The sequence below is a fragment of the Mesorhizobium sp. P2_C7 genome, from assembly GCF_056404515.1.
On record NZ_JBFUDW010000008.1, the window covers coordinates 168245 to 225915 of the forward strand.

At 62.9% G+C, this 57671-nt stretch carries 50 protein-coding genes (2 of these 50 running past the window's edge); 18 read left to right on the plus strand and 32 right to left on the minus strand.

The features are described from left to right. Positions 1 to 190, minus strand: partial view of a cell cycle histidine kinase CckA gene (gene cckA / locus AC1D2G_RS18585; RefSeq protein ID WP_477303705.1) — the beginning only. 2384 nt of this gene lie to the left of the window's left edge; the window shows 190 of its 2574 coding nt (coding positions 1–190); it begins with the start codon at positions 188 to 190; its stop codon lies beyond the left edge, outside the window. 222 nt (positions 191 to 412) lie between these two features. Between cckA and AC1D2G_RS18590 the strand changes: the two genes are divergently transcribed. Continuing rightward, positions 413 to 1162 (plus strand): hypothetical protein, encoded by a 750-nt coding sequence (locus AC1D2G_RS18590; protein WP_477415799.1) that lies wholly within the window; start codon positions 413 to 415, stop codon positions 1160 to 1162. A 131-nt stretch (positions 1163 to 1293) separates the two neighbouring features. Here AC1D2G_RS18590 and dksA read toward each other — a convergent pair whose 3' ends face one another. Beyond that, positions 1294 to 1710 carry an RNA polymerase-binding protein DksA gene (gene dksA / locus AC1D2G_RS18595; RefSeq protein WP_095085082.1) on the minus strand — a complete coding sequence of 139 codons (417 nt, stop codon included), beginning with the start codon at positions 1708 to 1710 and terminating at the stop codon, positions 1294 to 1296. Positions 1711 to 2050: 340 nt separating this feature from the next. Here dksA and AC1D2G_RS18600 point away from each other — a divergent pair, with 340 nt between their 5' ends. The 4 genes from AC1D2G_RS18600 to AC1D2G_RS18615 all read left to right on the plus strand — a co-directional run bounded on the left by AC1D2G_RS18600 (position 2051) and on the right by AC1D2G_RS18615 (position 5880). Further along, positions 2051 to 2554 (plus strand): SixA phosphatase family protein, encoded by a 504-nt coding sequence (locus AC1D2G_RS18600; RefSeq protein WP_477415801.1) that lies wholly within the window; start codon positions 2051 to 2053, stop codon positions 2552 to 2554. Between the two features lie 63 nt (positions 2555 to 2617). After that, positions 2618 to 4096: a YcjX family GTP-binding protein gene (locus AC1D2G_RS18605; RefSeq protein ID WP_477415803.1), complete on the plus strand. Its 1479-nt coding sequence runs from the start codon at positions 2618 to 2620 to the stop codon at positions 4094 to 4096. Beyond that, positions 4093 to 5190, plus strand: a complete 1098-nt coding sequence (locus AC1D2G_RS18610) for a YcjF family protein (RefSeq protein ID WP_477415805.1) — start codon at positions 4093 to 4095, stop codon at positions 5188 to 5190. Before AC1D2G_RS18605 ends, AC1D2G_RS18610 begins: the two co-directional genes overlap by 4 nt. Before the next feature lie 135 nt (positions 5191 to 5325). Further along, positions 5326 to 5880 carry a hypothetical protein gene (locus AC1D2G_RS18615; RefSeq protein WP_095085086.1) on the plus strand — a complete coding sequence of 185 codons (555 nt, stop codon included), beginning with the start codon at positions 5326 to 5328 and terminating at the stop codon, positions 5878 to 5880. 77 nt (positions 5881 to 5957) lie between these two features. On the opposite strand, the gene AC1D2G_RS18620 is transcribed toward AC1D2G_RS18615, so the two are convergent. Continuing rightward, on the minus strand, positions 5958 to 6224 hold the full coding sequence (locus AC1D2G_RS18620; RefSeq protein WP_477415807.1) for a hypothetical protein: 267 nt from the start codon (positions 6222 to 6224) through the stop codon (positions 5958 to 5960). A 247-nt stretch (positions 6225 to 6471) separates the two neighbouring features. Here AC1D2G_RS18620 and AC1D2G_RS18625 point away from each other — a divergent pair, with 247 nt between their 5' ends. Next, the gene (locus AC1D2G_RS18625; RefSeq protein ID WP_477415809.1) at positions 6472 to 8307 is read left to right on the plus strand and encodes a monovalent cation:proton antiporter-2 (CPA2) family protein; all 1836 of its coding nucleotides are present in this window, start codon (positions 6472 to 6474) and stop codon (positions 8305 to 8307) included. A gap of 14 nt (positions 8308 to 8321) precedes the next feature. After that, positions 8322 to 8867 carry a DUF924 family protein gene (locus AC1D2G_RS18630; protein WP_095085089.1) on the plus strand — a complete coding sequence of 182 codons (546 nt, stop codon included), beginning with the start codon at positions 8322 to 8324 and terminating at the stop codon, positions 8865 to 8867. A 28-nt stretch (positions 8868 to 8895) separates the two neighbouring features. Here AC1D2G_RS18630 and folK read toward each other — a convergent pair whose 3' ends face one another. From folK to folP, 3 genes are read right to left on the minus strand one after another with little or no spacing between them, the layout of a single operon-like run. After that, positions 8896 to 9408, minus strand: a complete 513-nt coding sequence (gene folK / locus AC1D2G_RS18635; protein WP_477415810.1) for a 2-amino-4-hydroxy-6-hydroxymethyldihydropteridine diphosphokinase — start codon at positions 9406 to 9408, stop codon at positions 8896 to 8898. Next, complete coding sequence (gene folB / locus AC1D2G_RS18640) at positions 9392 to 9751, minus strand: dihydroneopterin aldolase (protein WP_095085091.1); 360 nt, start codon at positions 9749 to 9751, stop codon at positions 9392 to 9394. The genes folK and folB overlap by 17 nt, the downstream gene beginning before the upstream one ends. Before the next feature lie 3 nt (positions 9752 to 9754). After that, positions 9755 to 10606, minus strand: coding sequence for a dihydropteroate synthase (folP, locus tag AC1D2G_RS18645; RefSeq protein ID WP_477415950.1), 852 nt, complete (start codon positions 10604 to 10606; stop codon positions 9755 to 9757). Between the two features lie 119 nt (positions 10607 to 10725). Between folP and AC1D2G_RS18650 the strand changes: the two genes are divergently transcribed. Both AC1D2G_RS18650 and AC1D2G_RS18655 read left to right on the plus strand, forming a co-directional pair. Further along, positions 10726 to 11364: a DUF922 domain-containing Zn-dependent protease gene (locus AC1D2G_RS18650; RefSeq protein ID WP_457150768.1), complete on the plus strand. Its 639-nt coding sequence runs from the start codon at positions 10726 to 10728 to the stop codon at positions 11362 to 11364. A 217-nt stretch (positions 11365 to 11581) separates the two neighbouring features. Continuing rightward, a complete protein-coding gene (locus AC1D2G_RS18655; RefSeq protein ID WP_477415811.1) occupies positions 11582 to 13060 on the plus strand; it encodes an MDR family MFS transporter in 1479 nt (492 codons plus the stop codon). A 33-nt stretch (positions 13061 to 13093) separates the two neighbouring features. On the opposite strand, the gene AC1D2G_RS18660 is transcribed toward AC1D2G_RS18655, so the two are convergent. From AC1D2G_RS18660 to AC1D2G_RS18670, 3 genes are all read right to left on the minus strand, one after another. After that, positions 13094 to 14122 carry an NAD(P)/FAD-dependent oxidoreductase gene (locus tag AC1D2G_RS18660; RefSeq protein ID WP_184873987.1) on the minus strand — a complete coding sequence of 343 codons (1029 nt, stop codon included), beginning with the start codon at positions 14120 to 14122 and terminating at the stop codon, positions 13094 to 13096. Between the two features lie 83 nt (positions 14123 to 14205). Continuing rightward, positions 14206 to 14526 (minus strand): 2Fe-2S iron-sulfur cluster-binding protein, encoded by a 321-nt coding sequence (locus AC1D2G_RS18665; RefSeq protein ID WP_095085095.1) that lies wholly within the window; start codon positions 14524 to 14526, stop codon positions 14206 to 14208. Positions 14527 to 14625: 99 nt separating this feature from the next. After that, complete coding sequence (locus AC1D2G_RS18670; protein WP_457150771.1) at positions 14626 to 14994, minus strand: Hpt domain-containing protein; 369 nt, start codon at positions 14992 to 14994, stop codon at positions 14626 to 14628. A 271-nt stretch (positions 14995 to 15265) separates the two neighbouring features. Here AC1D2G_RS18670 and AC1D2G_RS18675 point away from each other — a divergent pair, with 271 nt between their 5' ends. Next, entirely contained in the window at positions 15266 to 21748 is a 6483-nt protein-coding gene (locus tag AC1D2G_RS18675; RefSeq protein WP_477415813.1) for a kinesin, read from the plus strand. Between the two features lie 157 nt (positions 21749 to 21905). Here AC1D2G_RS18675 and AC1D2G_RS18680 read toward each other — a convergent pair whose 3' ends face one another. The 4 genes from AC1D2G_RS18680 to AC1D2G_RS18695 all read right to left on the minus strand — a co-directional run bounded on the left by AC1D2G_RS18680 (position 21906) and on the right by AC1D2G_RS18695 (position 25992). Continuing rightward, on the minus strand, positions 21906 to 22499 hold the full coding sequence (locus AC1D2G_RS18680; RefSeq protein ID WP_477415952.1) for an ABC-type transport auxiliary lipoprotein family protein: 594 nt from the start codon (positions 22497 to 22499) through the stop codon (positions 21906 to 21908). A gap of 94 nt (positions 22500 to 22593) precedes the next feature. After that, positions 22594 to 23967 (minus strand): MlaD family protein, encoded by a 1374-nt coding sequence (locus AC1D2G_RS18685; RefSeq protein ID WP_477415814.1) that lies wholly within the window; start codon positions 23965 to 23967, stop codon positions 22594 to 22596. A gap of 14 nt (positions 23968 to 23981) precedes the next feature. Further along, entirely contained in the window at positions 23982 to 24803 is an 822-nt protein-coding gene (locus tag AC1D2G_RS18690) for an ABC transporter ATP-binding protein (RefSeq protein WP_477415816.1), read from the minus strand. Between the two features lies 1 nt (position 24804). Continuing rightward, complete coding sequence (locus AC1D2G_RS18695; RefSeq protein ID WP_477303732.1) at positions 24805 to 25992, minus strand: MlaE family ABC transporter permease; 1188 nt, start codon at positions 25990 to 25992, stop codon at positions 24805 to 24807. Positions 25993 to 26070: 78 nt separating this feature from the next. Here AC1D2G_RS18695 and dgcA point away from each other — a divergent pair, with 78 nt between their 5' ends. After that, complete coding sequence (gene dgcA / locus AC1D2G_RS18700; protein ID WP_477415818.1) at positions 26071 to 27054, plus strand: N-acetyl-D-Glu racemase DgcA; 984 nt, start codon at positions 26071 to 26073, stop codon at positions 27052 to 27054. On the opposite strand, the gene AC1D2G_RS18705 is transcribed toward dgcA, so the two are convergent. Both AC1D2G_RS18705 and AC1D2G_RS18710 read right to left on the minus strand, forming a co-directional pair. After that, positions 27025 to 28239 (minus strand): MFS transporter, encoded by a 1215-nt coding sequence (locus AC1D2G_RS18705; RefSeq protein ID WP_477415820.1) that lies wholly within the window; start codon positions 28237 to 28239, stop codon positions 27025 to 27027. The two genes, dgcA and AC1D2G_RS18705, sit on opposite strands and share 30 nt — an antisense overlap. Before the next feature lie 105 nt (positions 28240 to 28344). Next, positions 28345 to 29160 (minus strand): UDP-2,3-diacylglucosamine diphosphatase, encoded by an 816-nt coding sequence (locus AC1D2G_RS18710; RefSeq protein WP_095085153.1) that lies wholly within the window; start codon positions 29158 to 29160, stop codon positions 28345 to 28347. A gap of 120 nt (positions 29161 to 29280) precedes the next feature. Between AC1D2G_RS18710 and AC1D2G_RS18715 the strand changes: the two genes are divergently transcribed. Next, a complete protein-coding gene (locus AC1D2G_RS18715; RefSeq protein WP_477415822.1) occupies positions 29281 to 30060 on the plus strand; it encodes an SDR family oxidoreductase in 780 nt (259 codons plus the stop codon). A 176-nt stretch (positions 30061 to 30236) separates the two neighbouring features. After that, positions 30237 to 32561 carry an NADP-dependent malic enzyme gene (locus tag AC1D2G_RS18720; protein ID WP_095085105.1) on the plus strand — a complete coding sequence of 775 codons (2325 nt, stop codon included), beginning with the start codon at positions 30237 to 30239 and terminating at the stop codon, positions 32559 to 32561. On the opposite strand, the gene AC1D2G_RS18725 is transcribed toward AC1D2G_RS18720, so the two are convergent. Then, positions 32562 to 33182: a DUF1287 domain-containing protein gene (locus tag AC1D2G_RS18725; protein ID WP_477415824.1), complete on the minus strand. Its 621-nt coding sequence runs from the start codon at positions 33180 to 33182 to the stop codon at positions 32562 to 32564. It lies immediately after the preceding gene. Between the two features lie 209 nt (positions 33183 to 33391). On the opposite strand from AC1D2G_RS18725, the gene AC1D2G_RS18730 reads away from it, so the two are divergent. Further along, positions 33392 to 34594 (plus strand): DUF2865 domain-containing protein, encoded by a 1203-nt coding sequence (locus AC1D2G_RS18730; protein ID WP_477415826.1) that lies wholly within the window; start codon positions 33392 to 33394, stop codon positions 34592 to 34594. Here AC1D2G_RS18730 and gltX read toward each other — a convergent pair. From gltX to AC1D2G_RS18760, 6 genes are all read right to left on the minus strand, one after another. Further along, a complete protein-coding gene (gene gltX, locus AC1D2G_RS18735; protein ID WP_477415828.1) occupies positions 34512 to 35885 on the minus strand; it encodes a glutamate--tRNA ligase in 1374 nt (457 codons plus the stop codon). The genes AC1D2G_RS18730 and gltX overlap by 83 nt on opposite strands. A 161-nt stretch (positions 35886 to 36046) precedes the next feature. Beyond that, entirely contained in the window at positions 36047 to 37228 is a 1182-nt protein-coding gene (locus AC1D2G_RS18740) for a hypothetical protein (protein WP_477415830.1), read from the minus strand. Between the two features lie 266 nt (positions 37229 to 37494). Further along, positions 37495 to 39300, minus strand: a complete 1806-nt coding sequence (locus AC1D2G_RS18745) for an ABC transporter ATP-binding protein (RefSeq protein ID WP_477415832.1) — start codon at positions 39298 to 39300, stop codon at positions 37495 to 37497. Positions 39301 to 39691: 391 nt separating this feature from the next. After that, positions 39692 to 40102 (minus strand): GNAT family N-acetyltransferase, encoded by a 411-nt coding sequence (locus AC1D2G_RS18750; RefSeq protein ID WP_477415954.1) that lies wholly within the window; start codon positions 40100 to 40102, stop codon positions 39692 to 39694. A gap of 52 nt (positions 40103 to 40154) precedes the next feature. Continuing rightward, positions 40155 to 41831, minus strand: coding sequence for an NAD+ synthase (locus AC1D2G_RS18755; RefSeq protein WP_477415834.1), 1677 nt, complete (start codon positions 41829 to 41831; stop codon positions 40155 to 40157). Positions 41832 to 41944: 113 nt separating this feature from the next. Next, a complete protein-coding gene (locus tag AC1D2G_RS18760) occupies positions 41945 to 42664 on the minus strand; it encodes a DNA-3-methyladenine glycosylase I (RefSeq protein ID WP_477415836.1) in 720 nt (239 codons plus the stop codon). 192 nt (positions 42665 to 42856) lie between these two features. On the opposite strand from AC1D2G_RS18760, the gene AC1D2G_RS18765 reads away from it, so the two are divergent. Together AC1D2G_RS18765 and AC1D2G_RS18770 are read left to right on the plus strand one after the other, a co-directional pair. Next, on the plus strand, positions 42857 to 43420 hold the full coding sequence (locus AC1D2G_RS18765; protein WP_457154852.1) for a DUF1003 domain-containing protein: 564 nt from the start codon (positions 42857 to 42859) through the stop codon (positions 43418 to 43420). Next, positions 43417 to 44004: a DedA family protein gene (locus tag AC1D2G_RS18770; RefSeq protein WP_477415838.1), complete on the plus strand. Its 588-nt coding sequence runs from the start codon at positions 43417 to 43419 to the stop codon at positions 44002 to 44004. The genes AC1D2G_RS18765 and AC1D2G_RS18770 overlap by 4 nt, the downstream gene beginning before the upstream one ends. A 61-nt stretch (positions 44005 to 44065) precedes the next feature. Here AC1D2G_RS18770 and AC1D2G_RS18775 read toward each other — a convergent pair whose 3' ends face one another. The 3 genes from AC1D2G_RS18775 to AC1D2G_RS18785 form a co-directional block, all read right to left on the minus strand. After that, on the minus strand, positions 44066 to 44653 hold the full coding sequence (locus AC1D2G_RS18775; RefSeq protein WP_477415840.1) for a hemerythrin domain-containing protein: 588 nt from the start codon (positions 44651 to 44653) through the stop codon (positions 44066 to 44068). A gap of 40 nt (positions 44654 to 44693) precedes the next feature. After that, positions 44694 to 45053 (minus strand): diacylglycerol kinase, encoded by a 360-nt coding sequence (locus AC1D2G_RS18780; RefSeq protein ID WP_095085124.1) that lies wholly within the window; start codon positions 45051 to 45053, stop codon positions 44694 to 44696. Positions 45054 to 45134: 81 nt separating this feature from the next. Continuing rightward, positions 45135 to 45551: a GFA family protein gene (locus tag AC1D2G_RS18785; RefSeq protein WP_457154423.1), complete on the minus strand. Its 417-nt coding sequence runs from the start codon at positions 45549 to 45551 to the stop codon at positions 45135 to 45137. Positions 45552 to 45973: 422 nt separating this feature from the next. On the opposite strand from AC1D2G_RS18785, the gene AC1D2G_RS18790 reads away from it, so the two are divergent. Next, positions 45974 to 47044, plus strand: a complete 1071-nt coding sequence (locus tag AC1D2G_RS18790) for a GGDEF domain-containing protein (RefSeq protein WP_477227331.1) — start codon at positions 45974 to 45976, stop codon at positions 47042 to 47044. A gap of 119 nt (positions 47045 to 47163) precedes the next feature. Here the strand turns inward: AC1D2G_RS18790 and AC1D2G_RS18795 are convergent, their stop codons facing one another. The 5 genes from AC1D2G_RS18795 to AC1D2G_RS18815 form a co-directional block, all read right to left on the minus strand. Next, complete coding sequence (locus tag AC1D2G_RS18795; RefSeq protein ID WP_095085126.1) at positions 47164 to 48537, minus strand: class II 3-deoxy-7-phosphoheptulonate synthase; 1374 nt, start codon at positions 48535 to 48537, stop codon at positions 47164 to 47166. 192 nt (positions 48538 to 48729) lie between these two features. Beyond that, positions 48730 to 49164 (minus strand): DUF3995 domain-containing protein, encoded by a 435-nt coding sequence (locus tag AC1D2G_RS18800; protein ID WP_477415842.1) that lies wholly within the window; start codon positions 49162 to 49164, stop codon positions 48730 to 48732. Then, positions 49161 to 49499 (minus strand): Mpo1-like protein, encoded by a 339-nt coding sequence (locus tag AC1D2G_RS18805; protein ID WP_457153370.1) that lies wholly within the window; start codon positions 49497 to 49499, stop codon positions 49161 to 49163. The genes AC1D2G_RS18800 and AC1D2G_RS18805 overlap by 4 nt, the downstream gene beginning before the upstream one ends. Positions 49500 to 49666: 167 nt before the next feature. Continuing rightward, positions 49667 to 53164 carry a transcription-repair coupling factor gene (gene mfd, locus AC1D2G_RS18810; RefSeq protein WP_477415844.1) on the minus strand — a complete coding sequence of 1166 codons (3498 nt, stop codon included), beginning with the start codon at positions 53162 to 53164 and terminating at the stop codon, positions 49667 to 49669. A gap of 71 nt (positions 53165 to 53235) precedes the next feature. Then, entirely contained in the window at positions 53236 to 53523 is a 288-nt protein-coding gene (locus AC1D2G_RS18815) for a succinate dehydrogenase assembly factor 2 (protein ID WP_095085128.1), read from the minus strand. A gap of 92 nt (positions 53524 to 53615) precedes the next feature. On the opposite strand from AC1D2G_RS18815, the gene recG reads away from it, so the two are divergent. Continuing rightward, positions 53616 to 55724 carry an ATP-dependent DNA helicase RecG gene (gene recG / locus AC1D2G_RS18820; protein ID WP_477415846.1) on the plus strand — a complete coding sequence of 703 codons (2109 nt, stop codon included), beginning with the start codon at positions 53616 to 53618 and terminating at the stop codon, positions 55722 to 55724. Here recG and AC1D2G_RS18825 read toward each other — a convergent pair. Further along, positions 55676 to 56428, minus strand: coding sequence for a DUF502 domain-containing protein (locus tag AC1D2G_RS18825; RefSeq protein WP_095085130.1), 753 nt, complete (start codon positions 56426 to 56428; stop codon positions 55676 to 55678). The two genes, recG and AC1D2G_RS18825, sit on opposite strands and share 49 nt — an antisense overlap. Positions 56429 to 56609: 181 nt before the next feature. After that, positions 56610 to 57671, minus strand: partial view of a glutamine--fructose-6-phosphate transaminase (isomerizing) gene (gene glmS / locus AC1D2G_RS18830; RefSeq protein ID WP_477227334.1) — the 3' portion only. The gene runs 762 nt beyond the window's last position; only the last 1062 of its 1824 coding nucleotides appear in the window; its start codon lies beyond the right edge, outside the window; it ends in the stop codon at positions 56610 to 56612.

Here is a 57671-nt window from a genome sequence, read left to right on the forward strand (position 1 = left end):
CGATCATCGCCAGCACACCGAGCATGCCGAGCAGGAAAGGGTCGCCGAGGCGCTCGCGGAAAAGGCCGAAGACAATAGCGGCCCCGGTCAGAACGACGATGAAAATGATGAGCCGGGTAACCGCGCCCGGTCGCGTATTCTGGTCGACGATCGGTACCGGATAGAAATCGCCGCGCGCTTCCTTGGCCATGTGCCCCCTGCTCGTGAATCCGGTGTTCCGACACCCGCCCTTGACCGGTTGAATCATATTCTCCTGGTCCGGAAAAGGCCTGGGCGGCAAATGTCGGATAAAAATGATATCTTCCGGCCTTCGGAGTTTTCAAGCTGTTCATCAAGAGCGGAAACGCATTGCGGTAGCCCGCCGCAACGGTCTAGTGTCGCATCACCTCCTCAGGGCAATCAGGGAAAACCAATGCAATGGCTGGATAGCGTGGCGGGCCCCGGTTATGCCGCAGCACTGTTGTGGACGTTTGCAGCGCTTGTCCTGCTGGTCATCGTTCTCGTTATCATCAAGCTTGTGCGCAACCTGACGTTCGGAACCTTCGTTGCCGGCGGCAGGAACCGCAAGACGCGGCTGGCCGTCATGGACGCCACCGCCGTCGACAGCCATCGCCGGCTGGTGCTGATACGCCGCGATGATATCGAACATCTGCTGCTGATCGGCGGTCCGACCGACGTTGTCGTCGAACGTGACATCCGGCTTTCGGCGCCACGCCGTCCGGCGCTGACCGGAGATGGCGGCTTGCAGCCGGTCCCGGGCGCCGCGGCCCCAGCGGCGAAACCGCGTGCACCTCAACCCGCTCCTCCGCCGCCGGCTAGGCAGGCACCTGCTCCGCAGCCGGTGAACGCGGCGCCGCCCGCACGCCCGCGCCAGGCAGCGCCAACACCACCGGTGCCGGCACCGGCACCGCTACCGAAGCCGCAGCCGACCAATGTCACTCCGCTGCCCGCCTATGGATCCGCGAACGCCAATGCCGTCAGGCAGGCGCCACCGYCGCCAACCCAGGACAGCATCGACGATAAGCTGATGAAGGAACTCGAAGTGTCGCTCGACCAGCCGCGTTCGAGCAGCCCGGTGAGCAAACCGGCGGCGAAGGCACCGCAGTCGCTCGACGACGAAATGACCAAGCTTCTGGGCGAACTCTCCAGCCAGAAGAGATGATCAGAATCTGACCTGCACAGCGGCCGGGGAATTGGGCCGGTCGGGCGCGCCAACAAAAATGGCCGGAAAACCGGCCATTCTTATATCAACATCGCCGCAAACAGTCATGAGCACAGCCCATGGGCTATGCGTCAGTCGTCGCGATAGACCTTTTCGCGGCGCTCATGCCGCTCCTGCGCTTCGATCGACAACGTTGCGATCGGACGCGCATCGAGCCGCTTCAACGCGATCGGCTCGCCGGTCTCCTCGCAATAGCCGTAGGTGCCTTCGTCGATGCGCTGCAGGGCCGAATCGATCTTTGCGATGAGCTTTCGCTGGCGGTCGCGGGCCCTGAGCTCGATTGCGCGGTCGGTTTCCGAAGAGGCGCGGTCGGCGAGATCGGGGTGGTTGGCGTTTTCCTGTTGCAGGATTTCGAGAGTTTCGCGCGCTTCGCGCAATATGTCATTCTTCCAGGTGACGAGCTTTTGGCGGAAGTAGGATTTCTGCCGTTCATTCATGAACGGCTCGTCTTCGGAGGGTATGTAATCGGCGGTAACGATGTCGTTCATTCGACTCACCCAAACTGCCCCAATTTTGGCGCCTATATATTCGCGGTCAGACGCCTGCACAAGCGCAATCGGCCGCTGTCTCACGCAATTGTTAATGTTCGGTGGCGGGCGCCTTTGCAGCAGCGAATGGTCGTTTTGATACCAAACTACGCTTCGACACTTTGGATCCCGTGCGACATGCTTTTCGAAGACCGGCATGATCTTCGCGCCGAAGCACAAGCGCCCTTTGCGGCACCGCACATCGATGATTCGCTGTGTTTGAAGAACACGGGCCATTGTGCGCAGCGGCTTTCTCGTGGCTAATCCAGGAAGTTCGGCATTCGGCGTCAGCGGAGGTTGGGTGGGCACGCTTTATCTGTTGCGACATGCCAAGGCCGGCTGGGCACTGCCCGGCATGCGCGATTTCGACCGCCCGCTCGACGCATCCGGCCGCGCCGATGCCGAAATGATGGGCGCCGCCATGCGGTCCCGCTGCTATGTTCCGGACCTGACCATCTGCTCCAACGCCAAACGCGCCAAGGAGACGCTGGAAGGCCTGGCCGGTCAGACCGACACCGGACGGGTCCTGTTCTTCGACACGCTCTACAGCGAAGACGCCGCCGGTTACCTCCGCCTCATCCGCGACAATGGCGGATCGGGTTCGTTGCTGGTCATCGGCCACAATCCGATGACGGAGGATCTCGCCATGGCGGTTTCGGGCAGTGGCGACGAGACGGCGCGGGCCACGCTCAACCACGGTTTCCCGACCTCGGGCCTGGCGGTCGTCCGCTTCGACGGCGACCTGGCAAAAGCAGCCCAGGGCGCCGGCCATCTCGAAGCGTTCCTGACGCCGGCCGATCTCTGACGCCATTTCAAAGCCGGGTTCCACAGCCTATATCGGGCGGACCGAAGCCCGAGAGATCACATTTTGACATCATCGCTGACCACTTTCACCGACGAGGCGAGGATTGCCCTCGACACTCTGTCGGGCCGCGCCACCGGGCTTTTCTCTCCATCGCTGCGATTGGGTGTCACGGGCCTGTCCCGAGCCGGCAAGACGGTGTTCATATCGGCCTTTGTCCACAATCTGATCCATGGCGGGCGCCTGCCGCTGTTCGAGGCCCAGAAATCCGGGCGCATCGCCCGTGCCTTCCTCGAACAGCAGCCTGACGACGCCGTGCCGCGCTTCCAGTACGAGGATCACATCGCCGCACTGGTCAACGATCGCGCCTGGCCCGATTCGACGCGCGCCATTTCCGAATTGCGGCTGACCATCGAATATGAATCGGCCTCCGGCTGGAGCCGCATGTTTTCCTCCGGCAAGCTGTCGGTCGATATCGTCGACTATCCCGGCGAATGGCTGCTCGACCTGCCGCTGCTTGGCAAATCCTTCGCCGATTTTTCCGGCGAAGCCTTCGAAATGGCCGTTTTGCCGGTGCGCGAGGACCTGTCGCAGGCCTGGCGGGCGCTGTCGGCGGAGATTGACCCGAACGCCGATGCCGACGAGATGACAGCGCGCCGCCTGGCCGAAAGCTTCGCCGCCTATCTGAAGGCCTGCAAGCTCGACGAGCGGGCGCTTTCGACCTTGCCGCCCGGCCGCTTCCTAATGCCTGGCGATCTCGAAGGCTCGCCCGCACTGACCTTCGCGCCCCTGCCTGGGCTGGGCGACAGGCGTCCACGCCTAGGGTCGCTGCACGCCATGATGGACCGGCGTTACGAGGCCTACAAGACGCATGTCGTCAAACCGTTCTTCCGCGAACACATCACGCGCCTCGATCGCCAGATCGTGCTGATCGACGCCATGCAGGCGCTGAACGCCGGCCCCGGCGCCATGGCCGACCTGGAGCGCGCGGTGACCGAGATCCTCAGTTGTTTCCGTCCCGGCCGCGGCAGCTTCCTCACCGACCTGTTTTCACGGCGCATCGACCGCATCCTGGTTGCCGCGACCAAGGCCGACCATCTGCACCACGAAAGCCATGACCGCTTGCAGGCGATCGTGCGGCGGCTTGCCGACCGTGCCGTGGCCCGCGCGAATTTCACCGGCGCCGATGTCGATGTGGTCGCCATGGCGGCGGTGCGCGCGACGCGCGAAGGCACCGTCAAGCAGGGCCGGGAGACACTTCCCGTCATCATCGGCACGCCGATCGCCGGCGAGAAGATCAACGGCGAAACTTTTGACGGCAAAACGGAAACTGCCATATTTCCCGGTGATTTACCGGAGAACATTGATGCGGTGTTCGATGCTTCGGAGCCCGATCACAAGCAGGATACCGGGGATCCGGCAATCCGCTTCGTCCGTTTCCGTCCCCCAAAGCTCGAGCGCACCGCCGAAGGCGTCACGCTGTCGCTGCCGCATATCCGGCTCGACCGTGCCTTGCAGTTCCTGATTGGAGATCATCTGGCATGACCGCGCCCCGCAAGCCGGCCGCATTCCGTATCGAGCCGGAAGCCGAATCGAAACAAGAGGCGCCTGAGGCACGCCGTGCCCAGGTCCAGGTTGACTCCCAGCGGAAGCCCCGTGCGATGAAGACCGATGTCGCGATGGTCATCCCGGCGGAAGTCGATGTCTTCGACGAGCCTGACATCGTTGCCGCCGAACCGCCGCCGGCGATCGCCCCCAGAAAGCGGTCGCTGCTCGGCAGCATCTTCTTCGGCGCCTTTGGTGTGCTGGTTTCGCTGGCTGTCGGCCTGTGGACCGATCAGCTCATACGTGACCTCTTTGCGCGTGCCGAATGGCTGGGCTGGCTGGCCGCCGGCATGGCGGCCATTGCCGTGCTGGCGCTTCTGGTCATCCTGATCCGCGAGTTCCTGGCCATCGCCCGCCTCGCCGAGGTCGAAAAGCTGCAGAAGCGGGCGCTCGATGCGATTGCACGCGACGATCCCAAGGCGGCACGATCGGTGGTCGACGAGCTGTCGGCCTTCGTCGCGGCCAAGCCCGAGACCGCGGCCGGCCGCCGCGCGCTGGCCGAACTGCGCGGCGAAATCATCGATGGCGGCAATCTGGTGCGCCTGGCCGAAGCCGAAATTCTCGGCCCCCTCGATGCCAGGGCCAAGGTCATGATTCTCGAGGCCGCCAAACGCGTCTCGCTGGTGACGGCGGTCAGCCCGCGCGCGCTAGTCGATGTCGCCTATGTCGTGTTCGAGGCCGGACGCCTCATTCGCCGCCTGTCGGAGCTTTATGGTGGGCGGCCGGGAACGCTCGGCTTCTTCCGCCTCGCGCGCAGCGTGCTGGCGCATCTGGCGGTCACCGGTTCGATCGCCGTCGGCGACAGTTTCGTCCAGCAGATCGTCGGCCACGGCCTGGCGGCGCGCCTTTCGGCCAAGCTCGGCGAGGGCGTCGTCAATGGCATGATGACGGCGCGCATCGGCATCGCGGCGATGGAGACTACGCGTCCCCTACCCTTCAGCGCCGCGAAGCGTCCGGGACTGGGCGATTTCCTCTCGGCGCTGACATCGTTTGCAACCAGGAAAGATGCCGAAACAACCCCATCCGGCAAGTGAACCGGGCTGCAGCTTTTGGACCTTCGGAATTGTTACCGGACTGCTTTCCAGTGGTCCCGTAGTGACGAAGCATTAACCAATCTTGTTCATGGTCAGACGGGTTCCAAACAGCCTCTTTGTTGCCGGGTGTCGTCGATGAAAAGTGTAATTCTGTCCAGCGTCTTGCCCCTGGCAACCGCTATAACAGCACTCGTCGGCATTGCCGGGGCGGCTTCCGCCGCGGAGCCGGACAAGCAGTTCTTCCAGTCGGCCGAAGGCAAATGGATCGGACCCGGCGAAATCGTCGCCGGCAAGTACAAAGGCACCAAATTCAACTGCAGCTTCACCGGCTCGACGCCGGACGGCAAGGTCGGCATGACACTCGACGGCGGTTGCCGGGTCGGCATGTTCACCCAGCAAATGTCGGCCACGATCGAGCGCAAGGGCCGCGAGGGCTACAAGGGCAGCTTCATGGGCGGCGCTACCGGTTCCGGCCTCGACATCATCGGCGGCAATGTCGTCGATGCCCGCAAGGTGGTCTTCACCATCAACCGCAACCAGCTGCGCGGCGTGATGCAGGCCCGCATCCCTGACGACAATTCGATGACGGTGACCATTGCGGTGCGTGTCGACGACCAGTTGGTGCCGGTGATCGGCATGAGCCTGAAGCGTGTCGATGCCATCGAAGTCGGCTCCATCGCGCCAAACTGAACAATCATAGATCTCTAAATGCAAAAAGGCGGCGACCCAACGGTCGCCGCCTCGTTCAAACCGCTTCGATCCTGCGATTAGCCCTTGATCGCGGCCGTCACGTCGTCATACGCCTTACAGGCGTCGGCCAATGTCGTGGTGCCCTGATATTTGGTTGTCACGGCCTGCACCTTGGCCGTCAGGTCAGCCGCCTTGGACGGGTCCTTGGTGATCGCTTCCTGCAGCGCGGCAGCCATGTCCTGCGCTTTCTTGGTTGCGATCTCGGCCGTGCACTCGGGCGCCTTCGAGCACGCCGAACCGGCTAGCACCGCCAGGCCGACGGCAACAAACAAAAACTTCTTCATGTCAGTCATCTCCTCAAAAGGGCTCGACTTGATCGTCGCTCACCCTCCAATGGCCGAAGCCGAGCGTCCTTAGCCTTCGATTGTGGCAAGATGCAACGCGTTCCCAACGTCAACTTGTGTAACGCGCCCGCAACATCGCTGGTGATCGGGATTCGGGCTGTTCGATCCCCACCGAAGCCCCTATCTTCCCCCCTTGTCAAAGAGACTTCGAAATCGGAATCGATCCTCAAACGAGCGGAATGGCGGCATGGCGGTAGAGGCATCGAGCAACGATCTGGTTCAGGTGGTGGCGCTGCTTGCAGCCGGCGTTGTCGCCGTTCCCATCTTCAAGCGCATGGGCCTCGGCTCGATTCTCGGCTATCTGGCCGCCGGTGTGGTGATCGGCCCGTTTGGCCTGCGCGTCTTTTCCGAATCGGAAGCCATCCTTCATGTCGCTGAGCTCGGCGTGGTGATGTTCCTGTTCATCATCGGACTGGAAATGCAGCCGTCGCGGCTATGGGGCTTGCGCCGCGAGATCTTCGGCCTCGGTGCACTGCAGGTCGGCGTCTGCGCGGTCTTGCTGACCGCTGTTGGCGTGGCGGGAGGGTTTCCGATCTCGCAATCCTTCGTCGCCGGCGCCGGCTTCGTGCTGACCTCGACGGCGATCGTCATGCAGCTTCTGGAGGAACGCGGCGAAATCGCCGAGCCGAAAGGCCAGCGCATCGTCTCGGTGCTGCTGCTCGAGGACCTCGCCATCGTGCCGCTGCTGGCCCTGATCGCATTCCTGGCCCCCGGCGGCGCCGACACCAGCCTGGCGGAGCGCTTCACCGAGATAGGCATCGGCCTTGCCGCGATTGTCGGACTGGTGCTGGCTGGACGCTATCTGCTCAATCCGTTCTTCCGCATCCTGGCGGATGCCCGTGCCCGCGAGGTGATGACGGCTGCCGCCCTTCTGGTCGTCCTCGGATCGGCGCTCGCCATGCAGCTCAGCGGCCTGTCGATGGCGATGGGTGCATTCCTGGCCGGCGTGCTGCTGTCGGAATCGACATTCCGGCATCAACTCGAAGCCGACATCGAACCCTTTCGCGGCATCCTGCTCGGCCTGTTCTTCCTTGCCGTCGGCATGTCGCTCGACCTGCATGTGGTGGTCGCGAACTGGCGGCTGGTTGCCATCTATGTCGTCGCCTACATGGTGATGAAGGCGCTCGGCATCTACATTGTCGCGCGGGTCCTGAAAACCCGCCATCGCGAAGCGTTGGAGCGTGCCGTCTTCATGGCGCAAGGCGGCGAATTCGCCTTCGTCCTTTATTCGGCCGCCGCCGCGGTCGGCATCATCGACAACCGGGCCAACGCGACGCTGACGGCGATCGTCATCATCTCGATGGTGCTGACGCCGCTGGCGATCATCGCCTTGCGGTATCTCACACCGCGCGACGAGCAGTCGCTCGACGGGGTCGAGATTGCCGATGGCCTGACCGGCAGCGTCCTGATCATCGGCTTCGGCCGCTTCGGCCAGATCGCCAGTCAGCCGCTGCTCCTGCGCGGCATCGATGTCTCGATCATCGACAACGATGTCGAAATGATCCAGGCGGCGGCCGATTTCGGCTTCAAGGTCTATTATGGCGATGGCACGCGGCTGGACATCCTGCATGCGGCCGGGGCTGGCCGCGCGCGCGCCGTGCTGATCTGCGTCGACAAGCCGGATGTGGCCGTTCGCATCGCCCAGCTGATCAAGGCCGAATTTCCACTGCTCACTGTGCTCGCCCGGGCTTTCGACCGCGGCACGGCGCTGCAGCTCATTCGTGCCGGCGTCGACTTCCAGCTGCGCGAAACCTTCGAATCGGCGTTGGTTTTCGGCGGCTCGGCGCTGGAATCGCTCGGCGTCGATCCCGAAGACGTGGCAGAGGTGATCGAAGATGTGCGGCGCCGCGATACCGCCCGTTTCGAAACCCAGCTCGCCGAAGGTGTTCGCGCCGGACAACGCTTCCTGAGGGGCAATATCGGCACGCCCATTCCCACGCCCCTCACTCAGCCGCGCCGTACCGGGCAGGCACTCAATGAAGAGACGGCCGGTGTTTTGCACAAATCCGAACCCGCGGATTGAACAAGGAATTTTGCATGGAATTGGATAGCAGAGCCCTGTCGGTCACCAAATTCTGGCGCGACGCCGGCGAAGATGCATGGTTCGAGAAGAACGAGGCTTTCGATGCCGACTTCCGCAACCGCTTTCTCGATCTCCACTATGCCGCCGCGCGGCGTGAATGCGACGACTGGTCGGCACATGCCGAAGGCTCGCTGGCGCTGATGATCCTGCTCGACCAGTTTCCGCGGAACTGCTTTCGCGGCACCGGCCATATGTGCGCGACCGATCCGCTGGCGAAGCATTTTGCTCAAAAGGCCGTCGCGGCCGGCCATGATCTGGCGCTGGAACCTGAAGTCCGCGTGTTTCTGTATTTGCCGTTCGAGCATTCGGAAAACCTTGCCGACCAGGAGGTATCCGTCGAGTTGCACAAGGCCAAAGCCGAGTTCAATCTGAAATATGCGCTCGAGCACCGCGACATCATCCGGAATTTTGGCCGTTTTCCGCACCGAAACAGGATGCTTGGCCGCGAGACCACACCCCAGGAGCAAGCGTTCCTGGATGGCGGCGGCTTCTCCGGTTAAAAGGTCCTGCTGTCGCCCCGCCCGGGCATCAGACCAGCCACCAATCCCGGCCGGATGGCAATCGCTCGATACCGGATGTGTCGACCGCGACCAGCCGGTCCGTGACGCTGCGGCCACCGACAACCAGGCCCGGCGCGATCTCCGCCAGCGGCGCCAGCACGAAGGCGCGTTCCAGCATGCGCGGATGCGGCACTTCCAGTCCGGTCTCGTGAATGATGCGGTCGCCGAACACCAGAATGTCGATGTCGATCAGCCGCGGTCCCCAGCGCTCCTCGCGCACCCGCTTCAGTCTGCGCTCGGCATCCAGACAGAGGTCGAGCAAGGCGCGCGGCACCAGTCCGGTGGAAATTTCGGCAGCCGCATTGAGAAAATCCGGCTGATCGAGCTTGCCCCAGGGCGGTGTGCGATAGAGCGAGGAGACGCCGGTGACGCGCGTATCTGCGTCGGCATCCAGCATGCGCAGCGCCGCGCCCATCGATTTCGCCGGGTCGCCAAGATTGCCGCCAAGGCTGAGATAGACCGTGCTATTCGGGCCAGACAACGGTCACCTCGACGTAATCGATCACACCGGGGACCGGAGCGTTTGGCTTGCGCACCGTGATCTCGGCTTTTTTGATCTGCGGAAAACGCGCCGTCAGTGCACGGGCGACCTCGAGTGCCAGGGATTCGATCAGAAAGCGGCGCTGTCCTGTGATGATCTTTTCGATCTCCGTGAAAGCGATACCGTAGTTGACCGTGTCCTCGATGGAATCATCGACAAGCGCCCGGCCGGGATCGACGGTGAGAGCGGCATCGACATAGAAGCGCTGGCCGAGCCTTTCCTCCTCGTCCAGCACGCCGTGCCGGGCAAAGAACGCGCAATTCTTCATGCGGATGACATACATCGCTCAGTTTCTCGCCTGGTCGCTTTGACGCGCCAGCATAGCATCTGCGAGCGCCAGCGCGTCCACGTTGAATGCGACATCATGGACGCGAAACAGATCGGCGCCCTTGAGCCGCAGGATGACGCTGGTCGCCGCCGTTCCGACACCCCTGCCAGCCGCGTCGCGGCCGGTTACGGTGCCGATGAAGCGCTTGCGCGAGGTACCGGCCATCAGCGGCAAGCCAAGTGCACTGAGCTCGGAAAAGCGCGCCATCAGATCGAGATTTTCCTCCGCCGTCTCCTTGGCGAAGCCGAATCCGGGATCGAGCACGATATGGTCGTCGGCGATGCCATGCTGGCGGGCGATTTCCAGCGATTTTCGCAGGAACGCCAACTGATCGGCAATCACGTCCGGCAGCTTCTCGCGGCCCCGCCCGGTATGCATGATGACAAGCCCGGCGCCGGTGTCGGCGGCGACGCGGGCAACGTCGGGCTCGCGCTGCAACCCCCAGACATCGTTGACGATGTGTGCGCCGGCGGCCACCGCGAGCCGGGCGGTGTCGGCGCGGTAGGTATCGACCGAAATCAGCACCCCGCCGGCGCTCGCCAGCGCTTCGATCACCGGCAGGATGCGGGCCTGTTCGTCGCTCGCCGATATCGCGGCGGCGCCCGGGCGGGTCGATTCCCCGCCGACATCGACGACCAGTGCTCCTTCCCCCATCATGCGCCGTGCCTGGGCCAACGCCTTTTCGGGGGCGTCGAACAGTCCGCCGTCGGAAAAACTGTCGGGGGTGACGTTGAGGATGCCGACGACCACGGCTTTGCCGCCAAGGTCGAGATGGCGTCCATGCGCCAACTGCCATCGCCTAGCCGTCATTTGCTCAGCAACCATGGGCTCATCAATCAAGAGGCTCATCAACGATGTGTGATCCGCTGCGGATCAATTCCGTTGCGCTGGCAACGGCCGTAAAGCAAGGTGGTCGAAGAGGCAACATGATGAACCGATCCATGCTTGGCGTGAAACCATCCCTGCTCTGTGCGCTGCTGCTTGCCGCCACTGCCGTCCCGGCTGGTGCGGCCAATCTCGTCAAGACGTACAGCTATTTCGCCATTGGCGGCAGCACCCTCGACGACATCGAGGCACAACTCTCCAAACGCGGGCCGGAGGTCAAAAGCACGGGCACGCGGCACCCGGGAGCCACCCAGATGGCCTTCACCACCCGCATCAGCTATGCCAAGACTTCGAACTCCTGCCGGATCGCCGACGCGGTTGTGACCGTCAAGGTGAAGGTGATCCTTCCCGAATGGCGCCGCCCGCGCAAGGCCGATGCCGATGTCAGGCTGTTCTGGGACACGCTGGCCGCCGACATCAGACGCCATGAAGAGCGCCATGTCGAAATTGCCAAGAACCATGGCCGGGAACTCGAAGAGGACCTGAAAGCCACCTACCCGCAAAGGAATTGCGACGCTGCCAAGGCCAAGGCCGCCGAAATCACCGCGGCAGTTCTGGCCAGGCATGACCGTGCGCAGCTGCAGTTCGACCGTGTCGAAAGCGTCAATTTCGAAAGCCGCATCCTGAGGCTGCTGCGCTATCGCATCGAACGCATCGAGAGGGGTCAGCTGCCACCGGCTTGACTCGGAAACCAGCGGCGCCGGCGAAAGCCAAATCCACCGAAGCGTAGTGCCAGCCTCGAAAAACTTTCGGGCGCCTGTCGAAATCGGCCTATTACGGAACGACATATAGCAGGGCTCGCCAGGCGCGGGCTTCAAAACGCCAATGCGATCAAAACGGTCAAAGGGAACGGAACGGCCGGACAGTGCCGGTCAATCGCAAGCTTACGGATGAACGATCATGGATCAGGCTGTCGACAAGCCAACGATGGTGGAAGCCGGCGTGCCACTGAGCGAAGCCGAAAAGAACGCCATCATCGCCGGCGTGCTCCTGTCAATGCTGCTGGCGGCACTCGATCAGACCATCGTGGCGCCTGCCATGCCGACCATCGGGCATGCGCTCGGCCACGCGCAATATCTGCCGTGGATCGTCACCGGTTACCTCTTGACCGCGACCGCCATGGCACCGCTCTACGGCAAGATTTCCGACGTCTATGGCCGCCGGCCCACCGTTTATGCGGCGATCCTGATCTTTCTGCTGGGTTCGCTGGTCAGCGCCATGGCGCCCAACATGTTCGTGCTGGTTGTCGGGCGGGCCATCCAGGGCGCCGGTGGTGGCGGCCTCTTCACCTTGACGCAGACTGTCATCGGCGACCTCGTTCCGCCACGCGAACGGGCGCGCTACGCTGCCTGGATCTCCGGCACCTGGGCTGTCGCCAGCATCGCCGGGCCGCTGCTCGGCGGCACTTTCGCCGAACATCTGCACTGGTCGCTGATTTTCTGGATCAACATTCCGCTCGGCCTGCTGGCCATGGCGATCATCAACAACCCGCTCAAGAAGCTGCCTATTGCCGCAAAGCAGCATCGCATCGACGGCCTCGGCGCGCTGCTGCTTGTCGTGGCCACGGCATTGCTGCTGTTGGCGCTCAACTGGGGCGGCAGCGAATATCCATGGCTGTCGCGCGAAATTGTTGGGCTGCTGGCCGTCTCGGTGGTTTTCTGGGTGGCGTTTGCCTTGCGGCTGCTGCGCGCGGCCGAACCACTCATCTCGCTTGAAGTGCTGAGCAACCCGATCGTTCTCGCCGGCACATCGTCGATGTTCCTCTTGCAGGCTGCCAACATAGGTCTGGCGGTCTATCTGCCTGTCTATCTGCAGTCGATTGTCGGCCTCTCGGTCAGCGAGTCGGGTCTGGCGATGCTGGGTCTTCTGCTCGGCACCGTGGCCGGCGCCACGTTCAGCGGACGCACAATACCGCGCTTCGTCCATTACAAGCGGATCGCGATGGTCGGCGTGTTCTTCTCGATCCTATGTCTCGGACTGCTTGCTTTGGTTGCCGGGCACGCCTCGCTGCTGGTTGTCGAGATCTTGACGATCTGCATCGGCCTGGGAAGCGGAACCACCTTCCCGGTCGCCACCGTATCGGTTCAGAATGCTGTAGATCGCGCGCACCTTGGCGTCGCTACCGGCGTTCTGACCTTCCTGCGCTCGCTGGGCAGCGCGCTCGGCGTCGCCATGCTTGGCGCTGTCGCGCTTGGCTATGGCCTGCCGCTTGCCGGTGAAGGCACGCTTGCCGTCGGACAGGTTATTTCAGTGGTGCCCTTCGTGATGATCTTCCTTGTCGCCGCGGCAACGCTGCTGTTGGCGCTGATCACGCTCGGCCTGATGCCGGAAAAGCCACTTCGCGGCCAGGCCGACCATGCTCCAGTGATGGCGGAATAGAAGCGGTCGGCGAAACCGAGCCGATCCAGCGGCTCAGTCGACGACGCCGAGCTTCTTCTGCAGGCTGGTCGACGACGTCGTGTACTGGAACACGATGCGTTCACCGGGGCTGATGATGCGCTTGGCCGCCTGCGCCATCAGCGCCACCTCGTGGAAGCCCGACAGGATCAGCTTCAGCTTGCCAGGATACCAGTTGATGTCGCCGACCGCGAAGATGCCGGGCACCGATGTCTGGAACTTCTCGGTATCGACCGGAATGAGGTTCTCGTGAAGATTGAGCCCCCATTCCGCGATCGGCCCGAGCTTCATGGTCAGGCCGAAGAACGGCAGCATGCGCGTGCAAGGCACCTCGACATCGCCGTCCGGTCCCTTGATGACAGCCGATGAGAGCTGGCCGTCGGCGCCGGTCAGTCCGGTCACTTGCCCGACCTGGAAATCGAGCTGCTTCATCTCCTGCATGGCATACATCTTGTTGACGCTGTCGGGTGCGGCGCGGAATTCGGGCCGCCGGTGCACCAGCGTCACGCTCTTGGCCACCGGCTGCAGGTTGAGCGTCCAGTCGAGCGCCGAATCGCCGCCGCCGACAATGACAAGGTCGTGGCCGCGAAAATCTTCCATCCTGCGTACCGAGTAGAAGACGCTCTTGCCTTCATAGGGTTCGATGCCCGGGATCGGCGGCCGTTTGGGCTGGAAGGAACCGCCGCCGGCGGCAATCACCACGACCTTGGCTTCGAACACCTCATTCTCGTCGGTGGTGACGCGAAAGCTGCCGTCCTCCAGCTTTTCCAGGCTGGAAACCATGCGGTTGTAGGTGAAGTCAGGCTTGAACGGCGCGATCTGCTCGAGCAGTTTGTCGACCAGTCCCTGCGCCGAGATCGAAGGCCATCCTGGAATGTCGTAGATCGGCTTTTCCGGATAGAGTTCCGCGCATTGGCCGCCCGGCCGGTCGAGGATGTCGATCAGGTGGCACTTCATGTCGAACAGACCGAGTTCGAACACGGCAAACAGGCCGACCGGCCCTGCCCCGACAATAAGGACGTCTGTCTTGGTGATGTCGGTCATGCTGTGTGCCTCGCTGCGGAACCCGAGTGACACTGCATGAGCAATCCGCCGCTGCCAAGCAGCAGCCGGCAAAAATCAGTGTCTCAGCCCTGGCGGGCCGGCACCCGCACGACCAGACCGTCTAGCGCGTCGCGCACCTTGATCTGGCACGACAGCCGCGAGTTCGGCTGAACGTCGTAGGCGAAGTCCAGCATGTCCTCTTCCATCGCTTCCGGCTCGCCGACTTGAGCCGTCCATGCCTCGTCGACATAGACATGGCAGGTCGCGCAAGCGCAGGCGCCCCCGCATTCCGCCTCGATCCCCGGCACCGCGTTGCGGATCGCGTTCTCCATGACCGTCGAGCCGTTCTCGGCGTCCATGTCGAATTGTGTGCCGTCATGGGCGATGAAAGTCAGCTTTGTCATTTGTCACCTGAAGGGAGTCTCAGCCGAGATAATCACTCCGGCTGACAAGTCAACTGCGCGCGAAAGCGCCGCTCGGTGACGTTTTTCCGCAAACCGGGTTCAGCGACTGATGGCGGCGATGAAATCGCGCACTTCGTCGATCAGCGCGCCAAGCCGCCCGAGCGTCTGGTTGTCTTCCGGCCGGTGCTCGATCTCGGTGGCGCAATCGGCGATGGCAAAGGCACCGACACCGCGTGCCGAACCCTTCAGCCCATGCGCAAGCAGAAGCCGGTCCTTGATGTCGGCATCGACTATTTTCTCGCGCACCGACAGGGCCTGTTGTACAAACAGCGCCAGCACCTCTTGCTCGAGGCTGCGGTCGCCCATGGTCTGGCGCGCAAGGTGTGCCAAATCGACCGGCCGTGACCGCCTAGGTCCGGATACGTCGCCCCCGGGCATTGAGAAGGCAATGCCGCTTTCGCCACGCATGAACTCGAACTCCGTTTCTTCGATCGCCCGGAAAACTAGGCGATTCCAGTGGACAACGGGTTAATGAGTGGCGGGGAATAATGTTGCGAAAGCGGCGCCGAAATCACGCTTCCGTTAACCTTATATTTAAAGTTTTACGTATCTCGCGGAATGCATGTTTTCTTTACCCCCCTGTGTCATTACGATACGAGGGGTCCATTTTCAGCCTCCTGCGCGGGGTACGATAAAAACACAATTATAAGCCCGCAGCAGCTAGTACAGGGTAGAAGGCATGGCAAAGAAAACAACGACGACGAGAACTCTCGACAACGATGTGGCCAGGGAACTGGAAAAGGCGCTTGATCTAGACCTCAGCAGCGATGCCGGCGACGGCGACCTCGACATCGCGGCTTCGATGGAAGATCTGGAAGCGCAGATATCTCAGGCCGCCGACGAACTGGCGCGCGAGGGACGCAACGACAAGCCGGCGCCAGCAGTCAATCAGAGCCAGGCCGCGCGTAGTGAGGCCACGAAACCCGCGCCCCAGCCCAAGCCCGCCGAGTTGCGCCCCGTCGAAACACGCAATGGTGCCCAGCCCGCCGGTTTCGCGCCAGCCAATGACGATCGCCAGAAGGACTACAAGACGCTCTTGCACAGCCTCAACAGGCGTGCCTCGAACACCATTTACTGGGTCGTTGCCTTCGTCTCACTCGCCTGGTTCGCCGGTGCAGGCGGTCTGGCCAACCTCCTCTTCGGACCGAGCATCTGGAGAATCCGCACGCTCGACCAGTTTCTTGCCCGTCCCGAACTGATCGGTCTGGCGGTCGCGGCGATTGTGCCCGTCATCCTGTTCTGGGCCTTCGCGGCGATGATCCGCCGCGCCCAGGAAATGCGCATTGCCGCCCAGTCAATGACCGAAGTGGCCTTCCGCCTGACCGAGCCGGAAAACCTTGCCCAGGATCGCGTCATGATGATCGGCCAGGCCGTTCGTCGCGAGGTGGCCGCCATGGGCGAAGGCATCGAGCGCACGCTTGCCCGCGCCGTCGAACTGGAAACGCTGGTCCACAGCGAAGTCAACCAGATCGAGCGCTCCTATTCGGAGAATGAGTCCCGCATCCRTTCGCTGGTCGACGGGCTCGGCAGCGAGCGTGAAGCCGTCGTCAGCCATGCCGAGCGCGTCCGCGCCTCGATCACCGGCGCGCATGAGACGCTGAAGGACGAGATCGGCGCCGCCTCCGACATCATCCGCGACAGCATCCTCAATGCATCGACCAAGCTGTCGATGACGATCACCAATTCAGGCGACACGCTCATCGACCGCATCAATGAAAGCTCGTTGTCGATCTTCGATTCGGTGGAAGGCCGCCTCGATACGATCACCGACAAGCTGTCGACCTCGGGCGAGGCCTTCGCCAGCCTTCTCGACACCCGCATAGCCAAACTGACCGACACCACCGACGGCCTGACACGGTCGTTGACCGATCTCCTCGACGATCGCACCACCGGCATGGTGTCTCTGCTCGGTGGTGCCGCGCGCACCCTCAATTCCGAATTCGAGGCTAGCCTCAACGGCATCGAGCGCACGCTCGCCGAGCGCGGCCAGGCGCTGATCAGCGAGTTCCAGACCCGCGCCGAGGCGCTGGACACCGGAACGCAGAAGCTCAACGCGGCGCTTGAGGCCCGCGCCCGCCAGATCAATGAGACGCTGGTCGAGCGTGCCCGCGAAATCGCGCACACCTTTGCCGAGAGCAAGGACACGCTGTCGGCGATGATCGATCAGGGCAAGACCCAGATCGGCGCCGATATGGCCGACATCGTCACCTCGACCTCCTCCATGCTCGAAGCCCGCGCCAGCGACTTCGCCGGCCGTWTGGAGGCCGCGCGTCATGTCGTATCGCGTTCGTTCGATAGCGACATTCAGCGGCTTGCCGACGCCCGCGCAGGAATCGAGGAAGCCGTCGAAAACCACAGCCGCAAGCTTTCGGAAAGCCGCGATCGCATGGCCGAGGCCATGCAGGCCGACCTGGCGAAGTTCGACGAAGGCCGCGCCGGCATCGATGCCGCAGTGACCAACCAGGTGCAGAAGCTGGCCGAAGGCCGCAGCCTGATCGCGCGCGCCCTCGAGGAGGATCTGCGCAAGGTCAACGAATCGCGGGCGGCCATCGATGCGTCGCTCGGCGGCCATCTTGAAAGGCTGGAAGAAGGCCGCAACAGGCTCTCCGCTGCCTTGAACGAAGACTCGGGGAAACTGGTACAAGCTCGTACAATCATTGATGAAATGGTTGCTGGACACGTCGGCAAGCTGGCCGAGGGCCGCAGCATCCTGTCGCGCGCTTTGGAAGCCGATCTCGGCAAATTGTCCGACAGCCGCGCCAGCATCGACGGTCTCGTCGCCGGCCAGGTCGAGAAGATCGCCGAGGGCCGCGCCGTGCTCGCCAAGGCGCTGGAAAACGACATCAGCGGCATAAAGAGCCTGATCGAAGCCCATTCCGCCAAGCTGGCGGACGACCGCACGCAGCTTTCCCAGTCGCTCGACACCGATCTGTCCAGCATACGCGGCCTGATCGACAGCCATGCGGGACGGCTGGTCGAGGATCGCAGCCTGCTGTCGCAGACGCTCGAGGCTGACCTTGCCAAGTTGGCCGAAAGCCGATCGAGCATCGATGGCCTGGTTGCCGGCCAGGTCGAGAAGCTCGCCGAAGGCCGCGACATTCTCAAGCGGGCGCTGGAATCCGATCTGAACACGATCAAGGGCGTCATTGCCAGCCAGTCGGAAAGGCTCGCCGAGGATCGCGGCCAGCTTTCGCGGGTGCTGGAAGCCGACCTGCAGAATGTGAACAGCGTCATCGCCGACCACATGAACAAGCTCGTTCAGGATCGTTCGACCTTGTCGAAGGCGCTTGAAGATGACCTCGCCAAGCTGGCGGAGAGCCGCTCCAGCATCGACGGGCTGGTCGCCGGTCAGGTCGAGAAGTTGTCGGAAGGCCGCAACATCCTGCGGCGTGCGCTGGAAGCCGACCTCAATGCGATCCAGAGCACCGTTGCCGACCAGTCGCAGAAACTGGTCGATGACCGGGCACAGTTCGCCCGTGCGCTCGAGGCCGATCTCGAAAGCGTCAACAGCCTTGTCAACAGCCACTCCGAACGGCTCGCCCAGGATCGTTCGACGCTGTCGAAGGCACTCGAGGCTGATCTCGAAAACGTCAGTGGCCTGGTAGGCAGCCATGCGGAACGGCTTGTTGGAGAGCGCTCGACCCTGTCCAAGGCGCTCGAAGACGATCTTGCCAAGCTGGCCGAAAGCCGCTCCAGCATCGACGGGCTGGTTGCCGGTCAAGTCGAGAAGCTGTCGCAAGGCCGCGACATCCTGCGGCGCGCGCTGGAAGCCGACCTCAATGCGATCACGAGCACCGTTGCCGACCAGTCGCAGAAACTGGTCGATGACCGGGCGCAGTTTGCCCGGGCACTCGAGGCTGATCTCCAAAACGTCAGCGGCCTGGTGAACAGCCATTCGGAAAGACTTGTCGGGGAGCGCTCGACCCTGTCGAAGGCGCTCGAAGACGATCTCGCCAAGCTGGCGGAAAGTCGCTCCAGCATCGACGGACTGGTGGCCGGCCAGGTAGAGAAGCTGGCCGAAGGCCGTGATATCCTCAAGCGTGCCCTGGAAGCCGATCTGCAGAAGCTTTCCGCCAGCCGCAGCGACATTGACGACATCATCGCCGGACATGTCGGCAAGCTGTCGGAAGGGCGCAACATGCTGGCCCGCGCGCTGGAAGACGATCTCGGCAAGCTCGCCGAGACCCGCCAGGACGTCGACCGCTCGCTGTCGGGCCATATCGACCAGATCGCCGCCAGGAGCACCGATATCTCTGCGGCGATCGCTGCCGATGTCGAGAAGATCGAGCAGGCGTTCAGCCGCCAGACCGGCGTCATCGAGGAGCGCGCCGGCACCATGGAGCGTGCGCTCTCGACAGGCGTCGACAACGTCCGAGCCGTGCTCGAGAAGAGTGCGGTCTTCGTTGCCGGCGCGTTGCGCGAAAAGGTCCTGGAAATCACCAGCACGCTGCATGAGCAGGCCGGTGCTGCGTTCAGTGACGCCGACCGCAGGATCGCCGAGCGCGCCGAGCAGACCTCCGCCGCCCTGCTGGCGAGGGCCGAAGACATCGCCCGCACCTTCGAGGAAGCCGATCGCCGCCTCCACACCCGTGCGGAAGATACGTCGAGCGCTTTGCTTGCCCGTGCGGATGACACCTCCAGTTCCTTGCTGGCCCGCGCCCATGAAACCGCTGACCAGTTGGCCGCTCGTGCAAGCGAGATCGCCGGTACCTTCGACGTGGCGGACCGGAAGATCGCCGCCCGCGCCCAGGAAACCGCCGATCAGCTTACCGCCCGGGCTCAGGACACCGCCGACCATATGGCTGCCCGTGCCAGCGAGATCGCCGGCGCATTCGATGCGGCAGACCAGAAATTGGTCGCGCGCGCTGTCGAAACCGCACAGTCGCTGGCCGCCCGCGCCGGCGACATCCTGCGCAACTTCGAAGGCGCCGATCAGCGGCTCGGTATGCGCATCGGCGAATCGGCCGAGGCGCTTGCCGCGCGTGCATCGGATCTCGGCCGTATCTTCGATGCCGCGGACCAGCAATTGGTCGCGCGCATCGCCGAAGGTTCGGAAGCGCTGTCGAGCCGTGCGTCGGAAATCGGTCGCATCTTCGACGAAGCCGATCAGCGTCTGGTGTCGCGCATCGCCAGCAGCTCGTCGACGATCGGCGAGCATGCCGAGACCATCGTCGGCGCCTTTACCGACACCGAGCAGAGGGTCGCCGAACGTGCAAGGCGGACCGGTCAGGAAATGGCCGTGCATGCCCGCGAAATCGAACAGGCGCTTACCGGCGCCGACGAGCGGCTCGCATCGAGCGCGGCGGCTGCGGCCGCCCGTGTTGAAGAGCAGGTCTCAGGCGTCGAGAACCGCCTCGCCTACACGGCCGAGACGATGGGCCAAAGGATCAACGAACAGGTGGCGAATGCCGAGGCGCAACTCGTCTCGCGCGCCAATGTTATCGCGGAGACCTTCACCGCGGTTGGCCAGCATATTGGCCAGAGCACCAACGACGCCGCCAAGACGATCGGCGCCAACACCCGCGAGCTCAACACCATGCTCGCGGCGCGTTCGGCCGAAATGTCGAAGATCCTCGACGAGACCGCGCGGCCGCTGGTCGAGCGCTTCGCCCAGGGCGGCTCGGAACTGCAAAAGAGCATGGAAGAGGTCACCGAACGCGCCACCGAGAAGCTGCGGGCCGAGAATGCCGCACTTGTCAACGCGCTCGCCAACCGCACCGCCGAGACCTTGTCGGCGGTCGAAGGCGCCCGCTCGTCGCTGTCCGACAGCGTCGCCGATCTCATTGGCCGCATGACCACGTCCAGCTCGCAGCTCGGTCAGTTGATCGAGCAGGCCGCGGTCAATCTCGGCCAGGTCGACGAACGTCTGAGCGGCAGCACGCAAAGCTTCGCCGCCACCACCGAGAAGGCCGCGCAAACCTTCGCCAGCTCGGCACGGCTGGTCGATTCGAACACGACAAGGCTGACGGAACTGTCGTCGTCCACCTTGCGCGAGGTCGCTTCGATCGCCACCAAGTTCGACGAACACAGCCGCCTGCTGGTCAGCGCCTCGGACCTGCTGAGCTCGGCCCAGAGCAACCTCGAGCACACGCTCGAAAGGCAGTCGTCGCTCGAGGATCTCGCCGTTGGCCTGGTCAAGAAGTCGGAAGATCTCGAAAGGATCATGCGCTCGTTCGAAAATCTCGTCGGCCAGACGCTGCAGAACGCCGAGGGCAAGACCATGGAGTCGGCCGACAAGATCCGCAACGCCATCACCGATGTCGTCGATTCGGCGACCAAGCGCTTCGCCGATGCGACCGAAGAGATGCGGCGCACCGCGGGCTCGATCAAGAGCGAGCTCGACCTTACCCGCGCCGAGCTCAAGAAGGGCGTCATCGAGATGCCGGAAGAGGCAAAGGAATCGACCTCGGCCATCCGCCGCGCCGTTTCCGAGCAGATCAACGCCCTGAAAGAGCTTTCGGAGATCGTTGCGAAGTCAGGTCGCGGCGGCGGCGATGCCGCCGAGCAACGCAATCTTCGCCCGACACCGCAAGCGCCGGCCGCACGCCCGGCCGAGCCACCACGGCGTCCACCACCGGCACCGCAGCCGGAGCTGCGCACACCGCAGGCCCCGTTGGGCGGCACCCCACTGCGCGGCACACTCGACCTGGAGCGTCCGGCCGAGGCGGCACCGCGCCAGCGTGCTGATGCCGGCGCCCGTACACCACAGGGCGGTTGGGTGCGCGATCTCCTGACCGGGGCATCGCGCGAAGAGGACGCCAGGCCGGCAACGCCCGCGGAAGCACCGCGCGCGGCTCCTGCCCAGCGCTCGCCGCTGCATGTCGTGGAATCGCTGAACTCGCTCTCCGTCGACATCGCGCGGGCCATCGACCACGACGCTTCGATCGAACTGTGGAACCGCTACCGGCGTGGCGAGCGTGACGTGTTCACGCGGCGGCTCTACACGCTGAAGGGCCAGCAGACGTTCGACGAGATCCGTCGCAAGTATCAGGCGGAGGCCGAGTTCCGCACTGCCGTCGACCGCTACTGCGACGATTTCGAGAAGCTGCTCAAGGATGTCTCGCGCAACGACCGCGACAACATCATGGCGCAGACCTATCTGACGTCGGACACCGGCAAGGTCTACACCATGCTGGCCCATGCAAGCGGCCGCCTGCACTGATCACCCGATAGGGCAAAAGAAAAAGGCGGGAAATTTCCCGCCTTTTTCATTTCAGCCGATTTTGTGCTCTTCGGTACGTCCGCAAGCGCCGCGTCCCTTGCACGGCTTCAGGCGTCGGCATCATCAGAAACGTCGGGCGATCAAGCGTTTACAGCGATCAGATGACCGAATCCGTCCAACGCACGATCTGCTTGGCGGTATCTCCAAACGCGCTGTCGAGCGCGCTGACATAGGCAGGATTGCCGCTGCCCGAAACGGGCGCCGATGCGGTGAAGCTCTTGGAGGCGCGCACCTCGCCATTGCGGTCGTTCAATATCCGGACGAACAGGTCGACCTCGGCGTGCTCGCCGCCGTCGACGCGGACTTCGAAAGACCGGACCTCGACGATCACCTGGTAGTCGATCGCCAGGCCCTCGCCCGGCTTGCCGACGCCGGCAAAGCTGCCCGAACGCTGGAAGGTCTCGGCCAGCCGCGCCTGCACGATCAGCGGCAGCCGGTCGGCCCATTGCGCACCCTTGAGATACTGGATCGAGCGATCCGAGGGCTTGATGACGATGTTCTGGCTGTCCAACGCCTTGAGTGCCGACGGCTGCGCGATCAGGATCTGTCGGCGGCTGTGGCCATGCGCGTCGACCGAAGGCGCCGACAGCTCGAACGTGTCGAGCGGCGCGGGCTTGCCGCCCAACACCGCGCAACCCGCCAGTGTCAGGGCAAGCAGTGCCACAGCCGATGTCAACCCGCCCGTTCTCACCCACACAGACTTCACGCGCGATCCCCGTTGTCCCCGGATCGTAAGATCAACCCGCTTTCGCGGCTCATGTTCTTGGGGCGTGCCGAAGCCGAAGTCAACGCCGCGCCCTGCCATCGAACTGCCTAACCTCGCCATCGCCACCCGAAAGGATGCGCTGCGGATTGCGGCTGAGATCCGTTACGGCCTCCTCGATGCGGCTGATCGAACGGCGGCTGTCCTGCACCAGCGCCTCGACATTCGAAAGCCCTTGGCCGGAGAAGCGTGCCAGATTGTCCGTGATGACGCCCAGGCGGGCATTCAACGTGTCGGCAACCTGCTTGAACGATTTCAGCGTTTCCCTGGCGTCGGCCATCACGCCGTCGGCCTGGCCCGACCCGAGCAAGGTGTCGACCTTGGCAAGGATGCCGTCGACACGCACCGAGGCATCGTTGAGCCGCTGCGCCAGTTGCTTGGCATCCTTGATCGTCTGGTCGATGTCGTCGGCCCGATTGGCGAACTTGTCGGTCACCTCGGCGATGTCGGCGGCGGCCTTGTTGGCGTTTTCGCTGGCTTTCTGGATGTTGGCCAGTGCGGAGCGCACCTGCGCCGGATCGATCCCGTCGAGCACACCATCGACCTTGGCCAGCGTGCCTTGCGTCTGCTTGGCGAAATCGTTGACGGACCCGACAGCGGTGTCGACATTCTTGATGACGCCGTCGAGCTGCGTCGACGTCTGCTTGAGATTCGCAGTTGCCGTATCGACGTTGGCGACGATGCTCTTGATCTTGTCCTTGTCGACGGCATTGAGCAGGCCTTCGGCTGCTTTCAGCGTGCCGTCGAGCTTGCCAGAAACGCCTTTCAGCTCGTCGGAGAGCGCACTGACGCTGGAGAGGAACTTGTCGATGCCGTCCGAATTCTTGGCCAGCGCATCTGAGAAGGTCTGCGCGTTCTTGACGGTTTGCGTCAGCGGCCCGCGCACATCCTTGGTGAAGCCTTCAAGCTCAGAAAGCACCTTGTCGGCGCGGGAGAAGATGTTCTGTGCCGTCTGCAGCAGGTTGGTCACCGCCGATGGGTTGGCAACGATCTCGGCGACCTTGCCTTCCTTCTCGGCCTGGTCGAGGAGCTTTACTTCCTTGGGGTCAGCGCCCTTGAGTTCGATATTGGCCTGTCCGGTGAGGCCGGCGAGGCCAATATCGGCCTGCGTCGACTTGGTGATCGGCGTCAGGCGATCGATCTCGGTGTCGGCAATGGCGACGGTCGGATTGTCGACATCGATATAGACGCGCCTGACGTCACCGACCTTGACGCCGTTGAACAGCACGAAGCTGCCGCGGCCAAGCCCAGAAGCCGAGCCCGGAATACGCACGCGCAGCAACGTGGTCTCGCCCTTGTCGCCGATCGCCGCCGTCCAGTAGACGAAGGCAAACGCCGCCAGGATCGCGGCCAGCGTGAAAATGCCGACAATAACGTAGTTGGCTCTGGTTTCCATTGTCCCACTTATGGCTATGCGCGCGCCGCAAGATCAAGTTGCCGGGCACGTTTTCCGCGGAAATAGGATTTTACCCACGGCTCCTCGCTCTTCAGCATGTCGTCAATGGTGCCTTCGACCAGCACTCTCTTCTTGCCGAGCACGGCCACGCGATCGCAAGCGGTGAAAAGCGTGTCGAGATCGTGCGTCACCATATAAACGGTCAGATCCATCGTATCGCGCAGCTTGACGACCAGTTCGTCGAACTCCGCCGCGCTGATCGGATCGAGGCCGGATGTCGGCTCGTCGAGGAAGACGATGTCGGGGTCGAGCGCCAGCGCCCGTGCCAGCGCCGCCCGTTTGATCATGCCTCCGGAAAGTTCGGACGGAAATTTCTGCGCGGCGTCCGGCGGCAGCCCGACCAGCTCGACCTTGAGCATCGCCAGTTCGTCCATCAGCTTTCGCGGCAGGTCGAGATATTCGCGCATCGGCACCTGGACGTTTTCCAGCACTGTCAGCGCCGAAAAAAGGGCGCCGTGCTGAAACAGCACGCCAAGCCGCATGTCGACGCGCAGACGCTCCACGTCGCTCGCTTTCTCGACATCGACGCCGAACAGCTTGATCGTGCCCGACTGTTTGCGCGTCAGCCCAAGAATGGTGCGCAGCAGAACGGATTTGCCGGCGCCCGAGGCACCGACAAAGCCAAGGATCTCGCCGCGCCGGATATCGAGCGACAGCTTGTCGAGTATGAGCTTGTCGGCGAACGAGACGGTGATGTTGTGCGCAGAGAGCACAATGTCGCCCTCGCCCGTTTCGTCCGCGATCGCGACCGCTTTTTTTCTGCTCAGCAGCGCCATCTCAGAACTCGATCGCTGCATAGAAGATGGCGAAAAGCCCGTCGAGGATGATGACGACGAAGATCGACTTAACCACCGAGGCGGTCACGTGCTGGCCGAGCGATTCGGCGCTGCCGCCGACCTTCATGCCTTCGACCGAGGCAATCGTGCCGATGATCATGGCCATGAACGGCGCCTTGATCAGGCCGGCGAAAATGGTGCTGAGATCGATGGCGACGCGCAGCCGGTCGATGAAGGCAGCAGGTGCGATATCGGAGTACAGCCAAGCCGCGACGATACCGCCGCCGAGTGCCGCGAAATTGGCAATGATGGTGAGGCACGGCAAGGCGATGACCAGCGCCACGAGGCGCGGAAAGACCAGCACGCCGATCGGGTTGAGGCCGATGACCTTCAGCGCGTCGACTTCCTCGCGCATCTTCATCGAGCCGATCTCGGCGGTGATCGCGCTGCCGGAGCGGCCGGCGATCATGATCGCGGTCATCAGCACGCCAAGCTCGCGCAGGATCAGCACGCCGACTAGGTCGACGACGAAGATATCGGCGCCGAAGTAGCTGAGCTGATAGGCGCCTTGCTGGGCAACGATGGCACCGACGATCGCCGACATGAGCACCACCACCGGAATGGCGCCGACGCCCATGCGGTCTATCTGGTTGAAGATCGCCGCCGGGTTGACGGCATGGCCACGGCCGAGCTTCATCTGCGCGCCGCGGATGGTGGCGCCGAGGATGTTCATCGAGGCGAGGAAGTCGTCGCGCATCTCGTAGACGCGCCGGCCGACCGCCTCCAGCGCGCGAATGATGATGTTGGGTGGCCGTGCCGGACCGGATTCGGGTTCGCGCCGGACGGCCTCGCCTACCGCATCGAGCAGGATGTTGGCAATCTCGCTCTGGCCTTGCATGCTGATCTTGACGCCCTTCTTCTCGAAGGCACAGACCAGCCGGTCGATCAGCCAGGCGCCGGCGGTATCCATCTTCTCGATGTTGGAAAGATCGAGCGCCAAGGTCTTGAAACCACTTCGTTTCTCGATCTTGCGCATGTCGGCGTCGATCAGCGCGACGGTCCGTGTCGTCCAGATTCCCGAGAAGACGCAGCCGAGAACGCCGTCCTCCTCGCCGATCGCCACGCGCGGTTCGTGGTCAGCCTCCCCCGCGGTCGTGCCGCTTGCGTCGCGCTTGCCGATGGTCAACATGGCGTCCTGTTTAGCCTGACGGAACCAAGCTGTCGATTTGCCGACTCGCCCGTTGTTGCATAGCCGGAGCAGAAAAATATGGCGCGTGTCATTTCGGTTGAGGCAGAACGTTTCCCTATCGCCGGAACCTTCACCATCTCACGCGGTTCCAAGACCGAAGCCGAGGTCATCACTTGCACGATCAGTGTGGACAGCCACACGGGTCGCGGCGAATGCGTTCCCTACAAGCGCTATGGCGAGACCATGGACGGCGTGAGCAAGGCGATCGAAGCCATGCGCGAGCGGATCGCCGCCGGTATCAGCCGGAACGCCCTGCTTGATGCCATGCCGGCTGGAGCTGCCCGCAACGCCATCGACTGCGCCCTGTGGGATCTGCAAGCAAAGATCAGCGGGATACCGGTGGCTGCTGCCATTGGCGCTGTGTCGCTAAGGGCACTTGAAACGGCCTACACGCTGTCGTTGGGTGAACCGGAGACGATGGCGGCTCAGGCGCGTGCCAATGCGGCGCGGCCGCTGCTCAAGGTCAAGATCGGCGGCGACAACGACGTCTCCCGTATCCGCGCCGTCAGGCAGGCCGCGCCCGACAGCCGTATCATCCTCGACGCCAACGAGGGCTGGACCGACGACAACATCGCCGCGAACCTCGCCTTTGCCGCCGAGCAAGGCATCGCGCTGATCGAACAGCCGCTGCCGGCCGGCAAAGACGAGATCCTGCGCCATATCGCGCATCCCGTACCGATCTGCGCCGATGAAAGCGTGCATGAGGCTGACAATCTCGAAGCGCTGGTCGGCCTCTATGATGCCGTCAACATCAAGCTCGACAAATCGGGCGGGCTGACGGCGGCGTTGGTGCTGCGCGATCACGCCCGCGAGCTCGGTTTCGGCGTGATGGTCGGCTGCATGGTCGGCACGTCGCTGGCGATGGCGCCGGCGGTATTGCTCGCCCAGGATGCCGATTTCGTCGACCTCGACGGTCCGCTCCTGCTTGCCCGCGACCGTGTGCCCGGCCTTGTCTACCAGGGATCGCTGGTGTCACCGCCTGATACGGCGCTGTGGGGCTGAGCGCGCCGCAAGTCCGATCAGCACCAGTCCGATCAAGGCGATCGGGATCATGGCAAAAAAGCCGTCGACGCCGAAGCGGTGGTAAAGCGGGCCGGACGCCAGCGTCACCACCGCCATGAAGAAGCCGTTGGAGAAATAGGCGATGCCTTGCGCAGCACCTGTCCGCTCTTCGGAAACCGTTTCGCCGATCATCTTCTGCAGGCCGATCAGCACCAGCGCCACTGAGACCGAATGCAGCGTCTGGACGCCGAAAAATCCGGCAACGCCGAGGCCGAGCGGCCACACAAGCGGAAAGGCGATCCAGCGCACGATCGCCCCGATACCCGCCATCACCATGATCGAGACAACGGAGAACGAGCTGAAATAGCGGGTGAACATCATGAACATGCAGACTTCCGCCACCACGCCCCAGGCCCACAAAAGGCCGACAACCGAATCGCTCAGGCCGATCGATTTCCAGTAGATGGAGACGAAGCCGTACAGGAATGCGTGGCTGGCGGTGATGACGCCGACACCGATCGAAAAATACAGGAAATATGGGTTGAGAAGCTTCGGCGCCACGTGCTGGATGTCGGTTGCCGACAGCGGCGAGGCGCGTCGCGGACGGCCGAGGCGCGGCGCCAGCAAACCGGCCGCAAGGGCTGCGGCAAGCGATGCGAAGATGATCACCGGAACAGCCCCGGAGCCGGTTGCGGACAGGATGAAGCCGCCGGCGACATTGGCGAACAGGTAGGAGATCGAGCCCCATTTGCGCATGCTCGTATAGTTCGAGCCAAACCGCCGCACACCCGAAAGCGCCAGCGAATCGGCAATCGGCGAATGTGGCGTCCAGACGATGGTCAGCGCCAGCGACACCGCCAGCACCATGGCGTAGCTCGGCGTCAGGAAGTAACCGGCCGACAGCAGCAGTGACGCCGCCACCAGCGCGACATAGATATCGGCGCGGTCCCTGGCCCTGTCGGCAAGTGCGGTCAGCAACGGCGTCGTCACCACGCGCAGGAACATCGGCGCCGCCAGAATGACGGCGATCTGCTCGGGATGAAAACCCTCGGCCTGCAGCCACAGCGGGAAATAGGGCACATGCGTTCCGAGCGGCACGAACAGCGTCGCGAAGATCAGGCTCATGCGCAGTTCGAAATGGCGCGGCTTGACGAGTTGTTCGGGCGAAAGCGGCGGCAGCGACATGAATCGATCCAATAACGCTGCACTCGACCGGACGGCAACGTGTATCGATCCCTTAACATGGGCGAAAACCGGGCGAAACCGGTTGGCCTAATCGATTGATCCGCGTCAGGCCGCCTGCCCGACCCGGTCTTCGAGGAGCAACGGGATAAAGGGTTCGTCCGGCGCCTCGGGCAGCACCTGCGCCCAGGTCAGGATTTCCATGCGACCATCGAAATGCTCGACCACCGCCGTACAGCTTTCCACCCAGTCGCCGGTGTTGATGTATTGGACATCGCCAAAATTCTCGATGGCGGCGTGATGGATATGGCCGCAGATGATGCCGTCGACATGCGAGCGGCGCGCCTCTTCCGCAAGCATGGTCTGGAACGAGCCGATGAAATTCACCGCCTTCTTGACGTTGACCTTGGCCCAGGACGAGAACGACCAGTACGGCAGGCCAAGCAGTTGGCGCAGTCGCGTCACCACGCGGTTGACCAGCATGGCCGCGTCATAGGCGTGATCGCCGAGATAGGCGAGCCAGCGCGCATTGTGGACGACGGTGTCGAACTGGTCGCCATGGATGACGAGCAGCCGCTTGCCGTCGGCGGTCTCGTGGATGGCGCGGTCGGCGACCACGATGCCGCCGAAATGCACGCCCTGGAACTGGCGCGCGAACTCGTCGTGATTGCCGGCGATGTAGGTGATGTTGGCGCCCTTGCGCGCCTTGCGCAGCAATTTCTGGACGACGTCATTGTGGCTTTGCGGCCAGTGCCAGCTCCGTCGCAGCCGCCAGCCATCGACGATATCGCCGACCAGATAGATGATGTCGGCGTCGTGATATCGAAGGAAATCGATCAGGAATTCGGCCTTGGCCGCCTTCGAGCCGAGATGAACGTCGGAAATGAACATGCTGCGGAAAGTGCGGGGCTCTTGGCCTGACATCGCGATTTCACCCTTGCTTTCGCGCAGGCTATGCCCCGATTCATGCAACAACCGTATGACGGTTGCGATTGGTCCAGCCGAAGGACTAGCTTGCCGCCGGCTCACAAGGAGAAAATCATCATGGATCTCGGCATTCGCGGAAAGAAAGCCATTGTCTGCGCTTCGAGCAAGGGGCTTGGGCGCGGTTGCGCCATGGCACTGGCCGAGGCAGGTTGCGACATCGTCGTCAACGGGCGCAATGCGGAGCTGGTGGCCAAGACCGCCGCAGAGCTGCGCGAGCGCTACGGCGTGACGGTTGCCGAAGTCGTTGGCGACGTTTCGAAGCCGGAGGTGCAGAAGGCTTTGCTCGCCGCGTGCCCCGAACCCGATATCCTCGTCAACAACAATGGCGGCCCGCCACTGCGTGATTTCCGTGAGCTCGATCGGGCGAAGATCCTTGAAGGCGTCACCCAGAACATGGTGACGCCGGTCGAGTTGGTGCAGGCCGTCATCGACGGCATGGCAGCGCGCGGCTTTGGCCGCATCGTCAACATCACCTCGCTGTCGGTCTACGTCCCCATCCCCGGCCTCGACCTGTCGTCGGGCGCGCGCGCCGGCCTGACCTCGTTCCTTGCCGGCGTGGCGCGAACGGTGATCGACCGCAACGTGACCATCAACAACATGCTGCCGGGCAAACTCGACACCGACCGGCTGCGTGGCCCGCACGAGGCGGGCACACCGGAGGATCCAGCGGCGGCTGCCGCGCGCAAGACCCGCATCAGCGCCGATGTTCCGGCCAAGCGGCTCGGCACGCCGGAGGAATTCGGCCAGATCTGCGCCTTCCTGTGCTCGGTCCATGCCGGTTATCTGACCGGTCAGAACATACCGGTCGACGGCGGCCTCTATGTCAGCGCCTTTTGATCGACGCGCCTGTACGCAGCAAGACTCATATGCGATGAAATCGGCATAAACATCTGATATAATGGTGTTTTAGACGCGCCGCCGGGTAAAGCTGCCGGCGCGTCATTTAGCGTCGCGACAAACCTTGGCCGCATGCTAAAAGGACTCTCCAGGCAGATTTCGAGGGAGCGGCCGGCATGGAAGGCGAGACCAAGAAGACGGCACGTTCGGACCTCGACGAAGCCGCCCTCTACTTCCACAAGCACCCAAGGCCGGGAAAGCTCGAAATCCAGGCGACCAAGCCGCTCGGCAACCAGCGCGACCTTGCGCTCGCCTATTCTCCAGGCGTCGCCGCCCCTTGCCTGGAAATCCGCGACGATCCGGCGACCGCCGCTGACTATACGGCGCGCGCCAATCTGGTCGGCGTCGTCTCCAACGGATCGGCGGTGCTCGGCCTCGGCAATATCGGCCCGCTCGCCTCCAAGCCGGTGATGGAAGGCAAGGCTGTCCTGTTCAAGAAGTTCGCCGGCATCGACGTCTTCGACATCGAGATCGACGCGCCGGGCATTGAGCGCATGGTCGAGACAATCTCGGCGCTGGAACCGACCTTCGGCGGCATCAACCTTGAAGACATCAAGGCGCCGGAATGCTTCGAAGTGGAAGAGCAATTGAAGGCCCGCATGGGCATTCCGGTCTTCCATGACGACCAGCATGGCACCGCCATCATCGTTGCCGCCGCCGTGCTCAACGGCTTGGAATTCGCCGGCAAGACGATTTCGGATATCAAGATCGTCACTTCGGGCGCCGGCGCGGCTGCCCTTGCGTGCCTCAATCTGCTGGTCTCGCTTGGCGCGCGGGTGGAAAACATCTGGGTCACCGACCGTTTCGGCGTCGCCTACAAGGGCCGCGTCGACGAGATGGACCGCTGGAAAGACCCCTATGTGAAGGACACCGACGCGCGCACGCTGGCTGACGTGATCCCTGGCGCCGATGTCTTCCTCGGTCTGTCGGCGGCAGGTGTGCTGAAGCCGGAACTGCTGCAGCACATGGCGCCGAAACCGCTGATCCTGGCGCTGGCCAACCCCAATCCAGAGATCATGCCGGAAGCGGCACGCGCCGCCCGTCCCGATGCGATGATCTGCACCGGCAGGTCGGATTTTCCCAATCAGGTCAACAACGTCCTGTGTTTTCCTTACATCTTTCGCGGTGCGCTCGACTGCGGCGCCAGTGCCATCAACGAAGAGATGAAGATGGCGGCGGTGCGGGCGATCGCGGCCCTGGCCCGCGAAGAGCCCTCCGACGTCGCAGCCCGCGCCTATTCCGGTGAGACGCCGATCTTCGGGCCAGACTTCCTGATCCCCTCGCCCTTCGATCCGCGCCTGATCCTGCGCATAGCCCCGGCCGTCGCCAAGGCAGCCTGCGACACTGGCGTCGCGACAAGGCCGATCACCGATTTCGCTGCCTATATCGACAAGCTCAACCGCTTCGTCTTCCGCTCCGGCCTGGTGATGAAGCCGGTGTTCTCGTCCGCCAAGGCATCGACCGCCAAGCGCGTCATCTATGCTGATGGCGAGGACGAGCGCGTGCTGCGCGCCGCCCAGGTGGTGCTCGAGGAAGGCATCGCCGAACCGATCCTGATCGGCCGCCCGCACGTCATCGAAGTGCGCCTGAAACGCTATGGCCTGCGTATCAAGCCCGGTGTCGACTTCGGCCTGATCAATCCGGAGGACGATCCGCGCTATCGCAACTATGTCGACCTCTTGATCGAGCTCGCCGGCCGGCGCGGCGTGACGACGGAAGCCGCCCGTACCATGGTGCGTACCGACAACACGGTGATCGCCGCACTGGCTCTGAAGCGTGGCGATGCCGATGCCATGGTCTGCGGCCTCGAAGGACGATTCGAGCGGCACCTGCGCAACGTCACCCTGATCATCGGCCCCCGCCTAGGCATCAAGGACCACGACCTGTCGACGCTTTCGATGCTGATCTCGCAACGCGGCATCATCTTCTTGACCGACACGCACGTCTCGGTCGACCCGACCGCCGAGGAAATCGCCGAGATGACGGTGCTGGCGGCCGAAGAAATCCAGCGCTTCGGCATCGAGCCGAAGGCGGCGCTCCTGTCGCATTCGGATTTCGGCTCGCGCGATTCGCCGAGCGCGCTCAAGATGCGGCAAGCGGCGGCGATCCTGGCGCGCATCGCGCCCGAACTGGAGTGCGACGGCGAGATGCACGCGGACACGGCTTTGTCCGAGCATCTGCGCCAGCGCGTTTATCCTCACTCGAGGCTGAAGGGCGAAGCCAATCTGCTGGTGTTCCCCAACCTCGATTCCGCCAACATCACGCTGTCCGCCCTCAGGACCATGATGGACGCACTGCATGTCGGGCCGATCCTGCTCGGCACCGATATGCCGGCGCATATATTGACGCCGTCGGTCACGTCGCGCGGCGTCGTCAACATGACAGCGCTTGCCGTGGTCGAAGCCGCTCACAAGGCACAGGCGGTCGTCAATCTGGGCTGATCAGGCAGGCGCGAAGCGGAAATGCCCGGTCTGCTTGAAGGCGAACAACGTGTCGTCCTCGTGGGCGCCCTGACCGATATTGTGGATGACCAGCGCCCTTTCCGGCACTTCCGCTGAACGATTTGATGAGACGATGGCAATATGCGCCAGGTTGCCTGGCAGCATCTGAGTAACGAGATCGCCCGGTTGAAAGTCGACGGGATCCTGGCTGACCGGCATGGAAACACCACGCCGTCCAAAAAAGACGGCAAGGTTCTGCACCCGGCGGTGGTCGATGTTGCGGTCGGGCGCTTTCAGGCCCCAAATCTTCGGATAGGCCGCGAAATCAGCCAACATATCCTCATGCACCAGCCTTTGCAGGTCGAGGCCGAAGGCGCGGCGATAGGCGCGGACCACGACATCGGTACACACACCCCGCTCCGGCGCGACATCGCCACCCGGATAGGTCAAGCGCATATAGGTTGGGTCGTAGAGGATGGTGACACCGATCTGCTCACGCGCGGCGTCTACCAGTCGACTGCGCCAGTCCGGCGCATCGGGCTCCTCCTGCGCCATGGCAGCGGGCGCCGCCAGGCACAAGAGAGCGAGCTGTAGCGCGGTTCGACGGGTAATCGCGGTCATGCCAAGCCTCCGGGTCGCGCTGGATTCAGGCATTTTTTCTGGGCGAATACGCCTTTTTCATGCGGCGTCGGGATTTTGTGGCAGTGACTCTACCCGAACATCCGCGACGGCGCGTCTCTGGGCTAGGACCATCTTTGGTTGTAGATTGAGGAAACGATTAACCGCGAATCCGGTAGCATCGCGCAGGCAAGCAGGCGGGGTTTTCGGACATGACGGGCGAAAGGTTGAAGCTGACGCATGTTGCTGCGCTGCTTGGCGCGCTCGTGCTTTCAGCCATCGCGGTCACCGAGCCGCAGGCCGCCTCACGCGTCTGCCGCCAGTTGGAAGCCGATCTTGCCGCGGCCTCACGCGGCGGCGGTGGCCCGGCGTTGATCCGCAAATACGACGCGGCAATCGAAAGGCAGCGCGAACAGATATCCAGGGCCCGCAGCAAATCCAGCAGCGCCGGTTGCGGCTTTTCGCTGTTCAGCCGCAATGTCAGAGAATGCGCCGGGCTCAACGCCACCATCGATCGTATGAATGCCAATCTCGATAGCCTGCAGGCCAAGCGCGCCAAGCTCGCCAGCGGCGGCTCGCGCCGCGACCGTGGCCGCATCCTGGCGGCGCTCGAGGCCAAGGGCTGCCGCGACGACACTTTTGCACCGCGGAACGCTCCGCTGCAGGAGGCGAACCGCGAAGACGGCAACGCAAACCTGTTCGAACAGCTTTTCGGCGGCAACAGCCAGCAGCTCGATGCGCTCGATGAGCCTGACGATCCGGGCGAGGAGCCCGATGTCAGCAGGGTGCTCAACCGGCCCGGCGTACCGGATTTTTCGAGCGTCGGCGGCGGCGAGTTCCACACCACGTGCGTGCGCACCTGCGACGGCTATTTCTTCCCGATGTCGAATTCGGCTTCGACGAGCGATTTCGAGCGCGACCAGAAGAATTGTGAATCAAGCTGCCCTGGCACAGAGATGCAGGTTTTCTATTCGCGCGGCATGGATGACGCTTCGGCTGAGATGACGTCATCGGTCACCGGCCGGCCCTACAGCGAATTGCCGACCGCCTATCTCTACAAGCAGTCCAACATGCCGCGGCCGCCGGCTTGCGGCTGCAACGCCGCGCGGAATTTCCAGGTCATCGCCGGCAACCCGCCGAATCCTCAGCAGTCCCGGCCCGAAACGGATGCGACACCGTCCATTCCGGTTCCAGCTACCAAGCCCGATCCGGGTACCGATCCGGAAACCCTGGCCAATGTGGAGGGCGGACTCGACCGCGAGGCGATCAAGCGACTTTCCGCCAAGCCGGTGACGTCGCCGGTCTCCGCGTTGCCACCGGACCAACGCAAGGTCAGGGTCGTCGGGCCAACGTTCCTTCCCGACCCATCAGCGGCAATAAATCTGCAAGCTCCGGCCCCGAAGGCAGTCCGGTAAGCGCGAGCCTCAGCGGCATGAACAGCGCCTTGCCCTTGCGGCCGGTTGCTTCCCTGATCTTGCCCGTCCACTCTTTCCAGACCGTCCCGTTCCAGGGTTCCTCCGGCAGCAGGTCGAACGCTTGACCCAGGAAATCGCGGTCGTCGTCGGAAAATTCCGGCCTCTCCTGCGGGCCCTCGCGCAAGGTGCGCCACCAGCTTGTCGCATCGGCCAGCCTGTCGAGATTGCCGCGCACCGCAAGCCAGAACGGCTCGGCCTGGTCACCCGAGACGCCGAGCACGATCAGCCGGTCTTGTGCCTCGGAGAACGGCATATGGTGCAACAGCGCCCGGTTGAGCACGAAGAGCTCGTCAGGATCGAACTTGGCCGCRGATTTCGATGTCGCCGCCGGATCGAAGCGTTCGGCGAGTTCGGCCATCGTTGGCACAGCCGCGACATTCTCCGAGGTGCCGACCAGCACGGCGAGCGAAGCGACGGCCATCGGCTCGATGCCGTCCTCGCGCAGGCTCTCGATGGAGAGCGCGCCGGTGCGTTTCGACAACCCCTCGCCCGATGCCGTGGTCAAAAGGTTGTGGTGGCCGAACACCGGCGGTTCTGCAGCCAGCGCCTGGAACAGGGCGATCTGCACGCCGGTGTTGGTGACGTGGTCGTCGCCGCGGATGACATGGCTGACGCCCATCTCGATGTCGTCGACCACCGAAGGCAGCGTATAGAGATAGGTGCCGTCCTCGCGCACCAGAACCGGGTCCGAAAGCGAGGCAAGATCGACGGTTTCCTCGCCACGCACCAGATCGTTCCAGTGAATTTCGGTACGTTCGGGTTGCAGTGGATCGCCTGAGAAATTGGGCAACAGGAAGCGCCAGTGCGGGCGGCGCCCATCGGCCTGGTATTCGGCGATCTGCTCCGGCGAAAGCGCCAGCGCCTCGCGGCCATAGACTGGCGGCAGGCCACGCGTGCGGCGCACCTTGCGCCTGAGGTCGAGCTCCTCCGGAGTCTCGTAGCAGGCGTAGAGAACGCCGGCCGCCTTCAGCCTTTCGACCGCCGCGTCATAGACCTCGAAACGCCGCGATTGGTATTCGGTGGCATCCGGGAAAATGCCCAGCCAATGCAAATCGTAGAGGATGGCGTCTGAGAATTCCTGCTTCGAGCGGGCAATGTCGGTGTCGTCGAAACGCTGGATAAAGCGGCCCTTGTTGTTCATGGCAAACAGCCAGTTGAACAGGGCGGTGCGCGCATTGCCGATATGAATGCGGCCGGTTGGTGACGGGGCGAAACGAACGGTAACTGTCATGAGCGGGGCGTACCGGATGCTTTTGTGATTGACAAGACGCGCCCCCGCGCGGTGCGGCAGACATAGAACAGGACGCGCGCAATGAAAAGACCGGGGCGGCGTGGGCTCAGTCGGCGTATAGACATGCGTGCTGGCGCCGACGAACAAGTCGTCGAAGGCGATCAGCGGCCGAAGTCATCGGAACTGAGGCGGGTCCAGCGGTCGCCCATCAACCCACCGATAAAGATGTCGCCGGAGCGGACCGCTTCCGTGACCTCAGCGATCCGCGAGCGAACCATCGTCCCGCCGGCATAGCGGAAGAAGACATTCTTGTAGCCGAAGAGTTGGGGCATGAATCTGCTCTGCGTCTGCCCGGTGATGCCCGCGCAGCCCATATCCCACGCGGCCGAGATAAGGCCATCCAGCGTCGCGCCCCAATGGGATCCTGAAGCCTGGATTTGCAACAGGTTCGCGATGCCGCCGGCTTGACCGTAGAAGGCGTAGCAGCCGAGCATCTTGCCCGTTTCGTCGTAAGTCCCGCCGAAATGAAGTGGCCCGTCGGCCCGCTTCTCGGCCGCCAGCGCGAGCAGCCGTGTCAGCTCGCCATCCCTCCAACTCGGCCGAAGCGAGTAATCGGACAGGAGGGTCGGAAGCCGCTCGGCAAATTGCGCTGCATCGATCGGCTCACGGTGGACACGATGCGACGACGAAGGCGGGACGGGGTGCTCGAACCTTCCTTTAGCGAGAACATCGAATGCTCTCGCGCAGGGATCGGTCGCCAAGCGAGGCAGGCCAGGCCATTTGCGGTGCAGTGCGGCGGCGGCCATAGCGGCCGGCCGGAAAACACAGGTCCATCCCAGACAATGGACCGGCAGCAGCTGATACTTCATCGGGCGCGCGAAGGCCAAGGATGTCCGGTTGGCCGAATCGGTCAGCTGCAGATCGAATTTTCCTTGATTCAAGGCACGCAGCAATTGCGGTCCGGCCGAGCCGTGATCGGTGCCGGGGTCGGCCATGAGCGGACCGATGATTGCCGCATTCAATGCCGTTCCGTTGAGCTCGTAGCGGGCTTTCAGGACGCCGAGGAACCCACCTAGACGTCCTTGCGGGCTGATCTGGACCAGAGCGTTGCTCTCACCGGGCTGGCCGGCAGGCCCAAGATAAATCGTTCTCATATATTCGGCCGTCTCCGCGATCGCACGATCGAGGAGGTGACGCCGCCGCTGGCGAAACTTCGCCAGGAAGAGTGCGGCGACGCTCTCGAGATCTTCGGCAGCGAGCGGCCGAACCGAGCCGTGCTGAGCCTCCAGCACCGACGGCGTAGCCACTTTTTCCGGACCCGTATTTGCGGAAACAAGATGCATCGTGAAGCCTGTCTGTCGCAGGCAAAATCCTGCGCAGGTTAGCCGGATTCCAGGATATGCACGGACCGTCTCTGGCTTGCCTAAAGTAGATGTATACCAACCAGTAGTAGAAACAACGTAAACACGACGTCTCAAAACTCAGGATCTGGAACGCCCTGGATTACCGCTTCGCGTCACTCCAACCGACTGACGAAAGCGCGCTCTGTTGCAACCGCGAGGGAGCCTGATAGAAGTGGCCTCCGGCCGAAGCCGGAGGCCACTTCAGATCAGATGACCAGTCCCTTGGTCAGTTCGAGCGCCTGACGCTCGAACAGCCGGCGATAGATGCCGCCCTTCAGCCGGATCAACCCGTCATGCGAGCCTTCCTCGACGATCTTGCCGCGATCGAAGACCAGCAGCCTGTCCAGCGCCCGCACCGTCGAAAGCCGGTGCGCGATGACCAGCGTCGTGCGCCCGACCATCAGCCGTTCCATCGCCTGCTGGATCAGGACCTCCGATTCCGAATCGAGGCTCGATGTCGCCTCGTCCAGGATCAGGATGCGCGCATCGGCAAGGAAAGCTCGCGCGATTGCCACGCGCTGACGCTCGCCGCCCGACAGTTTCACACCGCGTTCGCCGACAAGCGTGCCGTAGCCCTTTGGCAGGTTGGCGATGAAGTCATGCGCACTCGCCAGCCGCGCCGCGTGCTCGATCTCATCCTGCGTCGCCGTCGGCCGGGCATAGGCAATGTTCTCGGCCAGCGACCGGTGGAACAGGATCGGCTCCTGCTGGACGATGGCGATCTGCCCGCGCAGCGACGCTTGCGCCACCTGCGCGATGTCCTGGCCGTCGACCAGGATTCTTCCAGCATTGACGTCATAGAGCCGCTGGATCAGCTTGACGAAAGTCGTCTTGCCCGAACCCGAATGGCCGACGAGGCCGACACGTTCACCCGGCGCGATATCGACCGAAAAGTCGCGATAAAGCGGCGATCGGTGATTGCCGTAATGAAAGGTGACGTTGTCGAAGCGGATAGCCCCCTGCGTGATCCGGATCGGCTTGGCGCCGGGCCGGTCCTCGATGCCGAGCGGTTCGGACTGGAACTCGACCAGCTCCTCCATGTCGTTGATCGAACGCTGCAGGTTGCGGATATGGGTGCCGATATCTCTGAGATATCCCTGCAGCACGAAGAACGACGTCAGCACGAAGGCAACGTCACCGGCGCTCGCTTGCCCCCACGACCACAGCATCAACGCCAGGCCGATCACCGCGGCTCTCATGACCAGCAACAGGGCCCCTTGCGTGGTGCCGTTGATGGTGCCGCGCACCCAGGTCCGCCGCGTGCGCGCACGCCATTTGGCGACGACCCTGGCGAGGCGTCGCTCTTCGCGCTCCTCGGCGCCAAATCCCTTGACCACGGCGTTGCAGCTCACCGCGTCGGCCAGCGAGCCGCCGAGGCGCGTGTCCCAGGTGTTGGCGAGCCGCGCAGCCGGTGCGACATAGCCGAGCGACAACATCGCCGTCACCGCGATGAACAGCACCGATCCGGCGGCAACGACCACGCCCATCAGCGGCCAAAACCAGCCGAGCAGCAGCGTCGAGCCAACCAGCATAGCGACGGACGGCAGCAGCGCGATGAGGATCGTGTCGTTGAGCAGGTCGAGCGCCCACATGCCGCGCGTCACCTTGCGCACGGTCGAGCCGGCAAAGCTGTTGGCATGCCAGTCGGTGGAAAAGCGCTGGACGCGATGGAAGGTGTCAGCGGCGATATCGGCCATCATCTTCAGCGTCAGCTCGACGATCGCCATGAAGGCAAGGTTGCGCAGCACGACGCCGGTCAACGCCAGCGCCATCAGCATCGAGAACGCGGTCATCGCGGCATTCCAGGCAAAGGCATCGGCGCCGGCGCTGCTGGCGACGGCGTCAACCAGCCGGCCTGAATAAAGCGGCGTCAAAACGTCGGCCAGCGTCGACAACAGGAAGCCGCCCATGATGAGCGAAAGCCGCCACGGCTGACGCCGCCAATGGGTGAGCGTGAAACCAAGAACGCTGCGAAAGGCGCTCGCGCGCAAATCGATTCTGAAACGAGCCATGATGTCATTCGGGCGCAAACGAGCCCGATCCCAGTAAGGTCGAAAATTGAAGAAGCCGCGCAAGGGGCTAGCGATTGCCCAGAATGCGGAGTGGCATATTTGGCGTCTCGCCCGTAATCGGGCGGCGACCGGCATCGGCATAAGCCTGTGCTCAATCCGGCATCAGCGCGAGGGCAGACCCTCGCTGAGCGCCGGATGAGACCTAGGCTTCGCGGCCTCGCATTACCATTTGAAATACTGCCATTCGGACCTCCCGCAAATGAATCGCGGAACGGTCCTTATAAAGACGCCCCGATGCATCGCCAAGATCGGCTCATGTCGAAAGTCTATCTGGTCCAAGCACTGAGGTTATTTTGCAACAACGGCGGATGTCGCCATGGTCGCACGCTCGTCATTGCGGAATGCGATCGAGGCGCATGTATCGACCATCCGTCGATGCCTTGAAGCCCAGTTTCTCATAGACCCCGTGTGCGTCGCTGGTCGACAGGCTCCAGTGCGAAACCGTGCTGAGTTCGGGGTGGTCGATGAGTGCCTGGACCAGTCGCGACCCTATGCCCTGCCCGCGATGCTCCGGCCAGATGATGATGTCGGCAAGATAGGCAAACACCATGCGATCGGTGATCGCCCGGCCGAAACCGACTTGTTTTCCATCTAGATAGGCGCCCACACAAAGCGAATTTGCAAAGGCTCGCCGATGGAACTCATCGTTGCGCCCGGCGCCCCAATAGCTGGCCATCAACAGGTCGGATATCGCACGGAAATCGATCCGTGATATGTCGAAGCTGATCTCACACTCGGGCACGGCTGTACCCTTGCCCGCGAGATGGCGCGAGCTTTCGGTCCACGACCGCCATCTAGCTGCGGTCCCTGAAACGGTTGGTGATGGGATAGCGGCGGTCACGGCCAAAATTCTTCCGGGTGATCTTCACGCCCGGTGCCGCCTGCCGGCGCTTGTATTCGGCGATGTAGAGCAGGTGCTCGATGCGTGTCACCGTCGCCCGGTCGTGACCACGTGCGACGATGTCGTCGACCCCCATCTCGTTCTCGACCAGGCATTCGAGGACATCGTCCAGCACCGGATAGGGCGGCAGCGAATCCTGGTCGGTCTGGTTCTCGCGCAATTCCGCCGACGGCGCCTTGTCGATGATGTTCTTCGGAATGACCTCGCCCGAAGGCCCGAGCGCGCCCGGCGGCACGTGGCTGTTGCGCCAGCGCGACAGCGCGTAGACCTGCATCTTGTAGAGGTCCTTGATCGGATTGAAGCCGCCGTTCATATCGCCGTAGAGCGTGGCGTAGCCGACCGACATCTCGCTCTTGTTCCCGGTGGTGACGACCATCGAGCCAAACTTGTTGGAGATCGCCATCAGGATGGTGCCGCGCGCACGGCTCTGCAAATTTTCCTCGGTAATGCCTTCCTTGGTGCCCTCGAAAAGCTGCGTCAGCGTGTGCAGAAAGCCCTCGACCGGCTCGAAGATCGGCACGATGTCATACCGACAGCCTAGCGCGCGGGCGCAATCCTCGGCATCTTTCAGCGAGTCCTTCGAGGTGTAGCGATACGGCATCATCACCGCGCGCAGGCGTTCTTCGCCAAGCGCATCGACGGCCAACGCCGCGCAGATCGCCGAATCGATACCGCCCGACAGGCCGAGCACGACGTTCTTGAAACCGTTCTTGTTGACGTAGTCGCGCAGGCCGAGCATGCAGGCGCGGTAGTCGGCCTCCTCCCTGTCCGGGATCTTCGACATCGGCCCTTCAGAACAGATCCAACCGCCATCCGTTCGTTTCCAGGTGGTGACGTCGACCGCTTCCTCGAACTGACTCATCTGGAAGGCCAGCGTCTTGTCGGAACCGATGGCAAACGACGCGCCGTCGAAGATCAGCTCGTCCTGGCCGCCAAGCTGGTTGGCATAGATCATCGGCAGCCCGCATTCGATGACCTGGCGGATGACGACCTGATGGCGGACATCGATCTTGGCGCGATAGTAGGGCGAGCCGTTCGGCACCAGCAGGATCTCAGCCCCGCTTTCGGCCAGCGTCTCGCAGATGCCGACATCGCCCCAGATGTCCTCGCAGATCGGAATCCCGATCCGCACACCGCGAAAATTGACCGGCCCCTGGATCTCGGGTCCAGCCTGGAAGACGCGCTTTTCGTCGAATTCGCCGTAGTTCGGTAAATCGAGCTTGTAGCGCTCGGCGATAATCTTGCCGCCATCGGCGAAGACGATCGAATTGTGCGTGCCGCTCTTGCGCTTCAGCGGCGTGCCGATGATGACGCCCGGACCGCCATCGCCGGTATCGGCAGCAAAGTCCTGCGCCGCCTTTTCGCAGGCCTTCAGGAAAGCCGGCTTCAGCACCAGATCCTCCGGCGGATAGCCGGCGAGGAAGAGCTCGGTGTAGAGCACGACATCGGCGCCCTGGCGGGCTGCATCCGCCCTCGCCTCGCGCGCCTTGGCGAGATTGCCTGGTATGTCGCCAACAGTCGGATTGAGCTGGGCCACAGCGATGCGCAGGATGTCGAGCTTCTTGGTCATGCTGATGACTTAGCGCGGCAAATTTGCCCGAGCAATGGCGTTCGTTTGGACCAATCCAGACCGAATGACATATGTCGTTCGTGTCCAGACCGAATGTCAGATCGTGGCTGGGATCAGTCGTCGCCGCCCATATATTCGCGCAGCGCTTCCGGCGAATGGTTGTCGCCGATCGACATCGCCAGGATGCGCGAAATATGCCGGCGCGGCAGACCCGTCTGCGCCGCCCATTGATTGATCTGGTTTTGGATCTTGTCGAGATCCTTCTTCGAGGTCGGGCTTTCGGCGATGTCGAGGCCGGCATCGCGCAGTGCCGCCGCCATATCACGCGAAATGACGAAGGCATCCCAGCCCAGCCAGCGCAGGAAATACTGGCCGGTGTTGCCGCCGAGCCGGCTGCCATGCTTGCCGAGATAGGCCATCAGGCCGACCTGATCGTCCGCAGGCCAGTCGGCAAGGAATTTGCCGAAACCGCCATATTCCTTCGACACCCGCTCGACGAAGGCTGCATTGTCGCGCACCGATTTGATCTTCTGCGGATTGCGCACGATGCGCTGGTCGGCGGTCAGATCATGCCAGAAATCATCGGGCTGGAACAACAGCCGCTTCGGCTCGAAGTGGAGGAAGGCTTCTTCGAAGCCCGGCCATTTCTGTTCGATGACGCGCCAGACGAAACCGGCGGCAAAGACGCGCTCGGCCATAACAGACAGAATGCGATCGTCCGCGATGTCAGCCACGGCGGCATTGTCGGGCACCGGCCCCAAAAGTGACGAAAGCTCCGCCTCACCGCCCTTGCGTTTTGCCGCACGCAGGCGAATTTTCTGAAAATCGGCCATCGATCCCTCGCTGTTCGCGACAATGTAACACTTCCCGTGAGGGCCGGCAGCCTCTACCTCTTAGTACATGTCGCTCAAAAGTGGCCCCGGTTTTGAGACAACGACATGCATGAGAACAAAGACCTACAGCGCGTCGCTTGAATCCGTTTCAACGCGACGCGCTTTGGGCAAGCCAAGACCTTGGAGACGGCCATGAACAAGACGATCGACGACCTGGCGAACCGCTGGCTCAAGCGACGGCCGGACGGCCTCAGCCAGCTCGAAAGCCGAGTGCTGCAATCGACGCTCGAACGCACCACCATTTCGCGGGACACCAACAAGGCCGTCGCCTTTCATCAGACCTTTGGCGACCGCCTCGCCGATACGATTGCCCGCATCGGCGGCTCGTGGTCCTTCATCCTGACCTTCATCGCGTTCCTGGTCCTGTGGACCGCCGGCAATGTCTGGCTCCTGTCGCGCGACGCCTTCGACCCCTACCCGTTCATCTTCCTCAACTTGGTGCTGTCGATGATCGCCGCCTTGCAAGCTCCGGTGATCATGATGGCGCAGAACCGCCAGACCGAACGCGACCGCATCGACGCCGCCCACGATTACGAGGTCAATTTGAAAGCCGAGATCGAGATCATGGCGCTGCATGAAAAGCTGGACGAACTCCGCCACGGCCAGATTCTCGGCATGCGCGACGAGATGGCGCGGCTGGCCGACCTCGTCAAGCGGATCGACGAAAGGCTGTCGCAGCAGCAGCCGTCTTCATGACCGAAACGATCCATCACCTCATCGAACAATACGGACTGCTCGCCGTCTTCCTCGGCTGTGTCGCGGAGGGTGAAAGTGCGGCCATCCTCGGTGGCTTCTTCGCGCACCAACAAGTCTTCGTGCTCTGGCATACCGTCCTGGCGGCCGCCCTTGGCGCCTTCGTCGGCGACACCTTCTTCTTCATTCTTGGACGAAGCTTTGCCGACCATCCCTATGTCGTCAGATTGCGCAGGCGGCCTGGCTTCCGCCGGGCCTTTCGCCTGCTCAACACCCATCCCGACATCTTCGTCCTGTCGAACCGCTACATCTACGGCATGCGCCTTGTCGGCGGCATCGCGGCCGGCCTTTCCAACATCGCGGCGCCGCGTTTCATTATCCTCAACGCCATGTCATCGGTGATCTGGGCGGTGCTGTTCAGCACGGTCGGCTATGTCTTTGGTTTGGGGGCCGAACACTTCGTCGGCCAGGCATTGATGCATCACGAGCGGTTGCTGGTCGGGCTTGGCATTGGTTTGACGGTGGCCGTGTTTGCCTGGCTAGTCGCCCGCCACGTCGCGAAAAAGGAACGGACCAGGGAAAGCTGAGACCTTTGGTTTCCATGCATGTCGTTGCCCCAAAGCCGCCAAGCACTTTGAGCGACATGCATTAGTCAATACCAAGCGCGACATCACCCCGATCGAGGATCAGTGGGATGATCAGGTCTTCCTCGTCGGCAAGGTGCCTGGTCAGCATGGCGATCAGCCGGCTGTTTTCGTCGGCATAGGCGTCGGCGGCAAAGCGCTGTCTGTCTTCGCTCTTCTGAAGCGTCTTGATGAAGGCGTCGGCGGCCTCGGCATTGCGCTCCAGACCTTCATGGATGGTGTGATGGTCGGCATCGAGGATCTCGAAGCCGCGCTTCAGCCGCGTCTCCGCCTTGGCGAAGACCGGGAAATAATGATGATCCTCGACATTGTGGTGGCCATCGAGATTGCCGAGAAAATGGTTGAGGCGTGGCGCGAACCAGCGCGCGAAGTCGGGCGCTGTCAGCCTGCCTTCGCGGTAGTCGCCAATGCCGTTGGTCAGCATGCCGCCGAGTTCGCGGAACATGTCGTGACGCTGCAGCCACATATTGGCGACGCCGCGGATGTTGGCGTGGCCCTGCCAGTTTTCGCGCGGGTATGTCTCGGCCAGCCAGCGCAAATCGTCCGGTAGCCCTTTGCGCTCCAGAAGCAGAAGGTTTGTGACTTCAGACATGACGGTTTCCCTTAGTTACCGTCATGTAGGAGCCGGGATGCTAGATCGGTAGCCCGGTGATGCGTTCGATGATGGCGATGCCCCAGACGCCGGCGACGATGATCACCGAAATCAGAACCGCCAGCGAACCGCAGTCCTTGGCTAGCTGGATATCGACATTGAACTCGCGGCTGAACGCGTCGCAGGCCGCCTCGATGCCTGTGTTCAGCACTTCGACCATGATGAGAAGCAGCACCGCTCCGATCAGCAAGGCATAGCCACGCCACGAGATCGAAACGAACCAGCCGAGCGGCAAGGCGAGCGCGAGCAGCATCAGCTCCTGCTGGAAAGCCTTCTCGCTGACGGCCAGCTTGCGAAACGCCCGCACTGAATTGAAAAAAGCGTCGATCAGCCGCTGCATGCCAAACCCCTTTGCGAATCACCGGCACGGGATAATGCAATGGCTGGCCAGATCAATGGAATAAGGCGATTTGTCCAAGATTCATTCAGCGACCGGTATGGACGGCGTCGACTTTTCAAACTGCGGCAGCCCGTCGTCGATCGAATAATAGTCGCCCTTGTCGCCGACGAAGATGTGGCATTCGCCCTCAAGGCCCGTCGGCACGTCGAACGATCCCGCCATGACCGAAACGTAGCCCTGGTCCCGCGGCTTCCAGAACAGCAGCGACCCGCATGCCTTGCAAAAACCGCGCCTGGCGAAGGAAGACGCTTCGTACCAGGTGATGCTTTCGCCGCCCTCGATCACAATGTCGGCGTCTGCAACATTGGTCGCGGCGTAGAAATGTCCGCTCTGCTTCCTGCATTGCGAACAATGACAATAGACGACGCCACGCAGCGCTCCGCGGGTTCTGAAGCGAACCGCTCCGCACAGACACGATCCGCCGTGACTGTCACTCATTTCGCCCCTCCTTGAAGAACCTGTGCCTGGCATGGCTTCGTCGTCAGGATTCCAGCTTTGTGGCAGCCATACGCAAGCAAATGCGACATTTGCTGGTGTGGCGAAGCCGAATCCAGTTTCACTTTTTGCAGCGCGTTATGCGCGAATTTCGCATTCAAACCCACCAAACTGGCGTTCATCCCGGATTGTTGGTGCGCAAATTGCAGCCTCCACAGCACACAAGAGATAGAAAAACCGTGGAACCTCAGCGAATTAAGGAAACTTTAGCGCTCCTGCATTTATGGTCATGGCGAGCGAATGTCGCAGGTGGGGACGCGTCTGTTCGCAAGTTGTTCTGGATTATCGGGTAGTCTTCCCCGGTTGGCGACAAATGGAACCCCCAAAGTTCTGCGGCGGGATCCAAGGGGAAGAGTGATCAGAACATGCAGGCGGCAGCTGTCCCAACCGAACGAAGCACCGATATCGCGGCCACTGTCGTCGCCACAATGCGCCAGTTGGGCGTGCTCGGCCTTCCCCGCAACTACGAGATTTTCTACGAGGCACTGAGCGGCACCAATCGCGAGCTCAGCCTTGCCGTTGTTTCGCTGAGCAACCGGCCGACACAGGATGAACTGGACCAGATCGGCCGCGCCTTTTTTGCCCACAACCACGGCCCCGGCATCGTCGAGCATGCCAGAGAGGTGATTGCCAGGGAGCTCGAGGAGGTCGCTTCGCTGTTGAGGAGCGAGCGCAGCCACATCGAGAAATACGGCAGGATCCTCGACGAGACATCGAGCGGACTGAGCAACCGCAGCCTTCTCTCCCAGGATCTTTTGCAGAAGATCGCCAACGCCATGACGATTGCCACCAATTCGACGATCGACCACGGCCGGCAGGTGGCCTCGACGCTTAGCGACAAGACGGCCGAACTCGAGAGCGTCAAGTCGAAGCTTGAGGAATACAAGCGGCTGGCCGACACCGATCCGTTGACCCATATCTGGAACCGCCGCGCCTTCGACAAGGAAATCACCAGGATCTACAACAGCAACAAGGGTATCCTGTTCAACGCCCTGATCCTTGCCGACATCGATCGCTTCAAGGACATCAACGATCGCTACGGCCACCCGGTCGGCGACAAGATCATCCAGATCATCGCCGACATCTTCCAGACCAGCATTCGCGGTGACATGTTCGTCGCCCGAACTGGCGGCGAGGAGTTCGCGCTGATCATCGAGGGCGCCAGCGAGGACGCAACCTACGAGATCGCGGAGCGCATCCGCGCCCTGATCGAGCAGACGCCGTTCACCAGCAGCCAGACCGGCACGAACTACGGCACCGTCACCGTCTCGATGGGCATTTGCATGGCATCCGAAGCCGAGGGGCCGGAGGATCTGTACACCAAGGCCGACCGGGCGCTGTATCGCTCCAAGGTCAGCGGCCGCAACCGCGTCACCAGGCATTCGACGATGGCCGGCCGCGCCGGCAAGAGCTGGCTGCTCTACAAGAAGGACTGAGCGCCCCCTCGGCCTCGGCCCGGACTCGCCGGCCTGCGCTGGGAACGCGGACGCTGAAAAAGAAAAGCGCCGGATTTCTCCAGCGCTTTTTTCCATCAACGTTCAGGCCGAAATCAAGCTTAGCCGTTAACGGCCTGCTTGTGCTGCACCGGGTGGCTCTTCTTCAACAGGTCAGAGACCAGGAAGGCCAGTTCGATCGCCTGGTCGGCGTTGAGACGTGGATCGCAATGCGTGTGGTAGCGATCCTGCAATTCATCGGCGGTGATGGCGCGGGCGCCACCGGTGCATTCGGTGACGTTCTTGCCGGTCATTTCGACGTGGATGCCGCCAGGATGCGTGCCTTCGGCGCGATGCACCTCGAAGAAGGTCTGCACCTCCTTCAGGATGCGGTCGAACGGCCGCGTCTTGTAGCCGGCGGCCTCGATCGTGTTGCCATGCATCGGGTCCGACGACCACACCACGCTGCGGCCTTCCTTCTGCACCGCACGCACCAGCTTCGGCAGATGGTCGGCGACCTTGTCCGAGCCGAATCGCGCGATCAGCGTCAGCCGGCCGGGTTCGTTTTCGGGGTTGAGCAGGTCGATCAGTTCCAGCAACCCATCCGGCGTCAGCGAGGGGCCGCACTTCAGGCCAAGCGGGTTCTTGATGCCGCGGCAATATTCGACATGCGCATGGTCGGGCTGGCGCGTCCGATCACCGATCCAGATCATGTGACCCGACGTGGCGTACCAGTCGCCGGATGTCGAATCGACGCGGGTCAGGGCCTCCTCATAGCCGAGCAGAAGCGCCTCGTGGCTGGTGTAGAAATCCGTCTCGCGCAATGCATAGTTGGTTTCCGAGGTGATGCCGACGGCCTTCATGAAGTCCATCGTCTCGGTGATGCGGTTGGCGAGTTCACCGTACTTCTCGCCTTGCGGGCTGTCGGACACGAAGCCGAGCATCCAGCTATGCACGTTCTCCAGGCTGGCATAGCCACCCTGCGCGAAGGCGCGCAGAAGGTTGAGCGTCGCCGCCGACTGGCGGTATGCCATCTCCTGGCGGGCAGGATCTGGAATGCGCGACTTGGCGTCGAACTCGATGCCGTTGATGATGTCGCCGCGATAGCTCGGCAGCGTCACATCGCCCTTGGTCTCGTTGTCGGACGAGCGCGGCTTGGCGAACTGGCCAGCAACCCGGCCGACCTTGACCACCGGCTGCGCGCCGGCGAAGGTCAGCACCACCGACATCTGCAGGAAGACGCGGAAGAAGTCACGGATGTTGTCCGCGCCATGTTCGGCAAAACTCTCGGCGCAATCGCCGCCCTGGAGAAGGAACGCATCACCGGCAGCAACAGCCGCCAACTGCTTCTTCAGCTTGCGCGCCTCACCTGCAAAAACCAGCGGAGGAAAGGTGGCGAGCTGGGCTTCCGTGTTCTTCAGCGCAGCAAGGTCCGGATAGGCTGGAACCTGCTTGATCGGCATCGCTCTCCACGAATTCGGCGACCATTTCGTCATCGCTGCACCCAAAGCTCTTTCCGAGCAATTCCAGGAAAAGCGTGAAACGGTTTCCGTCCGGAATTGCGTCAAACAACAAAGCGAGCGCCGTCGCCCGCCGATCCACCCCATTTGGGGATCGCGGCTCCATACACGAAGCCGATTTCCTATTCTAGACCGGATTTGGCCGCCTGGCGAACGGAGGCTGTTCGATCATGGCGCGGTGTCCATCAGCCCCAGGTAGAAAAAACCCAGCCCCAGCACCAGGCAAAGCGGACTGTAGAACCAAGTATCGTATCTGGCAAAACGCGTCGTTCTGATCCGCTTGAACAATCCGACATACCGGGACCAACTCAACGCTCGAGCGGCGAAGATTACCGCCCAAAGCATGGTCCCTGCCCTTAGCCACGATTGCGGCAGCGGCAGGTGGACTATCCCTGCAAATCCAAGGACGAGCAAAAGCACCAGTGCCAGAACCAGGGCGACCGCGATGGCGCCCAAGGCGGTTGTTTCGATGACCGGGCTGCCGTCTTCGCGTTGCGGTAGCGCCACATCTGTGGCGACGCGGCCGCCAAAACCCCAATAGAAGTGAAATCCCGAGGCAAACAAAAGGATCGCCGAGCAGATCGCACTGACTGCAATCGTCATGCCTGTCGAGCGGCCCCATCCAGTCGACGGAGTTGGCGGCCGAGGCCACCGGTCAGGTCGAGTGCCAGCATCCGCAGCAGCGCGATGGCACTCCACAGAGGCCGATCGGCGAACGGTTTGTTGCTGTTGTGCTCGAGCAAAGGGTGCGTAAGCAGGGCAGCGAGATAAAAGAAGGGAATGATGATCAGAAAAGCCCACCAGACCACGAAGAAAGATACGGCGATCCCGGCGATCGGAGCGAAAAACAGACCGAGATAATGAACAAGCCGCGTCGAGGGTCGCGAATGGCCGGCAAGATAGCCGAGCCAGTATTCATCGAAGGTTTGAGGATCCATGCTTGTTCCCCTTCAGCTTCCGGCATTGATAAATTGCAAGACCATCTCAAGCCATCGGCCGAAATACTTCAATGGCTCCAATCGTCGCACATCTTTCCGGCAGATGCCGCCTGATCCCCTCGTGTCGGTTACTTCCGCCCCTTCTGCCAGGCCGTGCAGCGAGGACGCTACGCCGCCTTGTCTACCAGCCGTGCCAACTGCGTCATGACGACGGCCGAACCCGCCAGCCGCTTCTCGGCCGTCGGCCAGTCGCGCACGAACACGACGCTGTGGTCGGGCCGGATCTTGGCCAGTGAACCCTGCTCGCCGATGAACTGGACCAGGCCGACCGGGTTGGAGAATTCGCGTTTGCGGAAATGGATGACGACACCCTTCGGCCCGGCGTCGAGCTTTTCGACATTGGCCCTGCGGCAGAGCGCCTTGATGAAGACGATCTTCAAGAGATGCTTCACCTCTTCCGGCAGCGGGCCGAACCGGTCGATCAGCTCCGCGCCGAAGGCGTCGATCTCCTCGGTGTTTTCGAGGTCGCCGAGGCGGCGGTAGAGCGCCAGCCTGAGCTGCAGGTCCGGCACATAGCTTTCCGGGATCATCACCGCCGTACCGACTGCGATCTGCGGCGACCAGCCGCCATCCTGCACTTCGCCGGAATCCTTCACCTCGGCGACGGCCTCCTCCAGCATCTGCTGGTAGAGCTCGAAGCCGACCTCCTTGATGTGGCCGGACTGCTCTTCGCCGAGAAGATTGCCGGCGCCTCTGATATCGAGATCGTGGCTGGCCAGTTGGAAGCCGGCGCCCAGCGTGTCGAGCGACTGCAGCACCTTCAGCCGGCGCTCGGCCGTGTCGGTCAGCTTGCGGTTGGCCGGCAGCGTGAACAGCGCATAGGCGCGCACCTTCGAGCGGCCGACCCGGCCTCGCAGCTGATAGAGCTGCGACAGGCCGAACATGTCGGCGCGATGGATGATCAGCGTGTTGGCGGTCGGGATGTCGAGACCGGATTCGACGATGGTTGTCGACAACAGCACATCGTACTGGCCGTCGTAGAAGGCATTCATGATGTCGTCGAGTTCGCCCGGCGGCATCTGGCCGTGGGCCACCGCCACTTTCAGCTCCGGCACGGATTCTCTCAGAAAATCATGGATTTTCGCCAGGTCGCTAATGCGCGGAACGACATAGAAGGAATGGCCGCCGCGATAGCGCTCGCGCAGCAGCGTCTCGCGGATGACCAGCGGATCGAAGGGCGAGATGAAGGTGCGCACCGCCATGCGGTCGACCGGCGGCGTGGCGATCAGCGACAGCTCGCGCACCCCGGTCAGCGCCAATTGCAGCGTGCGCGGAATCGGTGTCGCCGACAGCGTCAGCACATGCACATCGGTCTTCAGGTCCTTCAGCCGCTCCTTGTGCTTGACGCCAAAGTGCTGCTCCTCGTCGATGATCAACAGGCCAAGGTTCTTGAACGAGATCGCGGACCCAAGCAGCGCATGGGTGCCGATGACGATGTCGACCTGGCCCTCGGCGATGCCCTTCTTGGTCTCGGACAGCTCCTTGGCGCCGACCAGCCGCGACGCCTGGGCGACGCGGATCGGCAGGCCGGAAAAGCGCTGCGAAAACGTCTTGAAATGCTGGCGCGACAACAGCGTCGTCGGCACCACGACGGCGACCTGGAATCCTTCCATCGCCGCGATGAAGGCGGCGCGCAGCGCCACTTCCGTCTTGCCGAATCCGACATCGCCGCAGATCAGCCGGTCCATCGGCTTGCCGGCGCCCAGATCGTCCCGAACCGAGTCGATCGCCGTCTGCTGGTCGTCGGTCTCCTCATAGGGGAAGCGGGCAGCGAACTCGCCATAGAGGCCCTCGGCCGGAACCAATGCCGGTGCGGCGCGCATCTGCCGTTCGGCGGCGATGCGGATCAGTTGCCCGGCCATGTCGAGTAGGCGTTTCTTCAGCCGCGCCTTGCGCGACTGCCAGGCGCCGCCGCCGAGTTTGTCCAAGGTCGCCTCGGCCGAATCCGAACCGTAGCGCGACAGAAGCTCGATGTTCTCGACCGGCAGGAACAGCCGGTCGTCGCCGGCGTAGTGGATTTCCAGGCAGTCATGCGGGGCGCCAACCGCTTCGATGGTGCGCAGGCCGATGAAGCGGCCGATGCCATGGTCGGCATGGACGACGATGTCGCCGGCCGACAGCGCCGAGGCTTCGGCGATGAAGTCCGAGGCGCGCTTCTTGCGCTTCGAGCGCCGGATCAGCCGGTCGCCGAGAATGTCCTGTTCGGCGACGACGACCAGTCTTTCGGTCTCGAAACCGGATTCCAGCGGCAGCACGGCCAATGCCGCCTGCCCCGGCTCGAGTTGCTCCGCCTCCGCCAGCGTGGCGACCTGCTTGAGATTGCCGAGATGGTGCTCGCTGAGGATCTGTCCGAGCCGGTCGAGCGAGCCTTCTGTCCAGCCGGCAATGACGATAAGGCGGCGCGCAGCACGCTCGTCGGCGATATGCTTGACGACGATATCGAAGACATTGATGCTGGGGTCGGCGCGTTCGCCAGCAAAACTGCGGCCGTGGCGCGAGCCGGCATGGAACACTTTCTTGGCGCCGGCATCGGGCGCGTCGAAGGGCGTAAAATCGATCGCTTCGCGCGGCCCGAGCGAAGCAATCAGGTTTTCCGGCGAGAGGTAGAGCAGGTCCGGCGGCACCGGCTTGTAGGGCACCGCATCCTTCAATGCGCCGTCGGCCTGCTTCTTGCGCGCCTCGTAGTGGTCGAGGATCAGCGTGTGACGCTCGGCCAGCGCCTCATGCGCCAGATGGTCGAACACAACAGGCGTGTCCGGCAGATAGTCGAACACGGTCTCCAGCCGTTCGTAGAAGAACGGCAGCCAGTGCTCCATGCCGGCGAAGCGTCGCCCTTCGCTGACCGCCGCATAGAGCCCGTCGTCGCGCTGGGGCGCGCCAAAGGCTTCGATATAGGAGCGGCGGAAACGGCTGATGGATTCCGGCGTCAGCGCCACTTCGCTCATCGCCTGTAGCGCCATCGACTTGCGTTGGCCGGTGGTGCGTTGCGTGGCGGCGTCGAACACGCGGATCGATTCCAGCGTGTCGCCGAAGAAATCGAGCCTGAGCGCCTCGGTCCAGCCGGGCGCGAACAGGTCGAGAATGCCGCCGCGCACGGCGAATTCACCGATGCCGCGCACGGTCGGCACGCGTTCGAAACCGGACGTCTCCAGCCGCGACACCAGCGCATTCATGTCGATCTGGTTGCCGGGCCTAGCATGAAACGTCTGTGCCTCGACCAGGTCGGCCGGCGGGATGCGCTGCAGCAACGCATTGGCGGTGGTCAAGATGACGGCGCGGTGTGGTTTCTTCGCCAGCGCGATCATGGCGGTCAACGCATCGAGCCGCTTGGCGGCGGCGTCCGAGCCGGGCGAGACCCGGTCATAGGGCAGGCAATCCCAGGCCGGCAGTTCCAGCACAGGAAGGCCGGGCGCCGCGAAGGACAGCGCCTCGATGATCGCCGGCAGGCGCTGGCCGTCGCGCGCCACGAACAGAACCGGCTTGTCCGGCGCGATCTCCAGTGCCGCCTGCACCAGCGCAAAGGCTTCATAGCCGTCGGCGACGCCATCGACGATGAACTGGCCGGCGCGGCCTTTCGGCAGACCGATGGTGGGAATGAGGCTCATGAAATCACGGTCTTGTTTGTCGCAACTCCGGGCGGAAAACCGCTTCGCACTTTTCCTGGAATTGCTTGTGTTCAGAATGTCATGGAATGGCGGAAAGCCAGGATCTTCTGCAGGACGGCGCAGTCTATGTCCCGGGGAACCGGGCGTTCGCCGGTGACCATGGGCAGGAATTCGGTGTCGGGAATGTCGAGGAGCCTCTCATATTGGTCAATTTCCTCGCCGGTCAAGGCGCCGATCTCGGCGTCGGCGAAGGTGCCGAGGATCAGGTCCATCTCGCGCATGCCCCGATGCCAGGAGCGAAACAGAAGCTTGCGGCGGCGGGCGTCCAGCCCCTCGCTTGATCTCGTCGTCCCGGTCATTGTGCCGCATCCTCACTTGCTGCGGCGCATATAGCGTGGATAGAAGAGGCTGTCAGCCTTGCGCTGCGGCCCTCGCGACATAAGCTGACATCATGCGTCCTTCCATCCTCGATCCGTTGTTCGTCCCGATCACCTCGCTTGCCGGCGTCGGACCGAAGGTTGGCGCGCTGATCGAGAAAGTCGTCACGGCCGATCTCGGTGATCGCGCCGCGCGCGCCGGCGACCTTCTGTTTGTGTTGCCGCACACCGTCATCGACCGTCGCAACCGCCCGGGCATCGCACTCGCCGCCGAAGGCTCGATCGTCACGCTTGAGGTGCGCATCGACCGCCACCAGCCGCCGCCGCGCGGCAACAGGTCGGTGCCCTACCGGGTCTACGCCCATGACGATACCGGCGAGATTGCGCTGACCTTCTTCCATGCCCATGCCTCCTATCTCGAAAAGGCGATGCCCGAGGGCGAGCATGTCGTGGTCTCGGGTCGCATGGAATGGTTCAACGGCCGCCCGACCATGGTCCACCCCGACCACATCGCGCTGGCCAGCGAAGCGGAAAACCTGCCGCTGGTCGAGCCCGTCTATCCGCTCACCGCCGGGCTCTCGGGCAAGGTGCTGCGCCGGACGATCGGCCAGGCGCTGACGCGCTTGCCCACTTTCGCCGAATGGCAGGACGGCGCGTTCATGCGCCGGCACACCTTTCCCACCTTTGGCGATGCGCTCGCCCGCATCCACAATCCGGCCGACCCGATCGATGTCTCCATCGATGGTGCCGCGTGGCGGCGCCTCGCATACGACGAGTTGCTGGCAGGCCAGGTTTCGCTGGCGCTGGTGAGGGCAAAAATCCGCCGCCTGTCCGGCCGTCCTCTGGTCGGCGACGGCAGCATCGTCGAGAAACTGCGCGCTGCACTCCCCTACTCGCTGACCGCGAGCCAGGAATTCGCGCTCGCCGAAATCAATGCCGACCTCGCCGATCCCGAACGCATGCTGCGGCTCCTGCAAGGCGATGTCGGCTCCGGCAAGACGGTCGTTGCGCTGCTGGCCATGGCGCGTGCGGTCGAGGCCGGCGGCCAGGCAGCACTGATGGCGCCGACCGAGATCCTGGCGCGCCAGCATCTGGCCACGATCGCTCCGCTTGCCGCCAAGGTCGGTTTGAGAATCGCAATCCTCACCGGCCGCGAGAAAGGCCGCGAGCGCACCGACACACTGGCCGGCCTGGCGAGCGGCGAGATCGACATCGTCGTCGGCACCCACGCGCTGTTCCAGGAGACGGTCACCTTCCACGATCTGGTCTTCGCCGTCATCGACGAGCAGCATCGCTTCGGCGTCCACCAGCGGCTTGCCATCACCGCCAAGGGCGACGCGCCCGACATGCTGGTGATGACGGCCACGCCCATCCCGCGCACGCTGGTGCTGACCGCCTTCGGCGACATGGACGTGTCGAAGCTGACGGAGAAGCCGGCCGGCCGCCAGCCGATCCGCACCGTCACGCTGCCGCTCGAGCGGCTCGACGAGCTGGTCGGCCGCATGGTCGAAGCTGTCGCCGGCGGCCAGAAGATCTACTGGATCTGTCCGCTGGTCGAGCAATCCGAAGAGATCAAGCTGATGTCGGCCGAGGACCGTTTTGCGTCCCTGAAACCGCTCTTCGGCGATCGCATCGGCCTCGTCCACGGCCGCATGAAGGGTGCCGACAAGGACGAAGCAATGCGCGCCTTCAAGCAGGGCGAGACACGCATCCTGATCGCCACCACGGTCATCGAGGTCGGCGTCGACGTGCCGGACGCCACCGTCATGGTCATCGAACATGCCGAGCGCTTTGGCCTTGCCCAGTTGCATCAGTTGCGCGGTCGCGTCGGGCGCGGTGACATCAAGTCATCCTGCGTGCTGCTCTACAAGGACCCGCTCGGCGAGACCGCAAAACGCCGGCTGTCGGTGATGCGCGAGACCGAGGATGGTTTCCTGATCGCCGAAGAAGACCTGAAGCTGCGCGGCGAAGGCGAGCTTCTGGGCACCCGCCAGTCCGGCACGCCGGGTTTCCAGGTGGCGCGCATCGAGGCCCATGCCGATCTATTGGAGGCCGCTCGCGACGATGCCAGGCTTGTCCTGTCACGTGACCCGGAGCTGCAATCCGAGCGTGGCGAAGCGTTGCGCCTGCTGCTTTACTTGTTCGGCCGCGACGAAGCCGTCCGGCTCCTGCGCGCCGGCTGAGCCAAGGCGGCAACCGATGGGTTGGCAAGCACATCGATCGGCTCGCCGTTCACGACGACCATCGGCTTGACTTCGGGCGCCACCAGCCCGGCGGAGACGATCAGCTTGGCGCCGTCCTCGATCGTCATGTCGAGCAGCACGATGTCGGACTTCGGCACATACATCAGGAACCCGGTGGTCGGGTTCGGCGTGCAAGGCATGAACACGGCGATCAGCGGGTCGCCTTCCTGGTCGAGTTTCTGGTTGATCTCGGTTTCCTTCTCGCTGGCGACGAACACCAGCGACCAGACGCCCTTGCGCGGATATTCGACCAAACCGACCTGGCGGAACATGTCGCCCTTGTTCGACAGCACGGTCTCGAAAATCTGCTTCAGCGAGCCATAGATGCCGCGCACCAGCGGCATGCGGCCAAGCAGGCGCTCGCCGAAATTGACGATGGCGCGGCCGACAATGTTGGCCGTCAGGAAACCGATCAGCGTGATCAGGATCAGCGCGACGATCAGTCCAAACCCCGGGACCGGAAACGGCAGGTAGCTGTCGGGGCTATAGCGTGCCGGAATATAGGGCTTTACCCAGGAATCGACCCAGCCGATGAACGACCAGGCGATATAGGCGGTGATCGCCAGCGGCGCGCAGACGACGAAGCCCGTGAGGAAATAGTTCCTCAGCCGGGTCATGCCAGAGGTCTTGGGCGCATCGGACATGGGTCACCGGGGACACGGGTTGCAGCGCAACATTAGAGCATGATCCCGAAAAGTGGGAACCGGTTTTCGGAAAAAGATCATGCAAAAAAAGAAAAAGAGCAGCTGTGATGCAAATACCATCACAGCGGCTTCTGTGAACCGGAAGGCGCTTTGGACTGCGAAGGTTTTTGGAAGGGGGCGCCTACTCCACCGTCACCGATTTCGCCAGATTGCGCGGCTGGTCGACATCGGTGCCCATGAACACGGCGGTGAAATAGGCGAGCATCTGGATCGGCAGCGCGTAGATGATCGGCGAGATGATTTCCGGCACGTCCGGCAGCACGATCGTCTCCATTGTCTTGACGCTGGTGAGTGCCGCGCCCTTGCTGTCGGTGATCAGGATGATTTTGCCGCCGCGCGCCGCCACTTCCTGCATGTTGGACACGGTCTTTTCGAAGATGCGGTCGTGCGGTGCGATGACGATGACAGGCATGTTCTCGTCGATCAGCGCGATCGGCCCATGCTTCAGCTCGCCCGCGGCATAGCCCTCGGCGTGGATATAGGAGATTTCCTTGAGTTTTAGGGCGCCTTCCATGGCCAGCGGAAAATTGGTGTCGCGGCCGAGATAGAGCACGTTCTTGTAGTGTGCGAGGTCGCGCGCGATCTTTTCGATCTGATGGTCGAGCTTCAGCACCTGGTTGGCGTAACGCGGCGCCTCCGACAACTCGCGCACAAAGGTCTTTTCCTGCTCACGCGAGATCGTGCCGCGCGCCACGCCGGCACGCACGGCAAGCGATGCCAGCACCGAAAGCTGGCACGTGAAGGCCTTGGTCGAGGCAACGCCGATCTCCGGGCCGGCGAGCGTCGGCAGCACGACGTCGGATTCGCGCGCCATGGTCGATTCACGGACATTGACGAGCGCGCCGATCTTCATCCCCGCCTTGCGACAATAGCGCAGCGAGGCCAGCGTGTCGGCGGTCTCGCCAGATTGCGAGATGAAGAAGGCGGCATCGTTCGCGGACAGCGGCATTTCGCGATAGCGGAATTCGGAGGCGACATCGATGTCGACCGGCAGCCGCGCGTAGCGCTCGAACCAGTACTTGCCGATCAGGCCGGCGAGATATGCGGTGCCGCAGGCCGAAATCGCCAGCCGGTCGATCTTGGCAAAATCGAACGGCAGGTCGAGCGGCTTGGACACGCCACCAACGAAGTCGAGATAATTCGCCAGCGTGTGCGAAATCACTTCGGGCTGTTCATGGATTTC

Coding starts and splice junctions, on each gene's coding strand:
- dksA (WP_095085082.1), bottom strand. CDS start 1,710: ATGAACGACATCGTTACCGCCGATTACATACCCTCCGAAGACGAGCCG.
- AC1D2G_RS18610 (WP_477415805.1), top strand. CDS start 4,093: ATGACCGCGCCCCGCAAGCCGGCCGCATTCCGTATCGAGCCGGAAGCC.
- AC1D2G_RS18615 (WP_095085086.1), top strand. CDS start 5,326: ATGAAAAGTGTAATTCTGTCCAGCGTCTTGCCCCTGGCAACCGCTATA.
- AC1D2G_RS18620 (WP_477415807.1), bottom strand. CDS start 6,224: ATGAAGAAGTTTTTGTTTGTTGCCGTCGGCCTGGCGGTGCTAGCCGGT.
- AC1D2G_RS18625 (WP_477415809.1), top strand. CDS start 6,472: ATGGCGGTAGAGGCATCGAGCAACGATCTGGTTCAGGTGGTGGCGCTG.
- AC1D2G_RS18630 (WP_095085089.1), top strand. CDS start 8,322: ATGGAATTGGATAGCAGAGCCCTGTCGGTCACCAAATTCTGGCGCGAC.
- folB (WP_095085091.1), bottom strand. CDS start 9,751: ATGTATGTCATCCGCATGAAGAATTGCGCGTTCTTTGCCCGGCACGGC.
- folP (WP_477415950.1), bottom strand. CDS start 10,606: ATGACGGCTAGGCGATGGCAGTTGGCGCATGGACGCCATCTCGACCTT.
- AC1D2G_RS18650 (WP_457150768.1), top strand. CDS start 10,726: ATGAACCGATCCATGCTTGGCGTGAAACCATCCCTGCTCTGTGCGCTG.
- AC1D2G_RS18655 (WP_477415811.1), top strand. CDS start 11,582: ATGGATCAGGCTGTCGACAAGCCAACGATGGTGGAAGCCGGCGTGCCA.
- AC1D2G_RS18660 (WP_184873987.1), bottom strand. CDS start 14,122: ATGACCGACATCACCAAGACAGACGTCCTTATTGTCGGGGCAGGGCCG.
- AC1D2G_RS18665 (WP_095085095.1), bottom strand. CDS start 14,526: ATGACAAAGCTGACTTTCATCGCCCATGACGGCACACAATTCGACATG.
- AC1D2G_RS18670 (WP_457150771.1), bottom strand. CDS start 14,994: ATGCGTGGCGAAAGCGGCATTGCCTTCTCAATGCCCGGGGGCGACGTA.
- AC1D2G_RS18685 (WP_477415814.1), bottom strand. CDS start 23,967: ATGGAAACCAGAGCCAACTACGTTATTGTCGGCATTTTCACGCTGGCC.
- AC1D2G_RS18690 (WP_477415816.1), bottom strand. CDS start 24,803: ATGGCGCTGCTGAGCAGAAAAAAAGCGGTCGCGATCGCGGACGAAACG.
- AC1D2G_RS18695 (WP_477303732.1), bottom strand. CDS start 25,992: ATGTTGACCATCGGCAAGCGCGACGCAAGCGGCACGACCGCGGGGGAG.
- dgcA (WP_477415818.1), top strand. CDS start 26,071: ATGGCGCGTGTCATTTCGGTTGAGGCAGAACGTTTCCCTATCGCCGGA.
- AC1D2G_RS18705 (WP_477415820.1), bottom strand. CDS start 28,239: ATGTCGCTGCCGCCGCTTTCGCCCGAACAACTCGTCAAGCCGCGCCAT.
- AC1D2G_RS18710 (WP_095085153.1), bottom strand. CDS start 29,160: ATGTCAGGCCAAGAGCCCCGCACTTTCCGCAGCATGTTCATTTCCGAC.
- AC1D2G_RS18715 (WP_477415822.1), top strand. CDS start 29,281: ATGGATCTCGGCATTCGCGGAAAGAAAGCCATTGTCTGCGCTTCGAGC.
- AC1D2G_RS18720 (WP_095085105.1), top strand. CDS start 30,237: ATGGAAGGCGAGACCAAGAAGACGGCACGTTCGGACCTCGACGAAGCC.
- AC1D2G_RS18725 (WP_477415824.1), bottom strand. CDS start 33,182: ATGACCGCGATTACCCGTCGAACCGCGCTACAGCTCGCTCTCTTGTGC.
- AC1D2G_RS18730 (WP_477415826.1), top strand. CDS start 33,392: ATGACGGGCGAAAGGTTGAAGCTGACGCATGTTGCTGCGCTGCTTGGC.
- AC1D2G_RS18740 (WP_477415830.1), bottom strand. CDS start 37,228: ATGCATCTTGTTTCCGCAAATACGGGTCCGGAAAAAGTGGCTACGCCG.
- AC1D2G_RS18745 (WP_477415832.1), bottom strand. CDS start 39,300: ATGGCTCGTTTCAGAATCGATTTGCGCGCGAGCGCCTTTCGCAGCGTT.
- AC1D2G_RS18755 (WP_477415834.1), bottom strand. CDS start 41,831: ATGACCAAGAAGCTCGACATCCTGCGCATCGCTGTGGCCCAGCTCAAT.
- AC1D2G_RS18760 (WP_477415836.1), bottom strand. CDS start 42,664: ATGGCCGATTTTCAGAAAATTCGCCTGCGTGCGGCAAAACGCAAGGGC.
- AC1D2G_RS18765 (WP_457154852.1), top strand. CDS start 42,857: ATGAACAAGACGATCGACGACCTGGCGAACCGCTGGCTCAAGCGACGG.
- AC1D2G_RS18770 (WP_477415838.1), top strand. CDS start 43,417: ATGACCGAAACGATCCATCACCTCATCGAACAATACGGACTGCTCGCC.
- AC1D2G_RS18775 (WP_477415840.1), bottom strand. CDS start 44,653: ATGTCTGAAGTCACAAACCTTCTGCTTCTGGAGCGCAAAGGGCTACCG.
- AC1D2G_RS18780 (WP_095085124.1), bottom strand. CDS start 45,053: ATGCAGCGGCTGATCGACGCTTTTTTCAATTCAGTGCGGGCGTTTCGC.
- AC1D2G_RS18785 (WP_457154423.1), bottom strand. CDS start 45,551: ATGAGTGACAGTCACGGCGGATCGTGTCTGTGCGGAGCGGTTCGCTTC.
- AC1D2G_RS18790 (WP_477227331.1), top strand. CDS start 45,974: ATGCAGGCGGCAGCTGTCCCAACCGAACGAAGCACCGATATCGCGGCC.
- AC1D2G_RS18795 (WP_095085126.1), bottom strand. CDS start 48,537: ATGACGAAATGGTCGCCGAATTCGTGGAGAGCGATGCCGATCAAGCAG.
- AC1D2G_RS18800 (WP_477415842.1), bottom strand. CDS start 49,164: ATGACGATTGCAGTCAGTGCGATCTGCTCGGCGATCCTTTTGTTTGCC.
- AC1D2G_RS18805 (WP_457153370.1), bottom strand. CDS start 49,499: ATGGATCCTCAAACCTTCGATGAATACTGGCTCGGCTATCTTGCCGGC.
- mfd (WP_477415844.1), bottom strand. CDS start 53,164: ATGAGCCTCATTCCCACCATCGGTCTGCCGAAAGGCCGCGCCGGCCAG.
- AC1D2G_RS18815 (WP_095085128.1), bottom strand. CDS start 53,523: ATGACCGGGACGACGAGATCAAGCGAGGGGCTGGACGCCCGCCGCCGC.
- recG (WP_477415846.1), top strand. CDS start 53,616: ATGCGTCCTTCCATCCTCGATCCGTTGTTCGTCCCGATCACCTCGCTT.
- AC1D2G_RS18825 (WP_095085130.1), bottom strand. CDS start 56,428: ATGTCCGATGCGCCCAAGACCTCTGGCATGACCCGGCTGAGGAACTAT.